The organism is Amycolatopsis umgeniensis (assembly GCF_014205155.1).
GTDB lineage: Bacteria > Actinomycetota > Actinomycetes > Mycobacteriales > Pseudonocardiaceae > Amycolatopsis > Amycolatopsis umgeniensis.
This window is the reverse complement of sequence record NZ_JACHMX010000001.1, coordinates 9,040,888-9,098,034: the sequence shown is the minus strand read 5'-3', so window position 1 is coordinate 9,098,034 and position 57,147 is coordinate 9,040,888. Positions and strand designations below refer to the sequence as shown.

The following is a 57,147-nucleotide window of genomic DNA, read 5'->3' as shown; positions in this document are numbered from 1 at the left end:
ACGTCATCGACGCGACACCGGAGGACATCCGCGACGCCGTGTCCGCCGTGCTGCGCGAACCGTCCTACCGGGAGGCCGCCGGACGGTTGCGGGACGAGGTCACCACGTACCCGCCGCCGGAGAAGACCGTCCCGTTGCTCGAAGGGCTGCTCCGGTGACCACCGACCTCGACACGGCGATCACCCACGCGTTCCGTGAGGAGTCGGGGCAGGTGATCGCCACCCTCATCCGGGTCACCGGCGACTGGGATCTGGCCGAGGAATGCGTCCAGGAGGCTTTCGCGCTCGCGGTGCGCACCTGGCCCCGCGACGGTGTCCCGGCGAAACCCGGCGCCTGGCTGACCACGGCCGCGCGCAACCGGGCCACCGACCGGCTCCGGCGGAAGGCCGTCGGCGCGGAGAAACTGCGGGAAGCCGCCGAACTGACCGCGTCCGCCGAGCCGGAGTGGGACGAGAGCGGCGTCCACGACGACAGGCTGCGCCTGATCTTCACCTGCTGCCACCCCGCCTTGCCGTTGGAAGGTCAGGTCGCGCTCGCGTTGCGGACGCTGGCCGGACTCACGACCGCCGAGATCGCCCGCGCCTTCCTCGTCTCCGAGACGACGATGGCGCAGCGCCTGCTCCGGGTGAAGCGGAAGATCCGCACGGCGGGCATCCCGTACCGCGTGCCGCCGTCGGAGCTGCTGCCCGAACGCACCGCCGCGGTACTGGGAATGCTGTACCTGCTGTTCAACGAGGGGTACTCGGCCAGCGCGGGCACCGATCTGCTCCGCGCTGACCTGTCCGCCGAGGCCATCCGTCTCGCCAGGATCCTCACCGGACTGATGCCCGGCGAACCGGAAGTCCTGGGACTGCTGGCCCTGCTGCTCCTGCACGACGCCCGGCGGGCCACCCGGGTCGGCGGCGAAGGCACCCTCGTCCCGCTCGAGGAGCAGGACCGCGGACGCTGGAACACCGCCGAGATCACCGAGGGCACCGAACTGCTGGAATCCGCGCTCCGCCGGGGAGTGCCGGGGCAGTACCAGATCCAGGCCGCCATCGCCGCCTGCCACGCGACCGCGCCCGGCCCTTCCGACACCGACTGGGCCCAGATCGCCGCCCTCTACGGGGAACTGCTGCGTTTCGTGCCCTCGCCGGTGGTCGCGTTGAACCGCGCCGTCGCCGTCGCCATGGCCGAGGGGCCCGCGGCCGGGCTCGAACTGGTGGACGAGCTCACCGCGGAGGGCGGTCTCCCCGGCTACCACCTGCTTCCCGCGACCCGCGCGGACCTGCTCCGTCGTCTCGGCCGGTTCGGGGAGGCCGCCGACGCCTACCGCGAGGCGATCGCGCTCACCGGCACCGACGCGGAGCGCGCCTACCTGTCCGGGAAACTCGCCGAGATCTCCTGACATCTGGCGGGTCAGGCGCGGGCGTGCACGATCAGCCCGCCCACCAGAGCGCCGAAGCCGCCGATCGCGGCCAGGGTCCGGACCAGGTTCCACCGTTCCCAGACCCCCTCGAACTTCGCCCGCAGCGCCTCGAAATCGGTGCCGACACCGTCGAAACCGGCTTCGAGCGCGTTGTTCAACGGCACGTTGATCGCCATGGTCACGATCAGCATCACCAGCAGCAGCACGAATCCCGCGATGATCCACGGCAGCGCGGACCGCAGCTCCGACCGGAAGTGCAGCGCCGCCGCCACCGCGGCGAGCAGTGGCGCGCCGCCGAAGCTCAGCGCGAACCAGCCGTTGAGGATCGCGATGTTGATCTCGCGCATCCCCGTCACGTACGTCCGTGCGTCGGCCCGCGCCAGTCCCGGCATGACCGAGCACGTGTAGGCGTAGAACAAGCCCGCGATCAACCCCGCCGCGATGACGGCCGCGATCAGGACGATCTCGCTCAGCGTGGACATTCCTGTCGCCTCCCTTCCGATTCCCGTTCGTTTCATCGATTCCAGACCCCAGTGGCCGCGGCTTTCTCGGCGTAGTCGGAGAAGTCCGTCGCAGGCCTGCCCAGCACCTTCTCGACGTCACCGGTGACTGATGCGTTCCGGCCGTCGAGGATCCGCGTGAACAGGTCGGTCAGGCCCTCGATCTCCTCCTCCGGCACGCCCTGCTCGGCCGCGCCCGCCGCGAATTCCGCCGCGGAGACCGGAACGTACCGGACATCTCGCCCCGAAGCCTTGCCGATTTCCGCCGCCACGTCCGCGAAACCGAGCAACCGGGGTCCGGTCAGCTCGTAGACGCGGCCGTCGTGCCCGTCCGTGGTCAGTGCCGTCACCACGACGTCGACGATGTCCTCGACGTCGATGAACGGTTCGGTCACCTGCCCCGCGGGCAGCACGATCTCGCCGGCGAGCACCGGTTCCAGCAGGAAGTGCTCGCTGAAGTTCTGGGCGAACCAGCTGGCCCGCACGACCGTCCACTCGGCACCGGAGTCACGCACGCCCTGTTCGCTGACCACGGCTTCCTCCTCGCCGCGGCCGGACAGCAGCACCAGCCGCCGGACACCGTGGTCCACCGCCAGTCGCGAGAAGTCGCGGATCGCCTCGGCCGCGCCGGGGAAGGCGAGGTCGGGGTAGTAGGTCAGGTAGGCCGCGCCGACCCCGGTGACCGCGGCGGTCCACGTCGAGCGGTCGTCCCAGTCGAACGCGGGCCGTGAGGCCTTCCGGACCTCGATGCCCTGGTCGGTCAGCCGCTGCGCCACCCGGCGGCCGGTCTTGCCCGTCGCTCCGAGGACCAGCACCGTTTCGTTGTTCTTCGTGTTTGTCATGCCCTTAGTCAAGCGCCTCAGGATGAGACGGAACATAGTTCAAAGGCTCTGTTCCATGTTTCATCGTCTACACTTCGGGGCATGGATCCCCTCGCCGGTCTGCTCGACGGACCCCGCGCCCGCGGCGCGTTCCTGCTGAAGTCGGTCATGACCCCGCCGTGGTCGCTGCGCATCGAGGACGAGGCACCGCTGACGGTGATGGCACAGGTCCGCGGCGAGTCCTGGGTCGTGCCCGATCGCGGGGACGCCGTCCGTCTCGGCACCGGCGACATCGCCATCGCTCGCGGCCCGGATCCGTATCTCGTCGCGGACGATCCGGCCACCCCACCGCAGGCGATGATCCTGCCGGGACAGGAATGCCTGACCCCGGACGGACGACATCTCACCGAACTGTCGGACCTCGGCGTCCGCACGTGGGGCAGCGACCCGGACGGCCCCGTCGTGCTGCTCACCGGCACGTACCCGCTGGAGGGCGAGATCAGCAAACGGCTCCTCACCGCGCTGCCGTCGCTGTTGGTCGTGCGCGACGAGGAGTGGGAGAACCCGCTCGTGCCGTTGCTCGCCGGGGAGATCGTCAAGGACACCCCCGGGCAGGAAGCAGTCCTGGACCGGGTGCTCGACCTGATCCTGGTCGCCGCGCTGCGGACCTGGTTCGACCGGCCCGGGGCCGCGGCACCGGCCTGGTACCGGGCGCATAGCGACCCCGTTGTCGGACGAGCGCTGAAACTGTTGCAGCACAAGCCTTCCGAACCGTGGACGGTGGCGAGCCTCGCGGCCGACACCGGGGTTTCCCGGGCCGCGTTCGCCCGCCGGTTCACCGCCGCGGTGGGCGAACCGCCGATGGCCTACCTCGCGGGCTGGCGCATCGCGCTCGCCGCGGATCTCCTGCGTCAGCACCCCGACGTCACGATCGGCGCTGTCGCCCGGCAGGTCGGCTACGGCAGTTCGTTCGCGCTCAGCACCGCGTTCAAACGCGAACACGGTGTCAGCCCGCAGGGTTACCGCACCGGCGTCGCGTAGCGCTCGACCAGTTCGGCGCCGATCCGCGCGAGTTCTTCCCGGACCGAGGGCGGGCCCAGCACCTCGATCATCGAGCCCCAGCCCGCGAGTTGCTGGGCGATCATCCACGCCACCGGCGCCGACACCGTCACCCGCACGCGTCCGTCGTCCAGCGTCTCTTCGACGACGGAGTGCCGTCCGAAGTGGTCTTGCAGGATCGGCAGATGCCGCTCGGCGATGAGCACGGTCGCGTCCAGCCCCGAACGGCGCTGCTCGACCCTGTCGACCACCTGATCCCACGCCCGCGACAACTCGAAGTCGTCCGGCCGTCCCGCGGGCAGGTCGCTCATCTCGGCGTCGGAGATGCGATCGACGCGGAAGGTGCGCTGGCCCTTGTCGGTGCCCGCGATGAGGTACCAGACGTCGTCCTTGTCCACGAGCCCCCACGGATCCACGAGCCGCTCGGTCGGTTCCGCGCCCTTCTTCGCATAGCCGAAGCGGACTTTGCGGCGGCGGACGATCCCCGCCTGCAGCACGGTGAGCGGTTCGGGCCGTTCCTTCTCCCGTTCACCCCACCGCGACGGGTCGATGACGACAGCGTCCGCGGCGGCCTGTGCGTCGGCCCGGAAGGTGTCCGGCAGGGCGCGGACCAGTTTCCGCAGCGCGGATTTGACCTCGGGCGAGAGCGACGCCGCCGGCCCGGCGAGCAGGAACAGTGCCTGTGCCTCCGATGCCGACAGTCCACTGAGGTCGGTTCGCGCGCCGCCGATCAGCGACCATCCGCCGCCTCGCCCCGGCTGCGGGTAAACCGGAACGCCCGCCGCCGACAGCGCCTCGAGGTCACGCCGGGCCGTGGCGACCGAGATCTCCAGTTCGTCCGCCAGTTCGGAAGCCGTGACGCGGCCACGCGCCTGCATCAGCAGGAGGGTGGCCACCAGGCGATCGGCACGCATCGCCTCAGTCTGGCAGCCAAACCGCTCATCCGATGCGCACTTTGCCCCTGCGGTAGTGGCGGTTACCAGTGCGAGGGGTGGGAGAGCGACTCCGGCAGCTTCGTCGTCGCGTCGCCCTTGGCCGCGTCCAGCTGAGACTGGATGAGGAAGAGGGCGTCGCGGAAGTCCGTGCCGCGGATGTCGGCGTCACGCAGGTCGGCCCCGATGACGTCGGCCTGCCGGAGATCGGCGCCCCGCAGGTCCGCTCCGATCAGGTACGCCCCACGAAGAAGCGCGCCACGCAGGTTCGAACCCTTGAGTTTCGCGCCGATGAGGTCGGCACCGCGCCGGTCCTTCTTCTTGCCCGGCACCTCGGCGCGGGCGAGCTCGCTCGCGCGCAGCAGCAGGCCGTTCACCACGCCCCGGTGCGCGTGGACGTCGAGTTCGCGCAGCACGCCGGGTGTCTCCAGCGTCATCCGCTCGGTCTGGTCGACCAACTCGGCCAGGTCCGCGCGGATCGTCGTCGAAGACGGGAGCGCGGCCGCCTCGGTGAGGTAGTAGAGCAGCTCCTGCAGATCCCGCATGACCGGGAAGACGGCGAACATCGACCTCGCCGTCTTCGGCGCCTTTCGCCAGTCCTCGCCGCCGAAGGTGATCTGGGAGACCTTCTGGCCCGCGCCGAAGCAGTCGTAAACCGTGCAGCCGGTGAAGCCCTTCTTACGGAGCTTGTCGTGGATGCCGCACCGGGAGTCCTCGCGAAGGTTCGGGCACGCCTGTCCCGCCGGTTTGGTGATCGCGAAATCGGCCGACGCCGCGAAGGCCGGGACGACACAGCACAGACCGAAGCAGTTTTCGCAGTCGGCTCGCAGGCTCGAAAGGGCTGGCACGGTGGTTCGGACTCCAGATGCTCGAGAGGTGTTCCACCCACAGGGTACGGAGGGGCCGAAGTGCACTTTCCGTGCAGGGCCCCGCCGCCAATGGCCGCCAGACGAAGGTCGGGTCCTGCCCCATTCAGTCGATATCGGACATATCAAACGCTCAATAACCTCGATCTTCGTGGGATTCGGCAGGTGCCGTCCCATGCGGTCGAGCTGGACCGCTTTCCGCCGCTGTGGTCTTGACCGGCCGGTCCCCTGCGAACGACAGGACGAACACATGCGAGAGATGAGACAAGCGCGTTGGCTGTCCCGTGCCGGAATGGCGAGCGCGGTCGCGGTGGCGATCAGTGTGACCGCCGCTCCCGCGCAAGCCGCCGAGGGACAGATCCTCGCCGCGGGATCCCCCGAAGCGATCCCGAACAGCTACATCGTCACGCTGAAGGACTCCGGCGTCGTGGGCGCGCTGGCGAACCGTTTCGGCGCGAAGGTGGAGCACGTCTACAGCAGCTCGCTCAACGGTTTCTCCGCGACGCTGTCGGAGAGGCAGGCCAAGCGGCTCGCCGCCGACCCCTCGGTGGCGTCCGTCGAGCAGAACCAGGTCGTCCACGCGGACGCGACCCAGACCAACCCGCCGTCCTGGGGCCTCGACCGCGTCGACCAGCGCAACCTCCCGCTCGACAAGAAGTACAGCTACACCTCCACCGGCGCGGGCGTGAACGTCTACGTCATCGACACCGGTGTGCGGATCAGCCACCAGACCTTCGGCGGCCGCGCCCGCAACGGCTACGACTTCGTCGACAACGACGCCGTCGCCCAAGACGGCAACGGTCACGGCACCCACGTCGCGGGCACCATCGCCGGTTCGCAGTACGGCATCGCGAAGGGCGCCACGATCTACGGCGTCCGCGTGCTCAACAACTCCGGCAGCGGCACCACCGCCGGCGTCATCGGCGGCATCGACTGGGTCACCAAGAACCACGTCAAGCCCGCCGCGGCCAACATGAGCCTCGGTGGCGGTGCCTCCACCACCCTCGACGACGCCGTCCGCCGGTCGATCGCCGCGGGCGTCACCTACGGAGTCGCGGCGGGTAATTCCAACGCGAACGCCTCGGGCTTCTCCCCCGCCCGCGTGACCCAGGCGATCACCGTCGGCTCGACCACCAACACCGACGCGCGCTCCAGCTTCTCCAACTACGGCAACCTGGTCGACATCTTCGCGCCGGGCACGAGCATCACCTCGTCGTGGAACACCAATGACACCGCGACGAACACCATCAGCGGCACCTCGATGGCGACCCCGCACGTGGTCGGCGTCGCGGCCCGTTTCCTGCAGAACAACAAGACCGCCACACCCGCCCAGGTGGCCACCGCACTCATCAACGCGGCCACTCCGGGCAAGGTGACCAACCCGGGTTCCGGTTCCCCGAACCGGCTCCTGTACTGGGCGCCCACCGCCTGACGTAGCCGCGCGTGAAGGCCCCCTTCCCTCGGCTGGTCACTTCAAACCCATGGCCGAGGGAAGGGGGCCTTCACGCGCTTTCGGGCCGGGGTGTCAGAGAACCTTGCGGATACTCGGCACCACGGCCGCCAGCCCGGCGGCGTTCGGGTGCAGCGGTGCGAAGCTGTTGTTCACCACCGACGGGATGAGCCCTTCGATCCATTTGACGCCGATCGGCTGGCAGGCGTCGTGACCGATGCTCGGCGTCCGGATGTCGACGTACTTCGCTCCGTGCGCCGCCGACTGCTCGGCCATCCGCGCGTTGAGCCGGTCGATGTTGCCCTGGATGTAGTCGGCGTCCTGCGACAGCACCGGGACCAGCGGCCAGCAGCCGCGAGGTTTGATCCCCGTCGGGTAACCGACCATGACGATCTCGGCGCGCGGGGCCCGCTGCCGGATCTGCTCGATGACCGTGCCGTAGGTCGCGGCGAAGGCGTCGATCCTGGTCGCGTACTTGTCCACCCCGCCCGCGGTGTTGGCCGCCTTGCACGAAGCGCCCACCGGAAGCAGGTTCACACACGACGACGCGAGCCCGACCAGCCCGATGTCGTTGCCGCCCATACCGACCGTCACCAGGGTCGTGTCGGCCGAGAGCGCGTCGTACTGCGGCGGATTGGTGCCGGAGACGATGCCCTTCTGCGGATTGGTGAAATGAGACGTGGTCGCGCCGCCGCAGGTGACGTCGCGCAGTTCGTCGACCTTGAGCTGCTTCGCCAGCAGCCCCGCGTAGTTGATCGCGGACCGGGCGCAGGTGAACAGATCGGACTGCGGCAGGACCACGGAGCCCGCCGAGAACGAGTCACCCATCGCGACGTACACCTGTCGCTCCGCCGCGGCGAGGGCCGGTGTCCCGATACCGACGAGGGTGAGTGCGGTGCCCGCCACCGCGGCGATCCGAGCGAGTCTTCCCCAGCGAGAACGTGTCACTGCCGCCTCCTGCATGCGTCGTCGAATGCTGCGGTCAGCGTCCGCCGGAAACGGGTGAACCACTAGAACGGAGGCGCGCGTTCTTGATCGGAGTTTTGTAGGTTGCCTCTATGCCCCTGCAGCCGGCACAGCCCTGGCGCCGGCTGGACGCCTCGGTGCTGACCCGGCTGGAGCCGGACACCGCCGCGATCGCGTCCGCCGCGATGGACCAGGTCCGCGCCGGGCTGCGGATCCCGCTCGACGACCGGACGGCGGCGAACCTCCAGTCCACCCTCGACGTCGCGCTCGACTCCTTCTTCAGCGAGATCGGCCATCCCGACGTCACCAGCGATCGCGAGGTCTACCGGGCGCAGGGCCGGGCCCAGCACACCGCCGGCCGCAGCCTGGAGGAGATGCTCGGCTTCTACCAGTCGGCGGCGCTGGAGGTGTGGCGGCAGCTCACCTCGGCGGCGCCCGCGGTGGAACTGCCGACCCAGGCGATCGTCGAACTCGGCGAGGCGCTTTTCGCCTTCATCGCCGAACTCTCGGCCTCGGCCGCCGACGGGTACGCCGAAGCGCGGTCACAGGCGGCGCGGGCCGGGCAAGCGCGGCGGGACAGGCTCCTCGGCCTGCTGCTCTCCGAACCGGCGGCCACCAGAGAGGTGCTCGACGACGCCGCGAGCCAGGCGGCGTGGGTGCTGCCCGGCCGCCTCGTCGTCGCCGTCACCAGTGCCGATGTCGCGCCGCAGCTGCTGGACCGGATGCCGGGACGGGTGCTGATCGGCCGTCACCACGACCTCACGGCCGTGGCCATGCCCGCCGACAGGCTCGAGTGGTACCTCGGCAGGCTCCGGGATCTGCTCGGCCGCGACCAGGCCGGGGTGGGCCCGGCGGTGCCGCTTCACTCGGCCGCGCTCAGCGCCCGCCGGGCCAGTGCGCTGTGGCGGCTCGCCCGCACCGGCGCCCTCGGCGACAGCGCCCTCGTGCACACCACCGACCACCGCATCGACCTGCTCCTCACCGCAGATCCCGAACTCGCCGCCGAGTTCGCGAACGACGTCCTCGCCCCGCTGGCCGATCTGCCCGAACCGGCGAGGCAACGGCTGACGGCGACCCTCGCGGCGTGGCTCGCGCGGCCCGACCAGCCCCAGGCGATCGGCGTCGAACTGCACGTCCACGTCCAGACCGTCCGCTACCGGATCCGGCAGCTGCGCACACTTTTCGGCGGCACGATCGACGACCCGGCGGGCCGCTTCGCCTTGGCCATCGCGCTGAGGATCGATCCACTGGTATCGAGGGAACCTACAAAGCACTCAGAGCGGGACGTCCATCCGCTGCGTCCCGACGACCGATAGCAGCCGCAACGCGTTCTCCGACGGGGTGCCGGGGTCGGCGGTGTAGATCACGACCTGCTGGTCGCGGTCGGTGATGTCGAGGACGTCGCAGTTCACGCTGACCGGGCCGACCAGCGGATGCTGGAACGTCTTGCACAGGGTGGGTGCGGCGCAGACGTCGTGCGCGGCCCACAGCCGGGCGAATTCCTCGCTGCCGTCGAGGAGTTCGCCGATCAGACCGGTGATCTCGGGGTCGTCGGGGTAACGGCCCGCGGTGGCACGCAGGTTCCGGACCGCGCTCGCCGAGAACTCCTCGACGTCGGACACCCCGTACATCCGCCGCCCCGGCGATCCGAGGAACGCGCGCCGGACGAGGTTGCGATCGCGCCGCGGCAGCGCGGAGAAGTCCTCCATCAGCGCGGCGGCGAGGTCGTTCCAGGCGATCACCTCGTAGGTCGCGGACAGCACGATCGCCGCGGCCTGCGGAAGCCGCTGCAGCAGCGCGAGAATGCTCGGCCGGACCTCACGGGAGGGGCCGGGCGGCGGTCCCGGCGGGGCACCGGCGAGGTGGTGCAGGTGATCGCGCTCCGCATCCGACAGCCGCAGCGCCCTGGTCAGCCCGGCCAGCACCTCACGCGAGGGACGGGGACCACGGGCCTGCTCCAGGCGCGTGTAGTACTCGGTCGAGATGAACGCCAGCTGCGCCACCTCTTCGCGGCGCAGGCCGGGAGTGCGTCGGCGCGGTCCGGCGGGCAGGCCCACGTCGGCGGGGGTGATCCGCTCGCGTCTGCTGCGCAGGAAGTCCGCCAGTTGTCGTCTGTCCACCACTCCAGTGTGGACGATGGCGGCGCGCCAGCCAGGTACCGCCGATGCCTGGATGGGCACCGGGCGCGGGTGAATTGTCGGTGCCATGACCAACACAACGACTGTTTCGGGCCTGCTGGACGGCAAGGTCGCCTTCATCACCGGCGCGGGCCGCGGTATCGGTGCGGCCGCCGCGCGGCTGTTCGCCAGGGAAGGCGCCCGCGTCGTGCTCGCCGCCCGCACCGAGACCCAGCTGAAGGCCGTGGCCGAGGAGATCCGCGAGGCTGGCGGCGTCGCGGACCACGTGGTGTGCGACCTCGGCGACACGGCGAGCATCCGCGCGGCCGTCGACCGTGCCGTGGAGTTGCACGGCAGGCTCGACATCGCCTTCAACAACGGCGCGACGAACGTGCCGCCCGGCCCGATGGATCAGGTGACCGAAGCCGATTTCGACCACATCTACGCGGTGAACCTCAAGGGCCCGTGGCTGTCGATGCTCGCCGAGATCGAGGCGATCCGGGCGACCGCGGGGACCGGGGCCATCGTCAACAACACCAGCGTCGGCAGCCTGATGGCCAACCCGGATCTCCCCGCGTACGGCGCGATGAAACGAGGCGTCAACAGCCTCACCGCCTCGGCCGCCGTCACCTACGGTCCGGAGGAAATCCGGATCAACGCCGTCGCCCCCGGAACGACGATGACCGAGATGTTCGACGAGTGGGTCACGAGTTCGCCGGGCATCCTCGACCAGCTCAACGCGCGGACCCCACTGGGGCGAGTGGCAGAACCCGAGGAGATCGCGCAGGCCGCCGCATGGCTGCTGAGTGACCGGGCCTCCTACGTGACCGGCACGGTGCTGCGGGTGGACGGCGGCATGCTGTCCTGACCCGGTCAGGAGTGGGTGAGGCGCGGAACCGGTGTCCACCCGTCGACGTCTGAACGCGCACGACCCACCCCTGACCAGGGGTTTGCCCGAGGAGAAGCCGATGCCGTTCCTTGATCCCGAACCGCTCCATGCCAAGCTCACCTCGGGAGACGCCGCGGGCATCGCCGAGGTCGGCGCCACGATCGCCGACACGAAGAAGTCGCTGCAGACCGTCGCGGACGGGATCTCCGACGGTGCGCTGCGAGCGGCGCGGTCTTGGCGCGGCACGGCGGCGGCGGAGTTCGTCGGCAAGGCCAAGGAGTCCTCGCGGAACCTCGCCGAGGTGTACGCCCGGCTCGACACCGCGGAAGCGGCGGTCGACGGCGCCGCGGAGGCGTACTCCGCGCTGCGGGCCTCGGCCGACAACGCCATCGCGCCGTGGCGCAAGCTCGGTCTGAGCGATCTGCTCGAAGCGCCGGATATCGCGATGAAGACCGTCCGTGCGCTGACCGTCGCCCAGCAGACCTACGAGAGCCGCCTGAACGCCTTCGCCGCCACGACCGGCGACGAGGGCGGCTGGGACAGCGACGGGAACGCCGACATCAGCGGCGTCGATCCCGGGGAACCGTGGACGTCGCAGGGTTTGGCCTACGACGGCAAGAACCTCCTGGTGGGCTCGTATCACGACGGCGACGGTGACGGGAAAGGAGACAACCCGATCGGTCCCGGGCTGACTCCGAGCAGGCTGACCTACGTCGACTACGAGACCGGCCGGGAAGCGGGGAACGTCTATCTCGACGGTGACGGCGAAGTCGGCGCGCCCACACACACCGGCGGCGTCGCGACGGACGGTGAGCACGTTTGGGTCTCGTCCAACGGATATGTGTACGTCTACGACAAAGCCCAGCTCGACGCCGCCCAGGACAGCGGCAAACCGGTCAACGCGATCGACGTGGTCGAGACGCCCGCCCACAGCTATGTCACCTACGCCCAGGGCAAACTCTTCGTGGGCGACTACACCAACAACCGGCTTTACGAGGTTCCGGTCGGCGACAACGGGTCACCCCAGCCTGACAAGGCCGGAGACCCGATCGAGACACCTGACAACGTCCAGGGTGTAGTGGTGCGCGACGACGAGTTCATCTTCTCCTCCTCCGACGGGCACAGCGGCAGGTTCTACCGCCAGGACCGGACACCGGAGTGGTACGACTTCAACGATCGAGAAGAAATCGAGCTGAAAGGCGGCGAGCCGGGCAACGACGACGGCTACGACTCGCACGGCGTGGAGGAAGCCGTCGAGATCGACGGGGAGATCGTGCTGGCGCACGAATCCGGTGCCTACGGCTACCAGAAGAACCCGGGCTCCAAATGGGACGAACCGGAGCTGACCAGGATCTCCCTGGAGGAGCTGGGTCTCGATCCGGACGGTGCGCTCTCCTCCGCAGATGCCGGCTACGAGACCGATCCCGACTCGCTCGTCGGCGCCGCCGGCGTCCTGGACGGTGCGACGTCGAGGTTAAGCACCGCCGCGGGCGTGCTGTCTCGGCTGCAACTGGTGCCGCGTCTGCTCGGCGACGTTCCCGCCGCCGCCACCTTCAGCGACACCCTGACCAAGCGCATCACCGCGGCGGGTGACCGGTTGACAGCGGGTGTGGACGCCGTCGGTGGCATCGCCGACAGCCTGGTCACCGGCGCGGACACCTACCGGCGCGTCGAGGACGGGATTCGCGAGGGACTGGACAAGCTCGGCGACGTCCTCTCCTAGCCGGGTCGGGATCAGGGACGCTTCGCGAGCGCGTACGCGAGTGCCGGGACGAGCTCGCCGGCACGACCGGCGGGCGCCTCCGTGATCCCGTCGAGCTCCGCCTGCTCCGGGTCGAGCATGAAGATCGGCATCTTGCCGCTCCTGTCTGCCCGACGGACGGTCTGTTTCACCTGGTCCGCGGTGCGTACGGCCTGGGCGGCCAGGCGCGAGGTGAGCCGATCGCCGACGACGTCGGCTTCGGGCGCGGAGCGCACCCGGCCGCGTCCGGGTCGATCGCACGGACCTCCGGCTCACACGCCGGAATCAGAGCGAGCAGGCCTGCATGCGCCACACCACCGCCGCGGCGCGCGTCGGCACCGCTTCTCCTCGTCCCCCTCCCATCTTCACCCGCCACTGTCCAGCCAGGCCGTTTTGTCCGTTTGCGCGATACGCGTATTTAGTTTCGCGCGAGTAACACGCTAAACCAGTGGTCCAGATATGCACCGTGATAATGCCCCTTATGACTGAGCGTCTGGGAAGTGGGGATCAGGGAGGGGCTCGTTCGGCTGCTGTCGGCCAATCAGTCTTGTTGCATCAGAACCAGCCCAACTGGTTCGCCGTAGCGTTCTGAATCAGGCATGTAGCGTCGGTGGCGATCGGCGGTTGCCAAGGGTGGATGACACCGGATGACTGCCGTTCGGCGCTCAACGGCGACCTGAGAGCGTTTTGCCTGGTCAACGGCCTGACTTTGAGCGTCATCGACCGTTCATGCGCAGCTGGCGACGGTGGTGACGGCTACTCCTGGCTTTTGCGGCATCGCGCCTGGTCAGGCTGCGTTTTCAGGCGCGCTTGTGCTGGTCGAGTCGTGGGCCTGCGCCCAGTGGGGCGTAGCTTGTCGCGGTGTCGCATCAGGTTCTGCCGGTGCGAATAACTGAGTGAGTCTTCCCGGCCGGGGCGGGGCCTTCGGCGAACACCTGCGGACGGCAGCCTGAACGAAGATGAAGGCGAACGCGTTGCCCAAGGCTCGTGGGGAGCGGTTACAGCCACGGGTCACTGCACTGCCGAGATTGGTGAGCCTCGGCGTCGATCAGCTCGCCGCGGCTGCCCTGACGCCTCTGCCTGGGCAGCGCCCGTTCCACCGAAGCATGTGCTCGCAGGGCCGAGATCGGGTCCCTGTTTCTGTTGTCGTGACAGATCTTTCTGCGCGGTTCGTCGTTGCAGCATTAGGACCGCGAAAGCCGATCCTTGTGCCCCTCAGGCATCGCCGAAACAACCTGCCGGCCGCAGGCACGAACGACCCTGTGTGCCGTCCCGGCGGCTTGGGCGCCATCTCCCCCGGGCTCCTCGTTCGTGCGACCGACGTCGTTCCGCCCCTACGATCCAGCCGTGCTGGGCATCGAGCTGACCGTGATCTTGAGCCGCCTCGCCAGCGTCCGATCCCTGCGTGGTTACCCCAGGACAGCCGAGCAGCGTCTTCCATCCCATCCGTAGAACTACCGAACTGAGCAGGTGGCACTGATTGCGGAAATCACCGCACCGCACGGTCTGCGACCGTGCACCCGACACTGGGTCCAATCAATCGACAACCAGGGAGGTTGTACGCACCTGGCGATTACCGCAAGCCTCAGTTGGATTCCCCATCCATCCGAGGCTTGCGGCGCTGATTTCAGTCTATTGCGCACGAATTTAGCCAGACGCAGGTAATCGTTTCAAGCAGACGCGCACCTGACTTCGGCCATCATCGTTGTTCGAGGTACGATTGAATCTCATATTCACCCCAGGCGTGAACGAGAAAGTGTCCATTCATTACGGCCGGCTGCAGATTTCCTGTGCGAAGACTGGAAACATAGTTGTACTCCGTGCCGGTGGTCGTCTTTGTCACCCCTACATACCATTTGTATGTACCGGCAGCAAGATAGATACTCCGCTTTTGCAGGTAGTAATTACCGTTTACTCGGGTGGCCGACACCTCCCAGTAGTAATTGCCGGCGGCCAGGTAGATTTCTCGTCGGCGCTCGGCGGTTGACCCGGGAGGTGCATCCGGGTCCAGGTGGAGTCGCCATCCGAGGTACGCCGCGCCTTCGACGGATGCGTTGGCTGCAAGAGGTGCCTGGCCTACGAGTGCGACTACCAGGGCAAGAATAGTTGCGACTCGCGTTATCGAATTTCTGAGCAACTTTATTCTCCTTTCTTTCGCTTGACCAAGCCCGCCAGCCCGTTTGATCCGGCCGACACCGCGCAAGGACGACCACTACTGTATGAAAGCGAACCGGGAGCCCTCCCGAGGCGTATGTGGTAACAGTGGTACGCGTTTTCTCGGACGACGACGTGATACTCCCGCTTCAACCTCTTTCTCGTTGTCCGGCCATTGTGAGATGATGCTGCTAGTCTCATCAGGTGCGTGAGCAGGTCGTCGCCGGGTGGTTGCGCTCAAGCAATCCCATACAGGTGATGACGGGCAGATTCGGGGGGAAGCTCGAATCGGCGCCGGTCTGCATCATCCAAATTTCGTTATCGTATTCGACGTGGTGCTTGACGACGATATCCGCTGGCTGGTCATGGAATGTCTGCCGTCACGCAGCCTGTCCGAGATCATCGAGGCCGATGGTTGCTTAACCCCGACCGCGGCGCGGATCGGCGCGCAATTGGCCAACGCGCTGGTGGGCGAAGACGGCACCGCGAAGCTGACGGATCTCGGCATCGCGCACTGGGCGGAGGTGACCCGGACGGGCGGCGGACAGGTGGATGGGACACCCGGCTACCTCGCGCCCGAGGTAGCCGACGGTCAGGAAGCTCAAGCCGCGGCGGATGTGTTCTCCCTTGGCGCGACGCTATTCGCCGCTCTGACGGGGTACTCACCGTGCGGCCCGAGCGAACAGGGCCCCACGGTGCAGTTGCGCCGGGCCGCGTCCGGTGACATGGATCCACTGCCCGAAGCCGGAGACCTGACCCCGGTACTGGCCACGGTGCTGGACGCCCTGCCCTCACGACGGCCCGCCGCCCGGATGGTCAAGCGCCTGCTCGAGGACATCACCGGTGAAGGCGCGCCACTCGCCCCGCTGGCCGACCCCCGGCACCGCCGCGGACCGGTCCCGACCCGGCTATTGCTGGCCTGTATCGCTCTGGTCGTTGCCCTGACCGCCGGATTCGCGATCGGGTCCGCCTGGCGTTCCCCAGTCGTCCAGGAACGCGCAGTCCTCGAACAGTCCAAGATCGGCGGCATGGGCGACGAGCGCACGGCCGATCCCTGTTCCCTGATCGAACCGGCATCGCTCGCCCGGTTCGGGGACGTCAAGCTGGATACCGAGTTCGGCCCGTTCTACAACTGCTTCGTCCGGGTGAGGCTGAGCCCGGACGAAGCCGACGTTGCCGAAGTCCGGGTAGAGCTCCGCGGAGTGCTGGACCCACCTCCGCCGGACTACCGCCGGGGCCGTCTCGGGCCCATCCAGCGGCCCGCACAGGCGAACGGCGAATGCCCGCGGTACATCTGGATGCCCGATGGTCACGAAGTCGGTGTTTTCGCCCGACACAGGGAAAACCGGCCGACGGACCTCTGCGGTATGGCCGAGGCCGTCGCGAGCGGAGTGATCACGGTCCTCGCTGCCGGGGAGATTCCCCGCCGACCCGTGGCAACGGCCGACTCACTACGCCGATTGAGCGCTTGCGACCTGCTCGAACCGGCCGACACAACGGCCGTACTCGGGGTCGCCGGGGTCAAGCCGGAGCCCGATTTCGGCCAGTGGACATGTTACTGGGAACAAGCGCCGCTTCAGGTGATCGTCGACTTCCACCGCAACCGCCCCCGGTCGCTGGACCGGACGACACGAAGATCACGGTGGGCTCCCGGGATGCCTTCGTCGAACCCGACCAGCTGGCCGGAGACAACGACATCGGCTGCGAAGTCACGATCGTCCACCGGCGATACCGTGCCGCGGACCCGGCCGACGGCGTGTGGGTCGAGGTTGCCGACGTGACCGTGGAGACCAAGGAACGCATCCCCTCGGACAAGCGCTGCGACATGGCCATCGGACTCGCCAAGTCCATTGCGGGCCGACTGCCCTCCATCTGAGCCTGACGGCCTTGAGCAGGGGTTATCGCGATCGCGTGCGTTCGCCACCAAGTGGCTCCATGTCGCCACTGCCGCCGACGACCGCGGGGCCACCGACTCGCCTGCTGGTCGCGGCCAGTTGCCGTTCAGTGCGTGGTGCGCGAGCTCGACGACAACGGATCCGTCAGAGCCAGGGCCGATGGTGACCAAGCGGCACAGCAGATCGGGCTCGCCTGGGCCCGCGAATTCGGCGAGCGCGGTTGGCGGTCATCGTGATTGCTCCGCAGGCTACGCCGATCCAGTCGTAGACCACGCTGGCCAGGTATCCCCGTCGCGTTGCTCCCACATCTACGCCGGCAAGGACTCGATCATTTAGGTTGTTCGAATCTGCGTTACGAATTCGGTCGTGGACCGCCTATTCCCAGCCCAGGGCTTCGCGCGCAGGGCCGAAGCCTTCTTCAGCGGCCCGCCTCAGCCAGGCAGTGGCCTCCTCGCGCCGGCCGGTCTCACGCAATAGCTCCCACAGGCTGTACATCGCAGGAGAATATTTCCGCTCGGCCGCCTTCCGGAACCATTCCTCGGCCTCCATCAGGTGGCGCTGGTCGTACCTCAACGTCCCCAGCATGTACATGGCACCGGGATGGCCTTCACCGGCCGCCTTGGTAAACCACTGCTCAGCCTCGGTCAGGCGCTCCATTCCCAGTGAGAGCCCGAGTGAGAACATCCCCTCGACATCCCCTGCCGTAGCCGCCTTCCGGAACCAGGCCTCGGCTTGCGTCGCGTCACCGGCGTCCCGGAGCAGCAGCCCCAATCCAGTCATCCCCTCGGCGTTACCGGCCTCCGCGGCCTCCCACCACCATTCCTCGGCCTCAACCCGGTCATCCAGAATCCGCGCCAGACTGACCATCGCGCTGACGTACCCGGCCTCGGCGGCTCGCCGCCACCACGTTTCAGCCTCGCTGACCCTACCTGCGACTTTCAGGTACACCCCGAGCGTGAACATCGCCTCGAGGTCACCGCGCTCGGCTCCCGAGTAGAGATCTTCGAACACTTCCACCGCCCCCAATACTGCCGCGATCACGGGATCCGCCGAACCTCGCCGATCCAACCACGGCTCGGCCACCGCGGCATGCTCCCCGCCACCCGCGACCGGCCCACAAACCAAACCGGAACCCGAGGTCCCCGAGGACAGGGACAACAGCTGCCTATCCGGACGAACTCGGTGGTGGACCAAGCAGCCGTGCTGCCGCTCGCCAAGTAGCTGTGAACGCGAGTCGAGCAGGTGTCCGGACCTAGTCGGCGGAATCGGTCATGTGCTCGGTCTCGTCGTCGACCGCCAGGACAGCGGCGCCGCGGATGAGTATGAAGAGGCTGCCGATCGCGTCGTCGGCGCACTCGCAACGTCCTCGCCACAATGCGAGGTTAGGCGGGTGACCTGGCGGGCGCGGTGGCGCCACTAATGGGGCGTCCGACCGTGGTCTTTCCCGATTCTCCTAATGTGAAGTTGTTCTCCGGTCGTGTTTACCTGTATGCCCGCTGCACCTTCGCGCCGAACAACCCGCCACAGTGGCTCCCGCCGATGCGGCGATGACGGCCTGTGCGAACCTTCTCCTGCTGAGCATTCTGATCCCTCCCGCGAAACGCCTCGCACGGAAAGAAATTAGGGCTGCGGCGACGTCGGACGACGTCACCGGTGTGCGGGGAGAGCCTCCCCGCACACCGAGATCAAAACGTCACCCGTGGAGTCACTTGGTGCGGGTGATCTTGACGATGTTCGCGTTGTAGTCCCACGGCTGGCACGTGAACTTGTCAGCCGTGGACGAGTACAGGTATGGGTCGTTGCGGAGCTTGTACCGGATCAGTGACTTGTGGTCGCCCGCGCAATAGCTGTGCACATTGATGGAACCGCCAGGCTGAGCGTCCCAGTCGCCGCCATCGACGAAACACCAGCCGCCCACGCGGTCGTGCCCGTGCCACACTCGCGACAACTCGTCGCTACTGAGGCTCGCGCATGACACCGATCGGGTCATGAAGTGGACGTCGTCCGCGGCAGCCACCGCAGGCCCCGCCAATCCGGTCGCGCCGATGACGGCAGGGAGTACCGCGGAGGCACCGAGTAGCCGCCACATTACCTTCTTGGACATGGTCCTCTCCTTTTCTTTCTGAGATTTCGAGAACTTCGGGATTGATTGGCCACAGTCAATTCGCGTCGAAAAAGGGGGGCCCTCAGCATTCCGGACGGCGCAGGAACGAGCGTTCCCAGATCGGTGTTGGGATCGGCCACCCAGGCGCCCGAGGTGGGCTCCAGGCACCACGTCACTCGTTGCCGCAAGCCTTGGAGCAGCCGTGTGGGCGCGGAGTTCGGATCATGGCGCCGCAGCGGAGAAAGCGATGGTGGTCATGCTCAGCTCTTTACTTCTACTCCTTCGCAATTGCCAGGAAGAACGAAGGCCAGTAATCCACGAAGAGCACCGAGGGAGCAAGGAGGTTAAGGCAGCGCTGAAATGATTGAGGGCAAGGCCAAACGAGCCGGCTAGTCGAGGCCTCGTCCGCGCAGCAGGGACCGAATGTCCTCGGCGGCGGGGTGCCCGATCCGGTCGAAGGCGACGAGGACCTCTTGCCGGTCTCCAGTCGTTTGACCGCGCGCCGCATCAACCTCGACCGGGTGCCCGTCGACGCGTCGGTCTCGGCCGCGATCACCTCGCGCAGCACCGCAACCATCCGCGCGTCAGCACGACCGGCCGTGTCGAACTTCCGCACGGCACGCTGGTCGGGCAGAGCAGATCCCACATCCCCTGCGCAGTGCACCAGGCGCTGGGTTGGGCGGCAGTCCGGTCTCGACCTCGACGACGTGATCACGCCACTGCTCGGCCTCGGCGACGATCCCGTCGGGCAGCGACTTCAACAACCCGAACGGCTCGATCTCCGGCAACGAAAGGAAGACAGCGACGATGTCCGTCAATACCACGAGAGGAGCCAACCCAAACTCGAGGATTCAGCGCGCGCAACGTTCCCGCGACCGGACCTCGCCGTCGGCGGCAAAGGCACGGATCCACTCGCTCACCCTCGCCGCCAGGTCTGCCGAGCCATTCTGCGAACGCGGGTCGCTGAGTCGCGCATCATGGAGGAAGAGATCTGCGTCGTGCGGTCCTACACCTGGTGCAGCCGCCGACGTAATGCTGAGTTCGACGGCTGTGGCGATACTCGTTGCTCCGCCGGGGCCACGCGTACCAGGTGCTTGATCTCCTGGAACGCCTCGAGGCTCCGCGGACCGTTGAGACGACCGATTCCGCTCTGCCCGAAGCCGCCTTCCTCGAACTCGTCGTGGACCACCGCCCAGGCGTTTGTCCACACCGTGCCCGCCTTCAGTTCCCGCGCGAGCCGCAGCGGCCGGTCGACGTTCGTGGTCCACACCGACGCGGCGAGGCCGAATTCGGTGCTGTTCGCCAATCGCGCGGCCTCGTCCTCGGTGCGGAAGACTTCGAAGGTGGCGACCGGACCGAACACTTCACGCCGCACGATGTCGTCGTCGGGGCCTTGGGGCTCCAGCAGGCTGGGCCGGTAGTACGCGCCATCCGCGAGCGGGCCGTCCTCGACCGGTCCCCCGCGCACCAGCACCGTGGCCGTTCGAGCGGCCTCCTGGACGATCCGGTCGACCCGGTCCACGGATGCCCGGTCGATCATGGGGCCCATCTGGCTCTCCGGGTCGTCGCCCGGGCCCAGCCGGATCGCCGACAGCGCCTCGATGAGACGCTCGCGCAGCTCGGCCGCGATCGCTTCGTGAGCCAGGATCCTGCTGCCGGTCATGCAGAACTGACCGGCGAACGTGGTGACCGCCGCGGTCAGCACCGGGACGACGGCGTCGAGGTCGGCGTCGTCGAACACGATCATCGGTGTCTTGCCGCCGAGTTCCAGCGACAGCCGTTTCAGGGTCCGTGCCCCCTCGGCCATGATGACGCGGCCCACGGCGGTGCTCCCGGTATAGCTGATCGCCGCGGTGCCAGGAGAGGAAACCAACTCCCGCGCGCCGTCGTCGCCGGACTCGGTGAAGAGGTTGAGGACACCGGGAGGCAACGCCGAGACGTCGGCGACGACCTCGGCGAGGAGGCCGTTGACCAACGCCGTCTGCGCGGGCATCTTCATCGCCACGGTGCAGCCGGCGGCGAGTGCCGGCGCGAACGACCGCACGGCCAGCACCACCGGGGAGTTCCACGGCACGATGACGCCCGCGACACCGATCGGCTCGGGCAAGGTGCTGCTGTAGTACCCGGGCCGCACCTCGGCCGACCGGCCGCTGTCGACCAGGGCCAGAGCCGCGGCGTAGCGGAGCTTGGGGGCGCACATGTCGACCTCGAACGCGGACTCGCCGAGAGTCTTGCCGTTCTCCTTCGCCAGCAACGAAACGAGGTCGTCGCGGCGAGCCTCAAGACGATCGGCCAGCCGCAGCAGGGCGGTCGCCCGCGCCTGGCGGTCGCGAGACCAGGAGGTGCGTTCGAAGGCGGCCCTGGCAGCCTCGACCGCTGCCTGGGCCTCCGCGCGCCCACCGTCGGCGAAGGTGCCCAGGGCCTCACCGGTGGCGGGCCCGGTGGACGTACCGGTTCTCGTGGAGTCCTGCCAGCTGCCGTCGATGAAGTGCCGCGCGTGCGGGAGTGCCTTCGTCATGCTCGAACCGTTCTGTGAAGGGGAAATCGGGTCAGCTGTCGTGTGAGCGGAGGGCGGGGGTCGGGGGACACAGCGCCAGCAGGACCGCCGCGATGACGGCAAGTCCGGCGAAGACGGCGAATCCGGTCAAAGGGTCACGGCCGCTGACCAACCACCCGATGACGATCGGTCCCACGATCGTGCCGGCGCGGCCGGCACCGAGGGACCACCCGAGCGCTCGTGCACGACGGCCGGTCGGATACGAGGCGCTGACGAAGGCGTTGATCAGGATCTGACCGCCGTGCCCGCCGACGCCGGCCACGGCGATGCAGACCAGGAGCGGGAAAGACGGCAGCTTGATCGAGAGCGCCATCAAGGCGGCGGCCATGCCGAGGTAGGTGAGAACGACGACGGGCCGGTTGCTCCACCGGTCGCTCGCGGCGGCGATGACCAGCGAGCCCGTCACCGCACCGAGGTTGAGGACGAGCAGGAAGACCAGGGACGAGTCGAGCGCGTAGCCCGCCTTCGACATCAGGCCGGGGAGCCAGGTGGCGAGCCCATACCAGGCGAAGAGCCCGCAGAAGGTCGCGGTGGCGAACACGACCGACGCGCCCCGGTAGGACCGGCCGAAGACGCCCTCGGTCTTCTCCCGCGTGACCACCTCGAGTACCGGCGCGTCCAGCCCGAACCGGGCGCGGATGGCCGTGGCACGGTCGCGGCGCCCGATGGCGTCGAGGAACTGGGGCGACTCGGGGAGGCACCTGGCGGTGACGAACAGGCAGATCACGCCGGGCGCCCCGGCGAGCAGGAACATCGCCTGCCACCCCCAGGCCGGGATGACCGGCAACGCCGTCACCGCGGCGAACACACCACCGACGGGTACACCGGACAGCATCAAGGTGTAGGTCAGGGTGCGATATCGCGGGATCGCGTACTCCAAGGTGAGCGCGGACGCGGCCGGCAGGATCGCCCCGATACCCAGCCCGGCGAGCAGCCGGAACAGCGCCAGGGGCCAGACGGCCTCGACCGCCCCGCACAAGACCGTGAACAAGGTGAAGATCGCCACCGCGCCGATGGCCACGGGCCGACGGCCGTAACGGTCGGAGAGCGCTCCCGACGACAGTGCCCCGACCATCGCGCCGACGAAGACGGCCGAGCCGATCCAGCCGATGTTCTCCGGGGTGAACCCGTTTTCCGGGTTCTCCAGCAGCACGGGGACGACGGTGCCGAAGGCGACGATGTCATACCCTTCGATCACCACGATGATCCAGCACAGCAGGGTTACGCGCATCGCCGCGCGATGAGCCCTGACTGGGGCTGCGGACGTGACGGCCGGTTCCTGCATGCCGGTTCCTCGTTTCAGGGTCGCCAGTGGCCGGCGCGTGGTCGCGCCGGTGAAACTCGGGAAAGCGGTCCGCCTAGAGCCAGGGTGGGAGGGGCGCGGGCGATCGGCCCGTGAGGACGCCCGCGAGAGCGGCGGCCTGGCCACGGGCAAAACGCTGCTCGACGATCTCGACGACCAGCGCTCTCAGCAATTCCTCCGGCCACTGCGCCCAGGTGTCGCCGTCCAGGTCCGCCCCGTGGACCACGACCTCGCGGACCCGGAGCCAGGGGATCTCCTCGGCCGAGACCGTGCGGCCCTGGGCCGTGACGACAGAGCTCGACCATTGCTCGTCGGTCAGTGCGGACAAGAGGCCGTCGAGCTCGGCCGCCGACTCGCGCACCAGCCCCTTCAGCACCACGGGCCGCAGGGTGGCCCCGGCGGAGATCTCCTGTTCGCGCTGCCCCGCGCCGTCGTACATCGGGGTCTCGACGCCGGTGGCGGCCCACGAAGCCAGTCGCCCCAAGGCGCGCGCGTTGAAGTGAAGGTGAGCCACGAGATGGCCGATGGTCCACCCCGGCAGCGGCGACGGCTCGGCGAACCGCGGTTCCTCGAGCCCGTCGACGATCTCGAGGAGCCGCTCGGTCCCCGCCCGCATCCATGTCAGGTACACGACTCGGACCTCACCGTGTTCTCCAGCGAGCCGATGTGCTCGATCGTGGTGACGACCTTGCTTCCCGCGGTCAGGTAGCGCGCCGGTTTCCGGGCGTGGCCGACACCGCCCGGCGTGCCCGTGGCGATCACGTCGCCGGGGCGGAGCGTGATCATCGTCGAGACGTACTCCACCAGCGCGACCGGGTCGAAGACCAGATCACCGCTGTCGGCGCGCTGCATCTCCTCACCGTCGACCACGGTGGTGATGGTCAAAGCGGGCCGGACGGCACCCGGCAGTTCGTCGGGCGTGACCAGCACCGGTCCGATCGGCGTGCTGGCTTCGAAGTTCTTCCCCTGCAACCACTCCCGGGTGCGGAACTGCCAATCGCGCATCGAGACGTCGTTGAGCACCGTGAATCCCGCGATCGCGGCGGCAGCCTGTTGGGACGTGGCACGGCGGACCGTGGCACCGATGACCACGCACAGCTCCGCCTCCCAGTCGACCGAGCCGGACTCCGGAGGGAGAACGATGTCGTCGTGGGCACCGATGAGGGTGTCGGCGAACTTCGCGAACAGGGTGGGGTACTCGGGGAGGTCGCGCCCCATCTCGAGGATGTGGGTCCGGTAGTTCAGGCCGACACAGACGACCTTGCCCGGTGCCGGGACCACCGGCGCGAGCCGGACCTCCGCGGCGGTGTACCGCTCCCCCGGCTCCCGCGCCTTCGTCCGCCACGAAGGATCTTCGAGTAACTCGCGGACATCTGCCGCGGCCAGTGCCGTGTACGTCTCGCCGTCGACGCGGGCCGCGCGGGTGGTGTCGTCGATCAGGATCGTGGCCAGTTTCATCGCGTGCTCCCGCGGGTGGCCTCTGCCCGTGCGAGGTCGAGCCGCTCGTAGATCGGTGCGTCGGTGAACTCGAACAGGTCGATCCCGTGTTCGGTGGCGATGGCGAGCGCCTGCCACGACGGGACGACAAATAGGTCACCTCGGTCGACGTGCCAGGTCGAATCGCCGACCGTGACCCTGGCGGATCCTTCGAAGACCTGGAAGACCGCCGAACCCACTTCGCGGCGCTCCGCGGTGGCGGTGCCGGGTGCGAGCCGGTGGAACTGGGTGCGCAGGGTCGGCAGCACGTCGTCGCCGGTCGTGGGGTTGCTGTACCGCACCGCCGCGTGACCGGGCTCCGGGGTGGCCGGGTAGCCCTCCGCCTCCAGCTCCAGTTGCTCACGCAGCGCACGGTCGGTGTGCTCCCAGCGGTAGGCGAGCAGCGGCGTCTTGCGCGAAGGGGCCAGATGGGTCAGCGGACGCAGCCCTGGGTGTCCCCACAGCCGCTCGGAACGCGACCGCTCCGGGGTGCCCACGTCCCCCACCTGGTCGGGACCGAACTCGAAGAACGTGGAGTCGGTGGCGTAGGCGAAGGGGATGTCCAAGCCGTCGATCCAGGCCATGGGGGCATCGCTGGCGTTGAGGTGGCCGTGCCAGTGCCAGCCTCCCTGCGGCAGGAAATCGCCGCGGCGCATCGCGACCGGGTCGCCGTCGACCACGGTCCACACACCCTCGCCCTCGACGACGAACCGGAACGCGTTCTGCGTGTGCCGGTGTACCGGCGCGTCCTCGCCCGGGTTGAGGTACTGGATCGCCGCCCACAACGTGGGGGTGGCGAACGGACGTCCCCCGAGTCCGGGGTTCGCCAGCGCGAGCGCCCGGCGCTCCCCGCCGCGGCCCACCGGCACCAAGGCGCCTGCTTGGGCGGCCATCGCGGAGAGCGAGTGCCAGGACCATCGGTGCGGCCGCGCCGCCGATCTGGGCGTGGCGGGCATGAGGTCGCCGATCTCGCACCACAGTGGGACGAGGGACTCCTCCTCGAAACGTGAGTAGAGCCGGTCCAGCTCGGGAGTCATTTCCGGTTGGTCCGGCGCGCTGCTTCGCGGCAGGCTCGGAAGAGTGGGTGAGGCCATGGCCGGAACGATCTCCGAGGCCGAGGGGAGTCGCTATACTTTTCTTCTATGCGGAATCCGCCGGCGTCGCTGCTGAACTCGGTCGATCACGCACTGCAGGTCGCGATCCTGTTGCAGCAGGAGGGGCCGCTGCGACTGGTGGACGTCGCCGACCGGATCTCGATCGCTCCCTCGACGGCGCACCGGCTGCTGACGTCGCTGGTCTACCGTGAGTTCGCGACCCAGGACGCCGACCGGCTCTACCGCCCCGGCCCGATGCTCAGGCCTGTGGAGGCGCCCGATCCCGGCGCCCAGCGGCTGTGGCAGGTCGCGCGGCCCTGCATGCGCCGGCTCATGGAACTCGTCAATGAGACAGTCACCCTGCTCGTGCCCGTCGGGACCGACGGCCGCTTCATTTCCACGGTGGAGTGCGCCCGGACTCTGCGCGTGGCCGATCGCACCGGTTTCGTCATGCCGCTGCACCACACCGCCGGGGGCCGGGCCATCCTGGCCGAGAAGTCCGCCGAGGAACTCATGGAGCTTTACCACGACGAAGACGTCGACGGCCGCCGGCTTTACCGCGACTTGTCACGGGTGCGCGCCGAAGGCTTCGCCATCAACGACCAGCGCACCGAGAAGGGCCTCACCGCGATCGGAGTCGCTGTGCGGAGCCCGCACGGGCCGGCTTGCGGCGCGATGGCCCTTGCCATGCCGACCACGCGCTTCCGCGCCGACCCGGTCCGAGAATGGGTCGCGCTGCTCAAGACCGCGGCCACCCGCGTCGAGAAGGAACTCCCGACAGCGTCGTGAACCCGCTGCGGGACTCGCGAACCGAGTGCCGCCGAGCACAGGACCTGCATGATGGCGGTTACCGGCGGCCCGGTCGAACGCGTCTTCATCCTCGGGCAGCAACCAGATTCAGACATTTGGCTATATCCGCGACTTTCGACCGCGCTTATTCGTGGATTCCGACCGCACATGTTGATCGTCGTGGGCCCGCTACACCACCACGATCGCGGTATGCGACCGCTACGCGAAACACCAGGCCTCGTCCCCCGCCTCGTCGATATCGCCGACCTCGCAGTGTTCGAGCGACACCACACCGCCCCATGGGAAAGCGTCGCGGCAGCTGACCCATCCCAGGTTCAGCTCGTGATGATCGGCCACGACGCCGCAGGCAATTGCGAAAGCTTGATCGCGTGGGGCAAACCCATGCTGCTCGACACCGGCTACCAAGCACACCCCAACGACACAGCACCCTCCGCACCGAACTGATCGACGCATACCCGCAAGTAGGGCCGACCTTCGCCTGATCGGCGAGAACTCTTATCGGGTACAAGTACACCGTTCACGGGCAGGAAATCCGGCTCCGCAATTCTCGACACCCATCAGGGATCCAGCCCCACGGAAGTTTAGTGATCGGTCATTGCCGCGGGCACGCACGGGATGTCGGTGGTGGGGCGCTGCCCAGTCAGCAGGAAACGGTTGACGACGGCGTTACCGCAGGCGTTGGCAGAGTACAAATACACTCCGTGCCCGACCTGGTCGACGGTCACCATCCTGGCTCGGTCACCGAGCGCCCGCCGTGTCTCCTGCGCCCCGGCGAGTGGTGCCGCCGGGTCTCGCCTGTTCTGCACGAGCAGAATGGTCGACGGACCACGGTCGCCGATCCGGACTGGCGGCTCGATCGGCTGGGACGGCCAGAACGCGCACGGCCAGATGTTGGCCGCGGCAGCGCCGTACAAGGGGAACCGCTCCCGATCGACGCCGACGTTGTGCTGATAGGTCTCGACCGATCGTGGCCAGGCGGTGTCGTTGCACCGCACGAGCAACTGCGCGGACAGCAGGTTCTCCATGTCGTCGTCCGGTTCCGTGGTGAACGAACCCGGCGACGCGGGCGCGAGGCCGCGGTCGAGGGACTGCCACAGCTGAGCCAGCTCCGGGAATACCTGAATCGTGTACAGGCCGTTGAACGTGTAATCCCGGAAAGCGGCGCCGTCGATCTCGCCGACCGGGTCCTTGTCCAGCCGCGACGCCAGTTCGAGGTACTTCATGGTGACCTGCCGCGGTGTGGAGCCGAGTTGGTAGCTGGCATCGCGGGCGGCCGCCCACTGCGCGAAGTCAGGGAAGCTGTCCTGGAAGCCCTGGCCGAAGCGGCGTGAGCCGGCGATGTCGAGCCCCCCGGGGCCAGGAACACTGTCGAGCACGACGCGATCGGTCCGCTGCGGGAATAGTGTCGCGTACACGGCGCCGAGGTAGCTGCCGTAGGAGACACCGTAGGAGGAAATTCTCTGCTCGCCCAGCGCGGCGCGGATGGCGTCCACGTCGCGTGCGATGTTCGCTGTCGTGATGTAGGGCAGGAGCTGCGCCGTCTTCGAAGTGGCACAGCCCTTCGCGACGGTCTCGGCGACCATGGCGTGCTTCGCGACGTCGGCCGCGTCGCGCGCGTAGGGCGGCTGGGGGTCTCGCACGGGCTTCAGGTCGCAGGTCACGCGGGTGCTGTGCCCGAGCCCGCGCGGGTCGAAGCCGATCAGGTCGTACTTGTCGGTCACCTCCGCGGGCAACCCGCGCTGCACGAGTGACAGCGGCATGCCCAGTCCTGAACTCGGCCCACCCGGGTTCAGCAGGAGGACGCCGCGGCGCTGCGCGCGGTGTGTGCTCGGCAGGCGTGACACGGCCACCCTGATCTTCTCGCCACCCGGTCGCTGGTAGTCCAGTGGGACATCGAGAGTGGCGCACTGCAGCCGCGGCGTCGCGATATCGGCGGGGCACGGTCCCCACGTCAGCTTCGGCGTTCCGGCTGCCGCGGTACCGGGTGCGACGATCACCGCCACGACGACGGCGGCGGTCACCAGGCCGAACCTTCGCGAGATCGTTGAGTGCACGCGTGCCTCCAGAGGGTTGGCGTCGGATTTCGGTCCCCACGCTAAGGACACGGCGTTCAGCGAGGCTCCATCGCATGGGGGAGACAGTTCCCTCGCGATGGTGAGCCTGCTCCCAAGCGGATGACGCACAACGAGATCCTGCCCTCCCCGGACGACATCGAAGCCGCCCGCACTCCCGCGGGCAGCTTCACCCGCGCACGACTCGCCGCCTGGGGAGTGACATGGTCACCTCCCTGGGAGGGAACTGAAGGACCGCTGGTACGCAGCTCAGACAAAACAGCTCCCGGACACCTGACCGACCAGCGGCGTACCACCGGAAACCCGACCGCTCCCCGTCGGGACGGGTCCCGACGGATGTCTCCTACCGTTGGGTCATGAGTTGGTTTCGCCGCCGTCCTCACCGCTCTCCTGTGGCGCCAGAGTCGCCTTTCCGTCCGGCTGCCGCACCACCGCGCTCCGAGGGCGATCCGGAAAACTGGACTCATCCGCTGCGGTGGCGAACCGGTGCGTGGGATCAGCCCGATCTCGTATACGCGAAGTCGCATGCGTCGGAGCGATACCAGGGCTGGGATCTCTACGTTCCCAATCTAGAGCTCGTCCAGTGCGGCGAAGTTACCAAACCGGCGATGTTCTTCAAGGTCGGTTACTCCGAGATCGAGGACTGGGCCAACGCCGTTGAGCCACAACAAATCAATTGGAACTGGTACCGGACGAAGGGTGAGGTTCCATACGTTGTCATCGACCTGCACATCCTGTTTGTAAATGGCAATGGCACGGCGATCGGGGTTGGCGGAGCCGGACAGGTCACCAACACCACCGCTGACGCTGTCAGGCACGCCCACCAGCTCCGAAGCCGGACCTTGCTCGACCCGGCGAACCCGGCGCATCGTCAGGCGATCGAGGCTTGGGTGGCTGCGCCACCCCCGGACGTTCTGTTCTTCGTCGAGGAGAACTTCCGTGCCACGACGTACGTCACCTCTAAATGGAGAGACAAGCGAATCGCTCTGGAGAAACTGGCGGAAGCAACTAACAAACTCGACGAAGACGGGATCGTGCCGGGCGGTTTCCGCGAAGCATGTGCCTTTGTCAAGCGCGACCTGCCGCCAGTGTCGTGGTGGTACCAGTAAGGCCTGGAACACAGTATCCGGCATGATCGAAAGCGCAATCTCACCGAGACGACACAAGTGCCACACCAGAGTCAAGATCTTGTGCGACCTGCTGTTTCTCGGTTTGTCTCACGGTGACATCACCATGATCAGTCTCAAACGGCTGGGGTGTGCCGGCCGAAGGCGTACCGGCGAAGGGGCAGGGAAGTACCGGATGTGTTGCAACACGTCCGGTCCCGGCCGACGTGCAATTGGAGGGCGTGACGTGGCGAGAAGAATCGCTGTAAGAGCGGTTTCCCTGGTGACCGCCAGCCTGATGACCGCCAGCCTGCTGACAACAGGTACATCGTCGGCCGAGGCACTGACGCGGGATGTGCTGCCACCGGTATCCGGGCGGACCCTCACGGTGGGTCCCGATGGCGAGTACCCGACCGTCCAGGCTGCCGCGGACGCCGCCCGCCCCGGCGACAATGTGCAGATCGCCGCAGGGGTCCATACCGGCGGCCTGTCCATCAAAACCAGCGGGTCGCCCGGCGAATACATCACCTTCTACGGACAGGGCGGGACCGCCGTCGTCAACGGACGAGGAGGCTCCAGGGGTCTACTCGCACTGGGAAACCACTCGTGGCTTCGGTTCGTCGACATGACTTTCGCCGGATCTCGAGGTTTTGGTGCCTACGCTGACGGAGCGCACGATCTGATCTTCCGGAATTTCGGTATCAACGGATCCCAGGACGGCGGACTGGTGTTGCTGGATACGGCCGACGTCGTGGTGGACGGCTGCGAGATCCAGGGCACGAACGCCAGGGGCACGTCCGCGGCTCACGAGGCACTCACTCTCGGCCATGGATCACGCGACATCGAGGTCAAGCACTGCCGGGTCCACGACAACGGCGAGGAAGGTATCGACGTCAAGTACACCGACAACGCCGGGATCTCGATCCACGACAACGCCTCGTCGAACAACCGGGGCCCGAACATCTACGTGGACACCGCGTCCGATGTCGAGGTCTACAACAACGTGGCCAGCGGGACGAAGAACGATACGAAGTCCGGCATCGCACTGGCCGTCGAGGATTACACCGGAAATCGGGCACTCGACAATGTCAGGGTCTATAACAACGTGTCCTCTGGCAACGCGCAGGCAGGACTGAGCTTCTGGGTCCAGTCCAGCGGCACCATGTCCGACGTGCGGGTCGTCAACAACACGTTCTACGACAACGCAGAAGGTTCCGTTGCCTTCTACGGCGGCGATTTCGATGGCACCAACATCCTTCGCAACAATATTTTCGCAGACGGACCCGTGTCCCACGACGCTTTCCTCGTCGACCACAACATATCCGTCGATCCCGGCTTCATCGCCCCCGGCGCGGGCGACTTCCATCTCAAGCCCGGGTCGACGGAGGCTATCGACAAGGGTTCCGCGGACTCCGCTCCTGCGTTCGATCTCGACAACAATCTCCGCCCAACCGGTAAAAGCCACGATATCGGGGCCTACGAACAGTAGCCGATCGTAAGATTGCGGCTACCATCGTTGCTCGTGGGTGAAGATCGCACGATCGCCGGCAGATACCGGCTGGACGAGCATGTCGGATCCGGCGGCATGGGAAGTGTGTGGCGGGCGCTCGATCTGGAGCTGGGGCGGGTCGTGGCGTTGAAGCATTCGACACTGGCGGACGGAGGCCAGATTCGCCGTGAAGCGCGGATCGGCGCCGGGCTGCACCATCCTCGCGTGGTCACGGTCTTCGACGTCATCGTCGACGAGGACGCGCGGTGGCTGGTGATGGAATACCTGCCGTCGCGGAGCCTGGGCAGGGTGCTGGCCGACGATGGCCCGTTGTCGCCCGAAGCGGCGGCTCGGGTGGGAGCACAGGTCGCCGATGCGCTGGCCGCGATGCACGACCGGTCGATGGTGCATCGCGATGTGACGCCGGAGAACATTCTCGTCGTCGACGACGGCACCGTGAAGCTGACCGATTTCGGTATCGCCCGGTGGTCGGAGGTCACCAGAACCGGTGGGGCTCTGTTGGCGGGAACGCCGGGCTATCTGCCACCCGAGGTGGCGGCCGGCGACGAGTCCGGTCCTGGCGCGGATGTGTTCGCGCTTGGTGCCACGTTGTTCGCGGCGGTGGAAGGACGCTCACCATGGGGTGGGGCGGAGGAGGGGCCCTACGCGCAGATCCGCCGCGCTGCGTCGGGCGTGCCGACGACGCCGGAATCCGCCGGTGACCTCGGCCCCGTACTGAGCGCGATGCTCGCCACGACGCCCGCGGATCGTCCCACCGCTCGCGCTGCCAAGAGCATGCTCGAAAAAGTGGGCGGGATCGATCTGGCGTCGGCGCCGGTCACCATGGGCGCATCGGCCCCGCGTCGAGCTGTCCGGAGGTGGGGTCTGGGCGCGGCCGCGGCGGTGTTGGTGGCGGTGACCGCGGGCACCACACTCGCCATCGCCGAGCGATCCGCTCCCACCACGACGCAGAGTGCGGTGCCTGCCGGGATGGCGACCATGGGCGACCAGCGGAGCGCTGACCCGTGCGCACTTCTGCTCGAGGAAACTGTCTCACGCTACGGCAAGGTCTTCCGTGACACCGAGTACGGCAACTTCAACCGTTGCGGCTTGTGGATCAAACCCGGGCCGACCGGCGAGGAGATCGTGTCAGTCGGGTTGGAGCTGCTGGAACCGGATACCGGGGCCGGCCCTACCGGTGACTTCGGGGTGAAAGCGTGGATGCCCGAGGCCGGAGGAACTTGTGAGCGTTTCCTCGATCTGCTCGATGCCCACAGAGCTCGGATCGTGGCCGAAAGCGACACGGTGGAGCCCAAGAATTTATGCCCTGTCGCCGAGTCGGTGCTGACCGGGGCGATGTCGGTCGCCGCGCGGGGCCCGGTTCCCCGCCGACCGGTTCCGTTCGCCTCCAACTCACTGGCCACCCTGAAGGCGTGCGAACTTCTGGGCAACGCGGACATCGTCACCGCGGCAGGCGTCGAGTTGCCGCCGAGCCGAGGTTTCGGCGACTGGGACTGCGCCTATACCGACAACCGGGAAATCGAGGCCGATGTCACGTTCTACCGGATCAGGGACTTCGAGTTCGCCCGCCCAGGCAAACGAATGGAAGTCATCAATGGCCGCCGAGCGGTGTATTCGACCTTCACCTCAGGCGACGACAAACAATCCGGATGCCGCGTGAAGCTGGAATTCAAGCCATACACCAAGGTCACCGAAGAAGGAAACCAGTGGATCGAAGTGATCCACTTCGACGTTGAGCTGGACTCAGCGGCCTCGCCCGACAAGTTGTGCTCGGTCGCCGAAACCATGGCCCGCGCGGTGGCCGGTAGGATCCCGTTCGGCTGAGCCGCACATTGTTGGCAGAGACCCGTGGAACGCGGCGTGTCCCGCAGACTACGGTTTGAGGCCGCTGAGCTGGGAAACCTGACCACCGCGTACTCGAGCATCAGCCGCGTCGGCGTCCAGCAGCCCGCGCTCGGCCAGGACAAGCATCCGAATCCGGGTCGGAGCGGCGCGTGACCCCGAATGGGCTCTGGTCAGGCCCGGTTGCGCGCACATGCCGCTCATTGGGCCCGCTGGTCTCCTTTCGGGGTGTTAGACAGCCAACACAGGCTCCCCTGAGGTGACCAATCGACTGCCTTGCAGTCGCGGATGACCCGCTCCACAGTGTCCTCGATGGACGATGTCCACGGCTCAAACCCCGTGTCGCCCATGTCTCCCACGATCATCAGGCCTTCGCGGAGCAGGTAGCCGAGCACGGTGGCGAAGAATCCCGCGAAGCGGTCGCTGTCCTCGGGGACGACCTGGATGGCGTTCCAGATCAGGGTGTCGACCGGGACCCAGTCGTCGAGCCCCATGTCGAGCGTCGGCGCCACGGCTCGTTCGATCTCGAACAGTTCCGGGGTGGGGGCCACGGCCAGTTCGATCTCACGCAGTTCCCGCGCCCGCCGGTCATCCATCGAGATGCACCCTCAAGGCATTCTTGCCGCTTGGGAAGATGTCGATTGTCTCGCCACCCGTCTTGGACGCCTGGCGCCACTGCATCGTCGTGCCGTCTTGCAGCATGAACACGTCGGGAATCTTATCCCCCCGGGCCGGAAGCCGCTGCGCACCTGCGGTCCAGTGATCGAACAGTGTCCGCAGTTCGGCGACGGTCGACACGGTTTTGACGCCACTGTTCTTGCCTTGGGGCAGCGCGTCGAACGAACCACGCCAACCTTTGGCACCGTTTTTCGCCGCGAGTTCGATCGCGTGCGAGACCTTGGTCGCTCGTTCTGCGGCGAGGAGCTTCTTGAGTACGCCACCAGCCACGGGGACAGCGGCCATGCCGTAGAGGGCGCGTTCGAACCCATCGAGTTCCTGCTGGGTGAACGCGTCCTTCCCCACGATTGCCTCGACCGCACTCTTCATGCTGCCGACCCCGGGAATGAAGTCCGTCACCATCGACAGGACCGCCGCGACGTCCGGGTTGAGCGAGCCCGACTGAGTCGGGTGGCCGAAGGCCTCGTCGAAGTCGAACTTGATGCCCTTCAGCGACAACCCACCCACCGGCATCCACGGCGTGGACGTGAACTTGTCCAGGGTCCGGTTCGCCTCGGCGAGGATCTTGTTCGCCGACTCCAGATCACGCTTGGCTCCGGCGAAATCGCGGTCGGCTTTGGCCATGCCGGCGCGGATCTGGATGGCACTCTCGTTCAACTGAGCCGCGGCCAGCGCGATACCGGCCGCGGTGGCTTCCAGGCCGCGGTTGTTGGCTTCCAGCGCGGCCACGTCGACGTGGATGTCCAGCTCCGGGAATGCTTTGACCTGCGCAATGGCGTCCTTGGCGATCGCGGCCAGCTTGGGCAGCGACTGCACCACCACCTTCGTCGCGACCACCGTGTCGCGCACCTGCTGCAGTGAATCGTCGAGCTGGTCGAGGGCCTGATCCACCTGGGCGGCGTCTCCGGAGTCGATCGCCTTGCCGACCGTCTCCAAGGTCTGGGTGGCCTGCTCGAACGCGTGCCCGGTGACCTGGTCGATGCCCTGGCGCAGGTGCCCGAGCACCAGGGCGCCCAGTTCGGTGCGGGCGAGCGACTTGCCCACGGCAAGCGCCGCCTTGGCCCGGTCTGCGGCCTTGCACACCGCCAGCTCCGGATGCCGGTCGCAGATGCCGGCGGCCTGGGCAGGGGCGGGTATCGCCACCAGCATCGTGACGATCGCGGCGATGAGGCCGACGATGCCCCCTCGATGCGTGACCTGAGCACGAAAACGCACTGTTCTCCTTTGATTCCTGATCAGCGGAGAAGACGGTAAGACACGTCCACGGAAGCCCGGCGGCCAACTGGACGATTTGTGTCGACGGGCACAAGTATGTAACGGAAAGCCGAGCGGCGGGCGTGGTGAATGAAATGCAACAAATCTCGCTCGAAGAGCGCTGGAACTGAGCTCGTTTCCCCGTAATACGAGCAATTGGAGAAGTTCCGGGAACCGTCGCTGCCGGTGTTCAGGCTGCTTTCGTGGGCGAGTAGCCCCGGTGATCGAGACCGAATCCCTCGCCCAAGCGTGCGAGAAACCGGTGAACCGGCCGAACCTGGCCCTGGCCTGGTCCGTCATCGCCGCCGAAGGATGGACGATCGAGCACTCCCGGTCCCCCGCCTCCGCCATCAACGAGACCTGCCAAGCACACGAGGCGCCAGAAGCACGAAGATCGCTACGCAGATATGCCTGGAATGGGGACCGGCTCTTGTTCTCGGCATCGGGGTTCAGGGCGTAGTTCGGGCATGCTGGACAGCGTGACTTCTGGGGATGGTGAACGCGCAGAGATGGTGCCACGTCGGCGGCGCGGTCGGGTAGTCGTGTATTTCGCGGTGTTTGCCGCTCTGTGCTACTTGTGCACGGTCGGGGTCCACTGGCTGCTCGGCCGAACGGACGTCTGGATTCACGGGATCTCCGGACTGGGTCCGGTCATGGCTGTGATCGCGGTCGAGTGGTGGAAACGACGCCGTCGGCGGCGCCAGGCGGCCGGTGGCGAGCATGAGGGACCTTGACCGGTCTCCAGGGCCGTGCAGCTTTCTGGCCAATGGTGAGTGTCCCCCACTAAGTTCTAAACTGTGTCGCTCCCACCCTGCGTTGTGTGCGGCGGGTACGCACTCGACACCCGCTACGGTTTCACGTCGACATTTGACGAGGCGCAAGCCACCGAGATGCTTGGACACCCACCGCCCGAAGCGCTCTCGGTCTTCGACCCGGGAGTCAGGAAGCGGTTCTGGGTCGGCCATGAGACCTGCACCGGCTTTTCCCTCCGGACGAGAAAACGATCCGCCGAAGAACTCCTTGAGAGGTTGCGGAGATACAGGCAGCGTGAACTGGCCGCAAGCGCGCCTCGACGGAGCGGCCAGCGCGGCGTCGTGCAGGTCGGGATGAGCCCAGAACAGGTTCTGCGTCTGCTCGGCCCGCCGCATGAACGCGTCACCCTGCGCGAATACCTGGCCCGCATGGGCGACAAGGGCATCCTGCAGTTCGAGCCGTCCGATGACGAGTACTGGCTCTACAGCGGGGTGCCCTCGGGGCACGATACCGAGGTCACGTTCAGGAACGCTCGAGTCGTCCGTGTGCAGACGCCACGAACGAACACGTGAGAACATGATCCGTGCCGGTCTCGTTCCTCGCTGAACTCGTCGGTCCCATGGCGTCGCCCGTACCAGGGCCTTGCTGAGCCGCTCCGGGACTGCCCGATCGGGATCGCGGGCACCTCGATGGCAGGGCAGCGGGATCCGGCCATCGAGCTGAGCGGCGGCCACCGGACGAGTTTGGCCGTTCCGACCCTCGCACCCGGCTTGGTGCCCGTTCCCGAAACGCGGCCGGCTGCGAAGTTGCTCAGAAGAAGCTGGCAACCTTCCCGCAATCCTCAGGTCGAGCACCGGCGACATTTCAAAACTGGCAGCAACTGATTCAAACGACTTGCTCACTCGTTCCCGCCGGGGGTTCGGAATCCGGGTGACCACTATCCCGTCGACAGTGACGATTCGTCGATCCGCACTACTCCTTCCGAGTGCGACCGGTAACCGCGGAGAGCTCGACCGGACCATTTTGGACCGCTAAAGCAACGACCCGGCCACGGGTTTCCTCTCTTCGATTCCGTGTTGCGCACCTGACCCCTTGGCGCGCGATGTTGGCGCACGACACGACCCGAATGGCGCAGTGGCATCGCGATTTGATTCGGGCGACCTGATCGAGTGAATACGGTTGATGCCTGCGGTAGCCGAGGATGATTATCAAATAGTCCACCTATTCGGCGCCCCGGCGATCCGAGGGGCGACTCAGGTAAGTGCACTGCCGGTATTGCCCTGAATGGAAACACTGTGCTCCACGACAGCGGTGTGACAAGAGGCGGGCAATGCCGGTGACGAGATCGGACAGTGACAGCGCAGGCAGGGCAAGGAGAATCAGTGACGGACTCGGATGCCAAGACCGAACAGCAGGACGAGAACGATGTCATGCTCTTGGTCGCGGGGGTGGCGGACATGGCGCTCAGTAGCGTCGGATCAGCCCTGACGGGATTGCAAAGCCTGCTCAAGCGGTCGGATACGGTCGACCTGGCCCACGAGGGCCACCAGCAGATCAAGGCCCGGGGGCGTCTGGCGCTCGCGCGCTATGCTCCGGTGGCCCCGGCTCACCTGGAGTTGCTGGCCCGGCGAATCGCAGCTCAGCGTGAGCCCCACCTTGACTGACGCGGACGAGCACATCGCGCTGCAGACACGGGTGGGCAGTGCGCTGGAGGAGTTCGTCCGGCACGAGACCCAGCTCCTGACCGCCATTCACACGGATCTCCAGCCAGTGGCGCGGCAGCTGGAGATCGTCGTCGCCGGAGGCAAACGTCTCCGGGCGGCCTTCTGTTACTGGGGGTGGCGGGCCGCGGGGCAGCCCGACAGTGATGCTTTGGTCAAGGCTGCCGCGGCCATGGAACTGGTGCATGCCGCCGCGGTCGTGCACGACGATCTCATCGACGACAGCGCACTGCGCCACGGAAAGCCCAGTGCTCACGTCGCCTTGCGTGCAGCCATCTCTGAGCGATCATGCGCCCGGGCCGGTGGCCGGGCGCTGGCCCTGCTGTGTGGTGATCTGCTCATGTCCTGGGCGGGACAGCTGTTCACCTCCTGCGGGTTACCCACGGCCTACTTGTCCCGGGCTCACGCACTGTGGTCGGTGCTGGCCCGGGAACTGATTGCCGGTGAATGCCTGGAAGTCCTGCGTACCGGTGGCGAACCCGACGCCACCGGATCACTGCAGGTCATTCGCTACAAAACCGCGAAGTACACGGTCGAGCACCCACTGCATATCGGTGGTGCCCTCGCGGGAGCACCACGTCGGCTCATGCAGACGTTCTCCGCCTATGCGCTGCCCCTTGGCGAAGCATTCCAGTTACGTGACGACCTGCTCGGGGTGTTCGGCGATTCCCGGCGCACAGGTAAATCCACCAGTGACGACATCGTGGGTAACCGGCCGACGGCGTTGCTGGCCGAGACCTGGGCAGCGGCCACCACTGCTGAGCGCAGCGAACTGCGCGGCTTGCTGGGACGACCAGGCCTGGCCGAGAGCGGACTACTGCGAGTACGGGAGATCATGCGGCGCACCGGAGCACCAGTGCGCGTCGAAGACATGATCACCCAACGCGGCCGGGCAGCCGAGTCGGCGCTCACCCTCGCCAACCTGCCACGTGACGCGACCCGTGCCCTGACACATCTGGCAACGCTAGCCCTCGCTCGAGAACACTGACCAGCTGAGAGGACCTCGTGACCTACACGGAAAACTCCATGGACGCACTGAGACTGGTCGGCGACGAGCTGGCCGACGCGACTGTGAAAGCCATGTTCGAGAATGGGGAAATCGGCAAGTTCAACACCCTCATGCGGCAGGTGTCCGTAGTCGGGCAGGACATGCCCGAGGGCCTGCCCGAGGTGGCGCGGGAGTACCTGCACGCCACCAGCACGCCACCCGACTGGGTCGACTGGGGCGAGATGGAGAAAGCGCGATTGTTCTTCATCGACAACAACGTGCACGTCTCCACCGCGTTGTCGTTCGCGTCCATGCCTGCCTGCTACGCAATCCCGCACGTGGCCAAGTTGCTCAGTGCCACCCATTCCTTGGACTATCCGTCGCGGCGTATGGCCGAGACGGGGCAGTTCACCGTATTTCTGATGCAGCCCGATGCGTTCGAGGCGGGGAGCCGGTTCATTCCCGCGGCGCAGAAAGTACGGTTGCTGCACGCTTCCATCCGACACCATCTCCGCCAAGGAGATCGGTGGAATGTGGCGGAACTGGGCGTCCCCATCTGTCAGGAGGACATGATCGGGGGGCAGATGATGTTCTCGATCCAGGTCCTCGACGCCCTGCACCGGCTTGGCATTCACATGTCGACCGACGGCGCGGAAGCCTACTACTACGCCTGGCGTGTGGTGGCCGCGATGCTGGGTGTCAGCATCGACCACGCACCCGTTGACCTCGACAGTGCTCGGGAATTCTCCGATCTGTACATGACCCGGCACATGGGCCCTTCCCCGGAGGGCGCGAGCTTGACCGCTCAGCTCATCGAACTCTACGAAGAGGTGGTCCCTGGAACACTGTTGGACCCGCTGGTGGCGGCTTTGGTCCGATACCTCATCGGGGATACCTGCGCGGACTGGCTGCAGGTACCCCGCACCGCGTGGGACTCGGCGGTCAAAGTCGCTCCCGCGGTCTTGGGGCTGCTGGACACGCTCGAGGACAGCTCACCCCTGGGCGCCTGGGCTTTGGATCGACTCGGTGGCCTGACCACCCGATTCGAACTCAGTTCCCTGACTCGTGGCCGGGTCATGCAATACGCGATTCCTGAACATCTCAAGAAGCAGTACGACGTCTCCCCCTCTCGGGCCGCACGCTGGAGCCCGCCACCGATGACAGGGTCGCTGCCATAAGGATGTGGCATCACCCTTGCCGGCAGCCAGACTGCGGGCTCGGCATTTCGCGAACCGGTTTCATTCCGTTGGTCTACGGGCCGTTTGGCCGTAGGCCTGAAGAAGGTCGAACAAGGGAGAGCATCGTGTCGGGTTCGACGATTCTGCTCGCGCTCGGGAGTCTGGACGACAGTTCGGTACTGGCTTCCCAGCTGGGTGGCATCTGTGAGCGGCTGGCCAAGGACGCGCACCAGGTCATCCGTGTCGAAACCGAGCGGGATGCGCTGGCCATGGTGCAGAGCCGGGCGGATCTGTCGGTCGCGGTGGTGAGCTGGGACCTGGCGGGAGGCGCCGCGGAGACCGTGCTCAGGGCCTTGATGGACAGGTTCAGCAAGCTTCCGGTGTTCCTGGTGACCACCGCGGCGGGCGTCGACGACCTGCCGCTGTGGGTATCGGAGGTGGTGTGCGGCTACATCTGGCTACTGGAGGACACCCCGGATTTCATCGCAGGCCGGATCGATGTGGCCGCCCGGCGGTATCAGGACGAGTTGCTGCCGCCGTTCTTCCGGGAGTTGCGCCGGTTCGACGACACCCACGAGTACTCGTGGCACACACCGGCGCACGCCGGCGGGGTGGCGTTCCTGAAGTCCCCGATCGGCCGGGCGTTCTTCGACTATTACGGAGAACGGTTGTTCCGCACCGATCTGTCCATCTCGGTGGCCGAACTGGGCTCGCTGTTCGAGCACACCGGCCCGATCGGGGACGCCGAGCGCAACGCCGCCCGGATATTCGGTGCGGACATGACCTATTTCGTGCTGCACGGCGACTCCACCGCTGACCGGATGGTCTGTCACGCCAGCATCGCCACCGACGAAGTGGTATTGGTGGACCGCAACTGCCACAAAGCGATCTACCACGGGCTGACCCTCACCGGCGGCCGTCCGGTCTACCTGGTACCCACCCGAAACGGCTATGGCCTGATGGGGCCGATCCCGCCCTCGGAGATGACCAGGGAGGCGGTGTCGGAGAAGGTGACCCGCAGCCCGCTGGCCGAACACGCCGCCGCCCCGGACCCGGTGTACGCGGTGATCACCAACTCCACCTACGACGGCCTGTGCTATGACGCCGTCCGCGTGGCCGAACTACTCGGCCCCAGCGTGCCACGGCTGCACCTGGACGAAGCGTGGTTCGCCTATGCCCGGTTCAACCCGCTCTACGACCGCAGGTACGGCATGTCGGTGAACGCCGGGTCGCTGCCGGGGCCGTCGCGGCCCACGATGCTCAGCACGCAGTCCACCCACAAGCTGCTCGCCGCCCTGTCCCAGTCCTCGATGGTGCACGTGAAGAACTCGCCGCGTTCGCCAGTGGACCATCGCCAGTTCAACGAGACGTTCATGATGCACGCCACCACCTCCCCGATGTACCCGATGATCGCCAGCCTGGACGTGGCCGCCGGCATGATGGACGGCCCCGGCGGACGCTGGCTCACCGACGAGGCGATCACCGAGGCCATCCGGTTCCGCCAGGCCGTCGCCAAGATCGGCGCCCGCATCGCGGAGGCCAGGGACCGGCCTGCCTGGTTCTTCGGCACCTGGCAGCCCGACGAGGTCGTCGATCCGGCGACCGGCGACCGGTATCCCTTCGCCGAAGCACCACTGAACCTGCTGCGCACCGAACCGCGCTTCTGGACACTGGCACCCGGAGCCGACTGGCACGGCTTCCCGGACCTGCAGGACGGCTACTGCCTCCTCGATCCGATCAAGGTGACCCTCACCTGCCCCGGCACGGACGCACGGGGAACGATCGCGGACCAAGGAATCCCGGCCCGAATCCTGACGGCATACCTGGAAACACGGCGGATCGTGGTGGAGAAGACCGACGCCTACACCTGCCTGATCCTGTTCTCGATGGGCATCACCAAGGGCAAATGGGGCACGTTGATCGACGCCCTCCTGGATTTCAAGGCTTTCTACGATTCGGAAGCCACCGTCCCAGCGGTGTTCCCCGACCTGGCCAAGCGCCACCCCGGCCGGTACGGCGACCTGACCGTACGCGAGCTGTGCGATCAGATGCACGCCCAGCTACGGTCCAGCGACCTAATCCCGTTGCTCGACCACGCCTTCACCCATCCACCACGGCCGGTACTCACCCCGGCGCAGACGTATCAAAGACTGTTGCGCGGCGGTACCGAACCCGTGCGGCTGGCGGATCTGGCCAACCGGACCGTCGCGACGATGGTGGTCACCACCCCGCCGGGAATCCCGGTACTGATGCCGGGAGAGGACACGGGCGAGCCCGGAGACCCGACGCTCCGATACCTGGGGGCGCTGGAAGCGTTCGACCGGGAATTCCCCGGATTTCCCAGTGAGACGCACGGAGTCACCACAGACGGCAACGGCGAGTACTGGATAACCTGCCTCAAAACGTGAGTCCTGAGGTCATCGACGCGTTCGCCCGGCGGTACTCATTGCAGGCATCGACACGCGGGACCTGAGGTGCTCCCTTGTCATCGCAGCTGCATCACCGCCAGGTATCCGCCGCGGCCGTCCTGCCGAATCTCGACCAGCCGCCACGGACTCCCCCGCACCAACTCCGCCAACTCCGTCTCGGAGGGCAGTAAGTAGTCGAACCATTCCGAGGCCAGGTGTTCGTGCCGTACCCGCAGGCGCAGATGGCCGGGCATTCGGCCCCGACGGCGGTTGTGGTCGTGGTAAGCAAGGTGGATCGGGTCCGTGGTCACGCAGGGGTCGTGCCCGGAACCGAGAAGCCGCGCCCCTGGCGCGGCCACCCGAGCCAGCTCGGCCAGCACCACGGGCGCCTGTCGGGGGCAGCCCAGAAGGCCAATGCCATTGCCGAACAACACGACCGTGTCCATCGCGCTGATCCCGGCCGGGACTACGCTCGCTGAACCCAACCGAGCGTCCACCCCCCGTGCTCGCGCCACCGCGACCGCACCCGGCGAGGAATCGAGACCGATCACCTCGACGCCCGCGGCGATCAACACGCTCGCGTGCCGTCCGGCGCCGCAGCCGACGTCCAGCGCCCGCCCAGTGATCTCCTCACAGGCTTTACGTTCCAACTCCGGCCAGTCCTCGACCGGCGCGAAATACACCGCGGCGTCGGACGCTGCGATATGACCATCGTCCCGCTCGACGATCTGGAACACCGCACCCGTTCGCGCGCCCGCCTCGTGGCAGGCACGCAACACCCCACCGAACGCATCACCCACTGCTGGTCCCGGAACCGACTCGCGCATGCGCTCAACGATGACCGCTCAAGCCCCACCGACGCCAACCCATTACTCCCCGAGCCCACCGCTTCCCGGCCCGGTGACCGCGGAATATCGGACTGCCGATTCCGGCTCACGGTGATGCACAAGACGTAGATTTTTCGGCTAGTTTTAGCCTGTTTTCGTTTGTCCGGTTCGGAGCTGAGCGTCGGACAACGATTTCGGCCAATGGGGAGGGACGCGAGATGGGTGCAGGTCGGCCAGAACATCCGCTGGATCCCGAGGCCGGTCCGGTGGAACGGTTCGCTTGGGAGCTACGCAGCTGCGGCAGAAGGCAGCGCGACCTACCTACCGACGACTGGCTCACGTGGCGCACTACTCGGTGACCACATTGTCGGACGCGGCCAAAGGCGAGCGTCTGCCTTCGTTAGGTTGGGAGACTCGCTGGCGTGCCGTCGCAGCCGAATTGCGGTCAGCAGAGGTCGTTGCGTCAGAAAACCTCGAGGGAGAACCGCCCTATCCTGGCCTGACGGCTTTCCAACCGGACGCCGGCCGCCGGATGGTTGGTGGCTGCGCTACGGGGACCCTGTATCTCATGCCGACGTGCGGGCGACCGAGCACGGGACGGTCGTTCTCGAACTCGAGCCGCGCCACGCCGTGTCCCGCTGACTGACCGAACCGGCCGCCTGGCTCCCAGCTCATCACCTCGGAGCTAGGCGGCCTCGAGGACGAAGAACAAGAAGCACAGGAAGGCCGTCTTGCCCGCAAGCTCCTCCGGGAACCGCTCGCGGGCACCCGGCGCGGGATGGGGCTCGCTGACGACTGAAGTTCGGAAACCGGCCGCGGTGAAGGCGTCGGTCATCGCGTGCAGGGGCCGGTGCCAGTAGGTCAGCTCGGTTGTCTGGCCGTTGAAGCTGTACTCGTCGGACCACTTGACGGTCGCGAAGTAGTCGGCCTCGGGGTGGACCAGCTTGAAGATGATGGGGTGGTTGACGGCCAGGATCAGCCTGCCGCCGGGCTTCAGCACGCGGCGGAGCTCTGCCAGCGGTGCGGCCCAGTCCTCCAGGTAATGCAGGACGAGTGCCGCGACAACATCATCGAACTCGTCGTCAGGAAACGGCAGTGGCTTGCCGATGTCGGCGACGCGCAAGGCCGCGTCGTCGCCGAGCCGCTTCCTGGCCAGTTCCACCATCTTGGCGCTGAGGTCGAAGCCGGTCATGTCTGCGCCCCGATCACGCAGAGCTTGGAACAGTGGGCCCGCCCCGCAGCCCGCGTCGAGGATCCGGCGGCCGGACACGTCCCCGGCGAGATCCAAGATCGCGGGTCGTGTGTAGTAGGCGTTGATGAGGCTGGTCTCGTTCTCGGCCGCGTACGCCTCGGCGAAGGCGTCGTAGTCGTTCTCCGCATGACTCCTGGAAGTGACAGACATATGGCCCAATATGGCACAACGGGCTTGCTCCCGGTCCAGGGTTCGAACCTGGCCTGACGGAGTCAAAGTCCGTCGTGCTGCCGCTACACCAACCGGGATCGGGTGTGGTGCCCCCACCAGGATTTGAACCTGGACTGGACGCGTTCTGAGCGCGTTGCCTCTTCCGTTGGGCTACAGGGGCGTCGGGAGTGCGGTTCCGGGGAGTCGAACCCCGACTGTCCTGGCCCTCGACCAGGTGCCTCTGCCAATTGGGCTAGAACCGCGAAAAGAACTGCATCGACGAACAGTGGAATAGAAAAAGCCGCCCTGATCGGTTTCCCGGTGGGCGGCTCCCTGGCTGACGTTTCGGTCACGGCGGAGAGCCTGAGCAGCCCAGAAGGCCTTGGTCGCACGACGAAAGCACGAGAGTGGGCGCCCCCTGCTGTCGCGCGTTCATCATGACTGCTCCTTTGAATTCCGGTATGCGGTCATCATTGCCAATGTCGTCGACGGACGTCAATCGCATTAATCGGGAAGCGTCTCCGTCGGCTGCCCGGCGAAGCTGGTGGTGTACTTGCGCTCCCCTCGTCCCTGCGCGGGCGGAACTGTGGAGCACCCGTCGCTAGGTCAGGGTGCTGCCGAGAAGGGCGAGCAGCCGCTCCCAGTGACGCTGTGATCCGGCGGGGTCGAAGGCTTCGGTGTCGGCCATGGTGAAGCCGTGGACGGTTCCGGGGTAGATCTCGCAGGAGTAGCCGACTCCGGCGTCGTCGAACGCCTTGCTGATCTCGGCGATGGCCTCGGACGTCATGTCGTTCTCGGCGAGGCCGAGGTGGACTTGGGCGGTGAGGCTCGGGATCTGCCGGTGCGGGCTGTCGGGCGCGTCGGTGACCAGGGCGCCGGGGTGGAATCCGGCGACGGCGGCGACCTTGCCGGGGTGGGCTGTCGCGGTGCGCATCGCGAGGACGGCGCCCATGCAGTAGCCGATCGCGGCGATCGGTCCGGAGCGGACCTCGGGCTGGTCACTGAGGAACCCGAGGAAGGCGTCGGCATCACGCAGGATGCGTTCGGCGGTGTGCGCCTCGACGAGGGGCATGATCTCGCCGAAGAGCGTGGGCCGGTGTTCGGCGGTGATGTGCTCGGGAAGGTCGAACACCGGTGCCGGTCGGTGCCGGTAGAAGATGTTGGGGACGAGGACGTAGTAGCCGTTCTCGGCCAGTTCGCGGGCCATCTTCCAGAGGGTGGGGCGCGGTCCGAAGGCGTCCGGGTAGAGGAGGACGGCCGGATGCGGGCCGCCACTGTCGGGGTAGACGGCGAAGGCGTCGGCCTGACCGTCCGGGGTGGGGATCTGCGGTGTGATGGCGGGAATGGTGATGCTTCCTTTCTTGCTACTCCGACGGCGAAGACTTCGGCGCGACGCGGAGGTGCGCGCGCTCACCTTGCCGTCCGATGAGACTCAGGTACTCGACGGGACCGGCGCCGGTGGCGCCGAACCAGTGCGGGGTGCGGGTGTCGAACTCCGCGGCTTCCCCGGGCTCGAGCAGAAGGTCGTGCTCGCCGAGGACCAGCCGCAACGTGCCGTTGAGAACGTAGACCCAGTCGTATCCCTCGTGGGTGCGCAAGTCCGGCTCGGTGTCGTCGTCCCCTCGGGGAAGGACGAACTTGTAGGCCTGGATACCGCCCGGTCTGCGGGTCAGCGGCAGGATGGTCGATCCGTCACCGCAGGCGATCGGGCGCAGGGTGATCCGGGGGTTGCCGGTCGGTGGGGCGTCGACGAGTTCGTCGAGTGTCAGGCCGTAGGCGTGGGCCAGCGGCAGGAGCTGCTCCAGGGTGGGACGCCGCAGCCCGGCTTCCAGCCGCGAGAGGGTGCTCGTCGAGATACCCGTCTCCGCGGCGAGGGCGGACAAGGTGATGTCTTGGCGCTGACGCAGGTGTTTCAGCCTCGCCCCGACGGCGTCGAGTGTGCTGCCCATCCGTCCAGTTTGCCATTCGGCAACAAACTTTGCCCTTTTGCCCGGTGATCGTCACGATCGCCGGAGACGAACGGAGAGGATCGGCCGATGACGCACGGGTTCGACAAGGAGTACTGGGAAGAGCACTGGCGACGGGACGGCGCCGGCAGTCCGCCGAATCCCTACCTCGTCCGTGAGGTCGGCGGACTGGAGCCTGGTACGGCGTTGGACGCGGGGTGCGGCGAGGGAGCCGAGGCGATCTGGCTCGCTTCACGGGGGTGGCAGGTGACCGCCGCGGACATTTCGTCGGCGGTGCTGGCCCGCGCCGCCGAACGTGGCACGCCCGATCGGCTGCGGTGGGTCGAGGCGGATCTGAGCAGCTGGGATCCGGGTACGCGGTTCGACCTGGTCACCACCCACTACGCGCATCCGGCGATACCGCAGCTGGAGTTCTACGACCGGATCGCGGAGTGGGTGGCGCCCGGTGGCACGCTGCTGATCGTCGGGCACCTGCACACCCACGGCGGCCATGGTCACGGCCACCATCCGCCCGCCGAAGCCTCGGCCACCGCCGCGGCCATCACGGCACGGCTGGACGAGAGCGTCTGGGAGATCGTCACCGCCGAGGAAGACAGCCGGATCCTCGCCGCTCCCGGCGGGCGCGAAGTCCCGCTCGATGACGTCGTCGTGCGCGCCAAGAGACTGGTCACAGCCCTCCGAGATGAAGTCGATCCGCCAAGCCCGCGGCGGTGAACGCGGCGACCAGGTCGTCACGGCCTTCGGTGAAGTGCTCCCAGCTGTCGATGTGCACGGGGACGACGACGCGGGCGCCGAGGATCCGCGTCGCCTCCGCCGCCAGAGCGCTGTCGAGGACGAGCAGCGCGCCGTCGAGGACCGGCTTGAGTCGCGGGGCCCCAGCGAAGAGCACGGCGGCGTCGACCGGGCCGAATCGGTCGGCGACCTGGCGGACGGCGTCGAGTGAGGCGTTGTCACCGCTGACGTAGACCGTCGGAAGATCCTGTGCGGTGAGCACGAACCCGACGACGTCGCCGGTCACCTTCTCCGCGCCCTCCGGCCCGTGGAGCGCGGGTGCGGCGGTCACGGTCACCACTCCGCCGCCTGGGCGGGTCAGTTCGACCCTCTCCCAGGTTTCCAGTCCTCTCGCGGTGCCGCCCAGCCTGCCCGCGCCGCTGGGCGTGGTGAGCGTCAGTGGCACGTCGGCCAGCAGTTTCCGGCCGGAGTTGTCGAGGTTGTCGGGATGCTCGTCGTGGGACAGCAGGACCGCGTCGACGCGCCCGATGTCCGCCGGGTTCACCGATGCCGGGGCGGTCTTGGTCAGGCCGGGTCTCCCGTCGGGCCTCCCGTAGTGGCCGGGCTCGTCGAAGGTCGGATCGGTCAGGAGCCGCAGGCCGCCGTAATCGATCAACGCCGTCGGCCCGCCGAAGACCTGGACGGAGAGCTGCTCGCTGATCTGGTTCGCGCCGACTGTCATCATCCACCTCACGGATAGGTAATGTCGTTTCCGTGAGGAACGCTATCGCGCTCTCACGGAAGAGTGCAACTGTTTCCGTGAGGCTTTCTCATGGTTGAGCCCGGCGCTTACCATGAGGAAGTGCACGACACCGCCGGTACCGATCTCGACACCACTGCCCTGCCGCCCGCGCCGGGCACCGAGCAGTACGTCGCGCTGGCCCTTGCCAACACCGCGATCGCGCTGCCCGGAGGACAGTTCGCCGACCTCCTCGGCAGCCCCTCTCTCGCGACGGACTGGCTCGTCGAGCACGGGCTCGCCCCGATCGACGCCGGTCTGCAGGAGATGTGCGCGGGGCTGGTGCGCTCGCTGCGTGAGCAGGTGCGGGTGCTGCTCGCCTCGAAGTCCTGCTCGGATCCGGCCCCGCAGAGTGCGCTCAATGCGGTCAACGACGCGCTGAGCAAGGCCCCGACGGCGGAACTCCTGCGCTGGGATCCGGTCCAGGGACTGCACCGCACCGCGCCGCATCCGGTCACCCAGATAGTCGAGCACGCGTTGGCGACGCTCGCGGCCAACGCCGCGGATCTCCTCACCGGGCCGGACGCCGAGCGGATCGCCGCCTGCGGATCGGCCCCGTGCACCCGGTTCTTCCTGCGCAACGGTCGGCGGCAGTGGTGTTCCGTGCGCTGTGGTGACCGGGCCCGTGCCGCCCGCGCCTACGCCCGGCGTTCCCAGCACGAACCGGTCTGAGCGCGCGGTTTACTCGCTCAGAAACTCCGGTCCAGCACCGGCCTGATCGGGGTTCCGTAGTCGCCGGGCGGCAGCGCGGGGCGGCGGTGATGCCTCCACACGCCGATCACCGTCGTCCCGAACGCGAGGACGGCGTAGGCGATCAGCCAGCCGGTGAACTCGCCGGGAACCCGGTCGCCGACGATCCTGTCGTACAGGATGATCACCGCGTAGAAACCAGGTACCGCGGCCTGGCTGTCCAGGACGCGCAGTTCGGTATCGACGGCCGCCGAGGCGGTGTCCTCGGCGTACACCGGCCGGCGCAGGGTGCCGATGAGGATCACCGCGCAGCACAGCGCGGCCCAGCCGAGCATGGCGATCAGACCCTGCGCGTACGCCTTCGCCGGGGTGGTGAGATGGATGGCCGCCGCGAGAGCGGCTCCACCGCCGAAAGTGATCACGAACGACGCCACGTACCAGCCGCCGAGGATCGCGAAGGCCGAAGGCCGCCCGGAGCGCCGGTCCATCACCGGCAACGGTCCCAGTGCGCGCTCGCGGTGCCGGTACGACAGCCAGAGCGCGACCTCCATGGAGGCGCAGACGAGGCCAAGGACGATCCCGTCACCGTGAACCCCCACGGATCCGTAGGCGACGGCCAGCAGGATGCTCAACGCCGCGGCTCCGGCGAGCCATCGGAATCGGCCGGGTGACCGCCGGCTCAACCGGGCGCCGACTCGCGCCGAGAGCAGTCTCGACGGCTCCCCCACCTCGATCCCGCGTTTGCCCAGCCACTGCCTGGTCGCCGTGATCTCGTCGAACCCGGGTTCGCCGGGCCAGCCCGTCATCGTGTCAGCCATCGCTCCCCCTCGCTCGCCTACCGGTTGTACGCCCGGCCCCGGATGGCGGTTGCCTGGCGGTAGGACGCGAATCGTTCCAGCAAAGGCTTCGGGGAGTCTTCGGCGAAGCAGAGAACCAGGCTTTCGGCGGATTCGGCGGCCGAGGCCTCACCGCGGGGGAACAGCGCCTTCTCATATGCGGCGAGAGCGGTTTGGGTGTCGCCCGGGTCGGCGGCGAGGGCCAGGCCGAGTTCGGCGCCATCGAGCATCGCGAGGTTGGCGCCCTCGCCGGCGAATGGCGACATCAGGTGGGCGGCGTCGCCGAGAAGGGTGACGCCGGGGACGCGGTCCCAGCGGTGTCCGATCGGCAGCGCGTGGATCAGCCGAGGGGTCAGGGTGCCGTCCGCGTCGGTGATCAGCGCTCGCAGGCCCGCGTCCCAGCCGTCGAAATGCTCCAGTACGGCGGCCTTCGCGGTGGCGGTGTCGCTGAAGTCGACGGTGGAGATCCAGTTCTCGGCCGTCTTCACCGCGATGTAGACGTGCAGACTGCCGGTCGAGTCGTGATGCGCCAGGAACCCTTTGCCCGCGCCGAGGGCGAAGAACATGCCGCCGCCGATCAGCGCGGCGCTCGCGGGATGACGGGTCGCGGCGTCGTGCAGGTGGACTTCGACGAACGAGAGCCCCTCGTAGGCCGGTTCGGCGTCGGAGACCAGGGGCCGGACCTTGGACCACGCGCCGTCGGCGCCGATCAGCAGGTCTGTGGTGAACACCGTGCCGCCGCCCAGGGTGACTTCGTGCTCGCCGCCGCCGAGCGGGCGGGCGCCGGTGATCTTGGCACCCCAGCGCACGGTGCCCTCGGGCAGCGAACCGAGCAGGAGGTCGCGCAGATCGCCGCGGGCGACTTCGGGACGGCCTCCGTCGCCGTCGTCGGCTTCCTCGCGGTGGACGACGGCGTGCCGATCGAGGATGCGCATCGCCTCCCCGCCGGGGTGCACGAGCGTTCGGAACTCGTCGAGGAGACCGGCCGCCCGGAGTGCTTCCTGGCCGGATTCCTCGTGGATGTCGAGCATGCCGCCCTGCGTCCTGGCGGACGGCGACGCGTCCAGGTCGAAGACCGCGGCCTCGATCCCGTTGACGTGCAGGACGCGGGCCAGGGTGAGCCCGCCGAGGCCGGCCCCGATGATCGCGATGGGGTGGTGTGTGGTCATGTCGGGTTCCTTTCGGGTGGTACGGCGGTGTGCGTGATCCCGGTGATCAGCACGCGCAAACCCCAGGACATCCGTTGCGCGGGTTGTCCGGTGAGCAGGTCGGCCGAGTGGGCGGCGATCCGCGGATGGGTCGTCTCGTCGGCGTCCCGCACGGCGCGTGCCAGTGCGTCCCAATCGCCTTGCGGCTCCTCGTCGGCGTGCTCGGCCGCGGTCGTCGTCGCGTATTGCAGGAGGAGGTCGATCCCCCAGGCGCGCTGTTCGGGTGGCACGTCGCCTTCGGCGAGGAGGGCGAGCAGGTTTTCGACCAGGCCGAGGTAGTTCTCGCCGCTCGGACGGGCCACCAGCGCGGACAGCGCGAGGCCGGGGTACTCGAGCAGCATCGAGGTGTAGGCCGTGAGCAGCCGTTCGAGCCGATCACGCCAGTCACCCTCGGACGGCGGCGGGGCGATCGTGCCGAGGAGTTCGTCCAGGATCGCCGCGTGCAGCTCGGCGGTGTTGCGGACGTAGACGTAGAGCGAGGCCGCGCCGGTGTCGAGTTCCTGCGCGAGGCGGCGCATCGTGACCTTCCGCAGGCCTTCCTCCCGCAGGATCCCGACAGCCGCGGCCACGATGCCGCCACGGCTCAACGCGGGTTTGGCCGGACGCTCCCGGCGACTCATCTCAGATGCCATACCCTCACGATAACGAACATGTTCGTCACGAACAAGTTCGGAGCGAACATGTTCGTGTCCGATCACAGTGAAAGGATCCGGCTTTACGGGAGTCGGGCTGTCCAGAGCGGACGAAAAAGGAGGGGTTCTCCCCCTCCCCTTCAAGATATAGCGCACCCCGGGGCTTGCGGCAAGACCCCCGCCATGCTCGACAATCTCCCGCCGTAGGGCCACAACCTGCGGAAATCAGGGGATTCATGAACCATGAGCTTGATCAATCGGGGGGACTCATGAACGACGTCATCATCGCCGGCGGCGGACCGACCGGCATGATGCTGGCCGCCGAACTGCGGCTGCACGGCGTGCGCGTCGTCGTACTGGAACGGCTGACCGAGCCGACCGACCACGTCCGGTCACTCGGCATCCATGTGCGCAGCATCGAGGTGATGGCCCAGCGCGGTCTCCTGGAGCGGTTCCACGAGACCGGCAAGCAGTACGAACTCAACGGTCACTTCGCCGCCATCGTCAAACCGAAGGCGCCCCGGCTGGATTCGGCGCACGCCTACGTCCTCGGCATCCCGCAGCCCGCGACCGAGCGGCTGCTGACCGAGCACGCCGTCGAGGCGGGCGCGGAGATCCGGCGCGGCGTCGAAGTCGTCGGGCTGAGCCAGGACGAGGACGGGGTCGACGTCGAACTGGCCGACGGCACCCGGCTGCGGTCGCGCTATCTCGTCGGTTGCGACGGCGGGCGCAGCACGGTGCGCAAACTGCTCGGCGTCGGTTTTCCCGGCGACCCGGCCAAGAACGAGAACCTGCTGGGCGAGATGGAGGTGACCGCGCCCGCGGAAGAGATCACCGCCGTGGTGACCGAGATCCGCAAGACCGAGAAGTTCTTCGGTCTCGGCCCGTCCGGCGAGGGCGTGTACCGCGTCGTCGTCCCGGCCGAGAGCGTGCGGGAAGACCGCACGGTCGAGCCGACGCTGGAGGAGTTCAAACAGCGGCTGCGGCATTACGCGGGCACCGATTTCGGCGTGCACTCCCCGCGCTGGCTGTCCCGGTTCGGTGACGCGACCCGGCAGGCCGAGCGTTACCGGGTCGGCCGGGTGCTGCTGGCGGGCGATGCCGCGCACGTCCACCCGCCGCTGGGCGGGCAGGGTCTCAACCTCGGCATCCAGGACGCGTTCAACCTCGGCTGGAAACTGGCCGCGGAGGTCGCGGGCTGGGCACCGGAAGGCCTGCTCGACAGCTACCACGTCGAACGGCACCCGGTGGCCGCCGACGTACTGGACAACACCCGCGCGCAGGCCGAACTGATGTCCACCGAACCCGGTGCCCAGGCGGTACGGCGGCTGTTGTCCGAGCTGATGGACTTCGAGGACGTCCACCGGTACCTGGTCGAGAAGATCGTCGCGATCGGGATCCGCTACGACTTCGGCGACGGTCACGAACTGCTCGGACGGCGGATGCGGGACGTGGCGCTGAAGAACGGGCGCCTGTACGACCTCACCCACGCCGGCCGCGGCCTGTTGCTCGACCAGACCGGCCGGCTTTCGGTCCAGAGCCGGGAAGACCGGGTCGACCACGTCGTCGACGTCAGCGAGGAACTGGAGGTACCGGCGGTGTTGCTGCGCCCGGACGGTCACGTGGCATGGGTGGGCGAGGACCAGCGGGAGCTCGACGCCGCGCTGAGCCGGTGGTTCGGACAGGGCGAAGTCCTCTAGCGCGCCGGGATCACCGGTTGTTGGCTGGTGGCGTTCCGATCCCGCTGCCACGACAGGAGTTGATGACGATGACCGGACGGGTGGTCCACTTCGAGATCCCGTTCGAGGACGGCGATCGCGCACGCGGTTTCTACCGGGAGGTCTTCGGCTGGAAGGCCGACACACTGCCGGGGATGGGCTACACGATGGTCTCCTCGGGCCCGACGGCCGAAACCGGGATGCCCTCGGAGCCGGGGTTCATCAACGGCGGGATGCTGTCGAGGGAGGTCAGCGCCGCAGCCGGCCCGGTGATCGTGCTCGACGTCGACAGCATCGACGACACGCTCACGGTCATCGAGAAACAGGGCGGTTCGACCCTCGTCGGGCGGACCGCTGTCGGCCAGATGGGTTTCTCCGCCTATTTCAAGGATCCGGAAGGCAACGTCATCGGACTCTGGGAGACGGCGGGGCAGGGCTGACACCAGGGTCCGTGACCGCCGCGGTCACGGACCCTGCGGTCCCCGGTACGGTAACGTCTGGTTGTAGACGATGTTGGTGTTCGTGCTCCCGAACAGCGCGAGCTCGTTGACGATCTCCTCCAGCCGCCCCATCGAAGGCGCCGCGATCTTCAGCGAATAGCAGTCGTCACCGGTCGTCCGGAGGCATTCGAGGATCTCGGTCCGCTCCGCCAGCAGCTTGTGCAGGGGCGCGTGTTTGCTGCCCGGGTACTTCAGCCGTACCACCGCGAGCACCACGTATCCGGCCTTCTCGAGGTCGACGTCCGCGCGATAGCCGGTGATCACCCCGGCCGACTCCAACCGCTTGACCCGCTCCGTCGTCGCCGACGCGCTCAGGCTGACCCGCTTGCCCAGCTCGGTGAGCGGGAGCCGCCCGTCCTTCTGGAGCTCGACCAGGATCGCCCAGTCCGTCGCGTCGAGAGTCTCGGTCATCGGGCCAGAATACCGGCAGATCCACGGCTCGAGGGCCTTCACGCCGGGAAAGATCTCTTCCCGGGCTCCGGTCGCACCGATAGCCTTGACCTGTGCGAATAGGTGTCAACGTCCCGAATTTCGGACCGGGGACCGACCCCGGGATCCTCCGCGGCTGGGCCACCACGGTCGAAGGCCTCGGCTACGACCTGCTCATGGTGTCCGATCACGTCGCCATCACCCCCGACGTCGCCGAGCAGTACCCGGCGCCGTTCTACGAGCCGTTCACGACGCTGTCGTGGCTGGCCGGGGTGACGAGCAGAATCCGGCTGGGCACCACCGTGCTCATCGTCCCGTACCGGCATCCGCTGCTGATCGCCCGGATGGCCGCGAACCTGAACCAGCTCAGCGGCGGACGGCTCGTGCTCGGTGTCGCGTCCGGATGGGCCCGCCAGGAGTTCCAGGCGCTCGATGTCCCGTTCGAGAAGCGTGGACGGCTGACCGACGACCATCTCGACGCCGTCCGGAAGGCCTGGGCGAACGACGCCGACTACCGCGCGGGGCACATCCCGATCTGGGTCGGCGGCAACAGCGACGCCGGGATCCGCCGCGCCGTCCGCGTCGGCGACGCCTGGCATCCGCTGCGGACCACCCTCCGCTGGCTCACCGAAGCGCTCACCAGGGTCAAGATGATCGCCGACGCCCAAGACCGGCCTGTCCCGGCGTTCACCCCGCGGATCCTGCTGAACGTCACCGAGCGTCCGATCACCGGACCCGAACGCCTGGCCGGCGAAGGCACGATCGAGCAGATCGTCGACGACCTCGACCGGCTTCGCCACCTCGGCGCCGAGACGGTCGTGCTCGACCCGTTCTCCGGCGACCCCGAAGAGACCCTCCGCCCGGAAGCCGCGTGGCAGGCTTTGGCGACCGTGGCAGCCCACTGGGATCTGGGCCGATACCGAACCGAACAGGACTGATCATGACCGACGAAGACGAGAAGTTCCTCCGCCGTGCCATCGAGCTGGCCGCGAAGTCCCGTGAGGACGGTGATCCGCCCTTCGGTTCGCTCCTCGTCGGCCCCGACGGCGTGGTGCTGGCCGAGGACCACAACACCTCGGTGTCGCAATCGGACATCAGCCTGCACCCGGAGCTGAAGCTCGCCGTCTGGGCCGCGCGCGAACTGGATCCGGCCGTCGCCGCCGAGACGACGATGTACACCAGTTGCCAGCCGTGCGGGATGTGCCAGGGCGCCATCGAACGCTCCGGCCTGGGACGGGTCGTGTTCGCCCTGTCCGGCGAGCAGGTCACCGCGCTCAAGCCGCCGTCCACCGCGCCGGCCGTGCGGCTGGAAGGGCCCGCGTTGTTCGACGAGGCCCGTGTCCCGGTGGCCGGGTACTACACCTGAGCCCCGGCGCATTTCGTCCTCGACCAGAGGACGAAATGCGAACGCCGCCGACGAGCCGGGGCTAGGATGATCACGATGTCCGCCGAACTCGTGCCCGCAGCCCCGCGACTGCCGGAGACCAAGGCCGAGAACCGGCGGCAGGTCCTCTCCGAAGCCGTCGCGCTACTGCCCGCGCTCCCCCCGGCCGACCCGCTGGACCGGTACGCGATCCGGCACATCACCACACTCTGGCTGGAAACCGACAAGACCGACCACACCCGGCGCGCCTACTACGCCGACCTCGCCGCCTGGCTCGGCTGGTGCGCCCGCACCGGGCTCGACCCGCTGACGGCCCGGCGCGCCGACGTGGACGCCTGGAAGAACACCCTCACCGTCACCGGCAGGGACGGTCTGCCCCGGCCCGCCGCCGACTCCACCGTCGCGCGCACCCTCGCCGGCATCTCCAGCTGGTACCGGTACCTGCAGTCCAACGACATCGCCGACCGCAACCCGGTCTCCGCGGTCAACCGGCCCAAGACCGGCAAGACCCCGCCGCTGCCGGCGCTCGGCGGCGAGTCGACGGCGAAACTGCTGAACCACATGGAGAACCGGGCCCGCGCCAACGACACCGAACCGTCCTGGCGCGACGCGGCCGTCGTCGCGATCCTGTTCTACACCGGCTTGCGCGTTTCCGGCCTGACCACCGCGACCGTGCGCGACCTCGACACCGACGCCGGGCACACGATCCTGCGCTACACCGCCAAAGGCGGCCACCGCGACTTCGTGCCGCTCGTCCCGGCCGCCCAGCATCCGCTGCGCCGCTACCTCGACCTGCGGGCCGCCCGCACCGGCGTCCGTCCCGACGACCTGACCGGCCCGCTGCTCGCGACCATGCCCCACCGCTACGACAGCACCAAGTCCGGCGGAAAGCCGTTGGCGCAGCGCGATGTCTGGTTCCTCCTGCGGACACAGGCCAAGGCCGCCGGACTCACCGAAGCGAACACCATCTCCCCGCACACCGCGCGGCGGACCACCGGCACCCTGTTGCTGGCCAACGACGTCCCGGTCCAGAAGGTCCAGGACCTGCTGGGCCACGCGGACATCCGCACCACCCGCGACCGCTACGACGCGCACCGGCACAAGCTGGAGACCTCTCCCGTGCACGCGCTCGCGCAGTTGCTCGCCGACGCGCGCCATCGTCAGAGCTGAGCCTGCCCCAGCTGGGACTTCGTCGCCCCGATCACCACACCGTCCACTTGCGCCAACCAGCTCCCGCACAGGCACCGGACGTACTCGAGCCTCCCCTGCGAGACCCGCTGGGATTTCGTCGCGCTTCCAGGCAGTTCTGCCAGCGGCCACCCACACCGCGGGCACAAGGTCGATTCCATACCCCGATCGTGGTGTAATGGGTTAATGCACTTCAACCCTTACGGCGGGGCGGCCGCGCAGATCGCCGCGGACCTGATCAATCTGGGCGACGCCGCCGCCCCGGCAACGCTGACCGCGATCTTCAAGGACCGCATGACCGTCGCCGCCGTACGGGAACCCGAATCGACCGAGATCATCGCCTGGACCACCAGACTCCGGAACGTCTTCGAAGCGGACCCCGCCACCCGCGTCGACCTGGTCAACGCGCTGCTCCACGACTCCGCGTCCAAGCCGTACATCTCCACCCACGACGGCAAAGCACCCCACCTGCACTACGTCGACGCGCAAGCGGGCACCGTCTCCCGGGTCCGGGCCTACACCGCGGGCGGCCTCGCACACCTCGTCTGCGACGCCCCGGACCGCTTCGGCGTCTGCTCACGCGAAGGCTGCGAAACGGTTTACGTCGACGTCTCCCGCAACGGACGCCGCCGGTTCTGCTCCACCCGCTGCGCGACCAGGGTCCACGTCGCCGACCACCGGACCCGCCAAGCGAGCTAGATCGCGTACCGCCACGCAGTCAACGCATGCGCCGAGAACCACGCACCCAGCACCACCCACGCCGCCGCGGCCGCCACGGCCGTGACCGTCCGCCGCTTCGCCAACCCGATCGAGATCGGGATCAGCACCGGGAACGCGGGCAGGATGAACCGGATCTTCGCGTCCGGCAGCCCCCGCGTCCCGATCGCCAGCAACAGCACACCGACGCCGTACAGGGTCAACGGCCACGGCACCCGGATGAACGCCGCCACCACCGCCAGCGCCACCGCTCCCAGCAGGAACAACACCGTCAGTGTGCTGAACACCGACTCGTCCCCGGTCAACCGGGACAGCACCGACTCCCCGGTCTCCACCCCGAAATCGAACTCGGTGTTCCAACCCCGCAGTTCGATGTCCTGCCACCCGGTCCAGCTACCCGTCCGATAGGCGACGAACCCCAGGTACCCCGCCACCCCCAGCGGCGCGATCACCGCGCCCACCAGCGCCCACCGCCGCTCCTCGGGAC

54 protein-coding genes and 3 tRNA genes (2 of these 57 cut by a window edge) are annotated in these 57,147 nt (G+C 67.6%); 27 read left to right on the top strand and 30 right to left on the bottom strand.

Annotation, left to right across the window (positions count from 1 at the left end; genetic code table 11):
- Together HDA45_RS41510 and HDA45_RS41505 are read left to right on the top strand one after the other, a co-directional pair.
- Window positions 1-158, top strand: partial view of a glycosyltransferase gene (locus HDA45_RS41510; RefSeq protein WP_184904969.1) — the 3' end only. Its footprint begins 976 nt before the window's first position; the window shows 158 of its 1,134 coding nt (coding positions 977-1,134); the start codon falls outside the window, past its left edge; it ends in the stop codon at window positions 156-158.
- On the top strand, window positions 155-1,387 hold the full coding sequence (locus HDA45_RS41505) for a sigma-70 family RNA polymerase sigma factor (protein ID WP_184904968.1): 1,233 nt from the start codon (window positions 155-157) through the stop codon (window positions 1,385-1,387). Before HDA45_RS41510 ends, HDA45_RS41505 begins: the two co-directional genes overlap by 4 nt.
- Window positions 1,388-1,398: 11 nt before the next feature.
- Here the strand turns inward: HDA45_RS41505 and HDA45_RS41500 are convergent, their stop codons facing one another.
- Together HDA45_RS41500 and HDA45_RS41495 are read right to left on the bottom strand one after the other, a co-directional pair.
- Window positions 1,399-1,890, bottom strand: a complete 492-nt coding sequence (locus HDA45_RS41500) for an anthrone oxygenase family protein (protein ID WP_184904967.1) — start codon at window positions 1,888-1,890, stop codon at window positions 1,399-1,401.
- Window positions 1,891-1,922: 32 nt separating this feature from the next.
- Window positions 1,923-2,750, bottom strand: a complete 828-nt coding sequence (locus HDA45_RS41495; RefSeq protein WP_184904966.1) for a Rossmann-fold NAD(P)-binding domain-containing protein — start codon at window positions 2,748-2,750, stop codon at window positions 1,923-1,925.
- 81 nt (window positions 2,751-2,831) lie between these two features.
- Here HDA45_RS41495 and HDA45_RS41490 point away from each other — a divergent pair, with 81 nt between their 5' ends.
- On the top strand, window positions 2,832-3,770 hold the full coding sequence (locus HDA45_RS41490; RefSeq protein ID WP_184904965.1) for an AraC family transcriptional regulator: 939 nt from the start codon (window positions 2,832-2,834) through the stop codon (window positions 3,768-3,770).
- On the opposite strand, the gene HDA45_RS41485 is transcribed toward HDA45_RS41490, so the two are convergent.
- Window positions 3,749-4,702 carry a helix-turn-helix transcriptional regulator gene (locus HDA45_RS41485; RefSeq protein ID WP_184904964.1) on the bottom strand — a complete coding sequence of 318 codons (954 nt, stop codon included), beginning with the start codon at window positions 4,700-4,702 and terminating at the stop codon, window positions 3,749-3,751. The genes HDA45_RS41490 and HDA45_RS41485 overlap by 22 nt on opposite strands.
- 62 nt (window positions 4,703-4,764) lie before the next feature.
- Entirely contained in the window at window positions 4,765-5,568 is an 804-nt protein-coding gene (locus tag HDA45_RS41480) for a pentapeptide repeat-containing protein (RefSeq protein ID WP_184904963.1), read from the bottom strand.
- Window positions 5,569-5,836: 268 nt separating this feature from the next.
- On the opposite strand from HDA45_RS41480, the gene HDA45_RS41475 reads away from it, so the two are divergent.
- Entirely contained in the window at window positions 5,837-7,018 is a 1,182-nt protein-coding gene (locus HDA45_RS41475; protein ID WP_343072276.1) for a S8 family peptidase, read from the top strand.
- A 93-nt stretch (window positions 7,019-7,111) separates the two neighbouring features.
- Here the strand turns inward: HDA45_RS41475 and HDA45_RS41470 are convergent, their stop codons facing one another.
- Entirely contained in the window at window positions 7,112-7,984 is an 873-nt protein-coding gene (locus HDA45_RS41470; RefSeq protein WP_343072275.1) for an SGNH/GDSL hydrolase family protein, read from the bottom strand.
- Between the two features lie 110 nt (window positions 7,985-8,094).
- Here HDA45_RS41470 and HDA45_RS41465 point away from each other — a divergent pair, with 110 nt between their 5' ends.
- Window positions 8,095-9,318 (top strand): PucR-like N-terminal domain-containing protein, encoded by a 1,224-nt coding sequence (locus tag HDA45_RS41465; RefSeq protein WP_184904962.1) that lies wholly within the window; start codon window positions 8,095-8,097, stop codon window positions 9,316-9,318.
- Here the strand turns inward: HDA45_RS41465 and HDA45_RS41460 are convergent.
- Window positions 9,277-10,122: an MmyB family transcriptional regulator gene (locus HDA45_RS41460; protein WP_184904961.1), complete on the bottom strand. Its 846-nt coding sequence runs from the start codon at window positions 10,120-10,122 to the stop codon at window positions 9,277-9,279. The two genes, HDA45_RS41465 and HDA45_RS41460, sit on opposite strands and share 42 nt — an antisense overlap.
- 85 nt (window positions 10,123-10,207) lie before the next feature.
- On the opposite strand from HDA45_RS41460, the gene HDA45_RS41455 reads away from it, so the two are divergent.
- Window positions 10,208-10,987, top strand: coding sequence for an SDR family NAD(P)-dependent oxidoreductase (locus HDA45_RS41455; RefSeq protein WP_184904960.1), 780 nt, complete (start codon window positions 10,208-10,210; stop codon window positions 10,985-10,987).
- A gap of 100 nt (window positions 10,988-11,087) precedes the next feature.
- The gene (locus HDA45_RS41450; protein WP_184904959.1) at window positions 11,088-12,731 is read left to right on the top strand and encodes a WXG100 family type VII secretion target; all 1,644 of its coding nucleotides are present in this window, start codon (window positions 11,088-11,090) and stop codon (window positions 12,729-12,731) included.
- 11 nt (window positions 12,732-12,742) lie between these two features.
- Here HDA45_RS41450 and HDA45_RS41445 read toward each other — a convergent pair whose 3' ends face one another.
- Complete coding sequence (locus HDA45_RS41445) at window positions 12,743-12,985, bottom strand: hypothetical protein (protein ID WP_184904957.1); 243 nt, start codon at window positions 12,983-12,985, stop codon at window positions 12,743-12,745.
- Window positions 12,986-15,130: 2,145 nt separating this feature from the next.
- Here HDA45_RS41445 and HDA45_RS41440 point away from each other — a divergent pair.
- On the top strand, window positions 15,131-16,684 hold the full coding sequence (locus HDA45_RS41440; RefSeq protein WP_184904955.1) for a protein kinase domain-containing protein: 1,554 nt from the start codon (window positions 15,131-15,133) through the stop codon (window positions 16,682-16,684).
- A gap of 489 nt (window positions 16,685-17,173) precedes the next feature.
- Here HDA45_RS41440 and HDA45_RS43150 read toward each other — a convergent pair whose 3' ends face one another.
- The 7 genes from HDA45_RS43150 to HDA45_RS41405 form a co-directional block, all read right to left on the bottom strand.
- Entirely contained in the window at window positions 17,174-17,881 is a 708-nt protein-coding gene (locus HDA45_RS43150) for an SEL1-like repeat protein (RefSeq protein ID WP_184904953.1), read from the bottom strand.
- Window positions 17,882-18,503: 622 nt separating this feature from the next.
- The gene (locus HDA45_RS41430) at window positions 18,504-18,902 is read right to left on the bottom strand and encodes a hypothetical protein (protein ID WP_184904951.1); all 399 of its coding nucleotides are present in this window, start codon (window positions 18,900-18,902) and stop codon (window positions 18,504-18,506) included.
- 1,006 nt (window positions 18,903-19,908) lie between these two features.
- A complete protein-coding gene (locus HDA45_RS41425; RefSeq protein ID WP_246480954.1) occupies window positions 19,909-21,420 on the bottom strand; it encodes an aldehyde dehydrogenase family protein in 1,512 nt (503 codons plus the stop codon).
- Between the two features lie 31 nt (window positions 21,421-21,451).
- Window positions 21,452-22,690: an MFS transporter gene (locus HDA45_RS41420; RefSeq protein ID WP_184904949.1), complete on the bottom strand. Its 1,239-nt coding sequence runs from the start codon at window positions 22,688-22,690 to the stop codon at window positions 21,452-21,454.
- Window positions 22,691-22,817: 127 nt separating this feature from the next.
- Window positions 22,818-23,393, bottom strand: a complete 576-nt coding sequence (locus tag HDA45_RS41415; RefSeq protein ID WP_221471389.1) for a maleylpyruvate isomerase N-terminal domain-containing protein — start codon at window positions 23,391-23,393, stop codon at window positions 22,818-22,820.
- The gene (locus HDA45_RS41410; protein ID WP_184904947.1) at window positions 23,384-24,220 is read right to left on the bottom strand and encodes a fumarylacetoacetate hydrolase family protein; all 837 of its coding nucleotides are present in this window, start codon (window positions 24,218-24,220) and stop codon (window positions 23,384-23,386) included. Before HDA45_RS41410 ends, HDA45_RS41415 begins: the two co-directional genes overlap by 10 nt.
- Window positions 24,217-25,332, bottom strand: coding sequence for a cupin domain-containing protein (locus HDA45_RS41405; RefSeq protein ID WP_184904945.1), 1,116 nt, complete (start codon window positions 25,330-25,332; stop codon window positions 24,217-24,219). The genes HDA45_RS41410 and HDA45_RS41405 overlap by 4 nt, the downstream gene beginning before the upstream one ends.
- 48 nt (window positions 25,333-25,380) lie before the next feature.
- Between HDA45_RS41405 and HDA45_RS41400 the strand changes: the two genes are divergently transcribed.
- On the top strand, window positions 25,381-26,121 hold the full coding sequence (locus HDA45_RS41400; protein WP_184904943.1) for an IclR family transcriptional regulator: 741 nt from the start codon (window positions 25,381-25,383) through the stop codon (window positions 26,119-26,121).
- Window positions 26,122-26,289: 168 nt separating this feature from the next.
- Window positions 26,290-26,586, top strand: a complete 297-nt coding sequence (locus tag HDA45_RS41395; RefSeq protein ID WP_184904941.1) for a hypothetical protein — start codon at window positions 26,290-26,292, stop codon at window positions 26,584-26,586.
- A gap of 137 nt (window positions 26,587-26,723) precedes the next feature.
- On the opposite strand, the gene HDA45_RS41390 is transcribed toward HDA45_RS41395, so the two are convergent.
- Window positions 26,724-28,196: an alpha/beta fold hydrolase gene (locus tag HDA45_RS41390; RefSeq protein ID WP_184904939.1), complete on the bottom strand. Its 1,473-nt coding sequence runs from the start codon at window positions 28,194-28,196 to the stop codon at window positions 26,724-26,726.
- A 374-nt stretch (window positions 28,197-28,570) separates the two neighbouring features.
- Between HDA45_RS41390 and HDA45_RS41385 the strand changes: the two genes are divergently transcribed.
- From HDA45_RS41385 to HDA45_RS41370, 4 genes are all read left to right on the top strand, one after another.
- Window positions 28,571-29,323, top strand: a complete 753-nt coding sequence (locus tag HDA45_RS41385) for a hypothetical protein (RefSeq protein ID WP_184904936.1) — start codon at window positions 28,571-28,573, stop codon at window positions 29,321-29,323.
- Window positions 29,324-29,603: 280 nt separating this feature from the next.
- Complete coding sequence (locus HDA45_RS41380; RefSeq protein ID WP_184904934.1) at window positions 29,604-30,809, top strand: right-handed parallel beta-helix repeat-containing protein; 1,206 nt, start codon at window positions 29,604-29,606, stop codon at window positions 30,807-30,809.
- 33 nt (window positions 30,810-30,842) lie between these two features.
- Window positions 30,843-32,654, top strand: coding sequence for a protein kinase domain-containing protein (locus tag HDA45_RS41375; RefSeq protein WP_184904932.1), 1,812 nt, complete (start codon window positions 30,843-30,845; stop codon window positions 32,652-32,654).
- 36 nt (window positions 32,655-32,690) lie between these two features.
- Window positions 32,691-32,828, top strand: coding sequence for a hypothetical protein (locus HDA45_RS41370; RefSeq protein WP_184904930.1), 138 nt, complete (start codon window positions 32,691-32,693; stop codon window positions 32,826-32,828).
- 44 nt (window positions 32,829-32,872) lie between these two features.
- Here the strand turns inward: HDA45_RS41370 and HDA45_RS41365 are convergent, their stop codons facing one another.
- Together HDA45_RS41365 and HDA45_RS43145 are read right to left on the bottom strand one after the other, a co-directional pair.
- Complete coding sequence (locus HDA45_RS41365; RefSeq protein ID WP_184904928.1) at window positions 32,873-33,268, bottom strand: hypothetical protein; 396 nt, start codon at window positions 33,266-33,268, stop codon at window positions 32,873-32,875.
- The gene (locus HDA45_RS43145; protein ID WP_184904926.1) at window positions 33,261-34,565 is read right to left on the bottom strand and encodes a pre-toxin TG domain-containing protein; all 1,305 of its coding nucleotides are present in this window, start codon (window positions 34,563-34,565) and stop codon (window positions 33,261-33,263) included. Before HDA45_RS43145 ends, HDA45_RS41365 begins: the two co-directional genes overlap by 8 nt.
- Window positions 34,566-35,401: 836 nt before the next feature.
- Between HDA45_RS43145 and HDA45_RS42960 the strand changes: the two genes are divergently transcribed.
- The 5 genes from HDA45_RS42960 to HDA45_RS41335 all read left to right on the top strand — a co-directional run bounded on the left by HDA45_RS42960 (window position 35,402) and on the right by HDA45_RS41335 (window position 41,652).
- Window positions 35,402-35,929: a DUF2845 domain-containing protein gene (locus tag HDA45_RS42960; protein ID WP_184904924.1), complete on the top strand. Its 528-nt coding sequence runs from the start codon at window positions 35,402-35,404 to the stop codon at window positions 35,927-35,929.
- 810 nt (window positions 35,930-36,739) lie between these two features.
- Window positions 36,740-37,021: a hypothetical protein gene (locus HDA45_RS41350; protein WP_221471388.1), complete on the top strand. Its 282-nt coding sequence runs from the start codon at window positions 36,740-36,742 to the stop codon at window positions 37,019-37,021.
- Complete coding sequence (locus HDA45_RS41345) at window positions 37,014-38,066, top strand: polyprenyl synthetase family protein (RefSeq protein ID WP_221471387.1); 1,053 nt, start codon at window positions 37,014-37,016, stop codon at window positions 38,064-38,066. Before HDA45_RS41350 ends, HDA45_RS41345 begins: the two co-directional genes overlap by 8 nt.
- A gap of 17 nt (window positions 38,067-38,083) precedes the next feature.
- Window positions 38,084-39,244, top strand: coding sequence for an oxygenase MpaB family protein (locus tag HDA45_RS41340; protein WP_184904920.1), 1,161 nt, complete (start codon window positions 38,084-38,086; stop codon window positions 39,242-39,244).
- A 125-nt stretch (window positions 39,245-39,369) separates the two neighbouring features.
- Window positions 39,370-41,652 (top strand): Orn/Lys/Arg family decarboxylase, encoded by a 2,283-nt coding sequence (locus HDA45_RS41335; protein ID WP_343072274.1) that lies wholly within the window; start codon window positions 39,370-39,372, stop codon window positions 41,650-41,652.
- Window positions 41,653-41,729: 77 nt separating this feature from the next.
- Here HDA45_RS41335 and HDA45_RS41330 read toward each other — a convergent pair whose 3' ends face one another.
- The 7 genes from HDA45_RS41330 to HDA45_RS41300 form a co-directional block, all read right to left on the bottom strand.
- Entirely contained in the window at window positions 41,730-42,479 is a 750-nt protein-coding gene (locus tag HDA45_RS41330) for a class I SAM-dependent methyltransferase (RefSeq protein ID WP_184904916.1), read from the bottom strand.
- A 685-nt stretch (window positions 42,480-43,164) separates the two neighbouring features.
- Complete coding sequence (locus tag HDA45_RS41325; protein ID WP_184904914.1) at window positions 43,165-43,881, bottom strand: class I SAM-dependent methyltransferase; 717 nt, start codon at window positions 43,879-43,881, stop codon at window positions 43,165-43,167.
- A 27-nt stretch (window positions 43,882-43,908) separates the two neighbouring features.
- Window positions 43,909-43,979: transfer RNA gene (locus HDA45_RS41320), tRNA-Gln, on the bottom strand.
- 7 nt (window positions 43,980-43,986) lie between these two features.
- Window positions 43,987-44,062 (bottom strand) — tRNA-Leu (locus tag HDA45_RS41315).
- 8 nt (window positions 44,063-44,070) lie between these two features.
- Window positions 44,071-44,144, bottom strand: a tRNA-Leu gene (locus HDA45_RS41310).
- Between the two features lie 338 nt (window positions 44,145-44,482).
- Entirely contained in the window at window positions 44,483-45,295 is an 813-nt protein-coding gene (locus tag HDA45_RS41305) for a dienelactone hydrolase family protein (protein ID WP_343072273.1), read from the bottom strand.
- On the bottom strand, window positions 45,246-45,830 hold the full coding sequence (locus HDA45_RS41300; RefSeq protein WP_184904912.1) for a helix-turn-helix domain-containing protein: 585 nt from the start codon (window positions 45,828-45,830) through the stop codon (window positions 45,246-45,248). Before HDA45_RS41300 ends, HDA45_RS41305 begins: the two co-directional genes overlap by 50 nt.
- An 87-nt stretch (window positions 45,831-45,917) precedes the next feature.
- Here HDA45_RS41300 and HDA45_RS41295 point away from each other — a divergent pair, with 87 nt between their 5' ends.
- Entirely contained in the window at window positions 45,918-46,562 is a 645-nt protein-coding gene (locus tag HDA45_RS41295; RefSeq protein ID WP_184904910.1) for a class I SAM-dependent methyltransferase, read from the top strand.
- On the opposite strand, the gene HDA45_RS41290 is transcribed toward HDA45_RS41295, so the two are convergent.
- Window positions 46,516-47,301, bottom strand: a complete 786-nt coding sequence (locus HDA45_RS41290; RefSeq protein WP_184904908.1) for an MBL fold metallo-hydrolase — start codon at window positions 47,299-47,301, stop codon at window positions 46,516-46,518. The genes HDA45_RS41295 and HDA45_RS41290 overlap by 47 nt on opposite strands.
- Before the next feature lie 90 nt (window positions 47,302-47,391).
- Between HDA45_RS41290 and HDA45_RS41285 the strand changes: the two genes are divergently transcribed.
- Window positions 47,392-48,030, top strand: a complete 639-nt coding sequence (locus HDA45_RS41285; RefSeq protein WP_184904906.1) for a CGNR zinc finger domain-containing protein — start codon at window positions 47,392-47,394, stop codon at window positions 48,028-48,030.
- Window positions 48,031-48,047: 17 nt separating this feature from the next.
- On the opposite strand, the gene HDA45_RS41280 is transcribed toward HDA45_RS41285, so the two are convergent.
- Genes HDA45_RS41280 through HDA45_RS41270 form a run of 3 tightly spaced genes read right to left on the bottom strand, consistent with a single transcriptional unit; the run spans window position 48,048 to window position 50,724 of the window.
- The gene (locus HDA45_RS41280; RefSeq protein WP_184904904.1) at window positions 48,048-48,866 is read right to left on the bottom strand and encodes a hypothetical protein; all 819 of its coding nucleotides are present in this window, start codon (window positions 48,864-48,866) and stop codon (window positions 48,048-48,050) included.
- A 17-nt stretch (window positions 48,867-48,883) separates the two neighbouring features.
- Complete coding sequence (locus HDA45_RS41275) at window positions 48,884-50,053, bottom strand: FAD-dependent oxidoreductase (RefSeq protein ID WP_184904902.1); 1,170 nt, start codon at window positions 50,051-50,053, stop codon at window positions 48,884-48,886.
- Complete coding sequence (locus tag HDA45_RS41270) at window positions 50,050-50,724, bottom strand: TetR/AcrR family transcriptional regulator (RefSeq protein ID WP_184904900.1); 675 nt, start codon at window positions 50,722-50,724, stop codon at window positions 50,050-50,052. Before HDA45_RS41270 ends, HDA45_RS41275 begins: the two co-directional genes overlap by 4 nt.
- Before the next feature lie 269 nt (window positions 50,725-50,993).
- Between HDA45_RS41270 and rox the strand changes: the two genes are divergently transcribed.
- Both rox and HDA45_RS41260 read left to right on the top strand, forming a co-directional pair.
- Complete coding sequence (gene rox / locus HDA45_RS41265) at window positions 50,994-52,424, top strand: rifampin monooxygenase (RefSeq protein WP_184904898.1); 1,431 nt, start codon at window positions 50,994-50,996, stop codon at window positions 52,422-52,424.
- Window positions 52,425-52,492: 68 nt separating this feature from the next.
- Complete coding sequence (locus HDA45_RS41260; RefSeq protein ID WP_184904896.1) at window positions 52,493-52,882, top strand: VOC family protein; 390 nt, start codon at window positions 52,493-52,495, stop codon at window positions 52,880-52,882.
- A gap of 24 nt (window positions 52,883-52,906) precedes the next feature.
- Here HDA45_RS41260 and HDA45_RS41255 read toward each other — a convergent pair whose 3' ends face one another.
- A complete protein-coding gene (locus HDA45_RS41255) occupies window positions 52,907-53,353 on the bottom strand; it encodes an Lrp/AsnC family transcriptional regulator (RefSeq protein WP_184904894.1) in 447 nt (148 codons plus the stop codon).
- Between the two features lie 92 nt (window positions 53,354-53,445).
- On the opposite strand from HDA45_RS41255, the gene HDA45_RS41250 reads away from it, so the two are divergent.
- The 4 genes from HDA45_RS41250 to HDA45_RS41235 all read left to right on the top strand — a co-directional run bounded on the left by HDA45_RS41250 (window position 53,446) and on the right by HDA45_RS41235 (window position 56,642).
- Complete coding sequence (locus HDA45_RS41250; RefSeq protein WP_184904892.1) at window positions 53,446-54,309, top strand: TIGR03619 family F420-dependent LLM class oxidoreductase; 864 nt, start codon at window positions 53,446-53,448, stop codon at window positions 54,307-54,309.
- A gap of 2 nt (window positions 54,310-54,311) precedes the next feature.
- Window positions 54,312-54,737: a nucleoside deaminase gene (locus tag HDA45_RS41245; RefSeq protein WP_184904890.1), complete on the top strand. Its 426-nt coding sequence runs from the start codon at window positions 54,312-54,314 to the stop codon at window positions 54,735-54,737.
- Window positions 54,738-54,812: 75 nt separating this feature from the next.
- Window positions 54,813-55,925: a tyrosine-type recombinase/integrase gene (locus HDA45_RS41240; RefSeq protein ID WP_184904888.1), complete on the top strand. Its 1,113-nt coding sequence runs from the start codon at window positions 54,813-54,815 to the stop codon at window positions 55,923-55,925.
- Window positions 55,926-56,129: 204 nt separating this feature from the next.
- Window positions 56,130-56,642 (top strand): CGNR zinc finger domain-containing protein, encoded by a 513-nt coding sequence (locus HDA45_RS41235; RefSeq protein ID WP_184904885.1) that lies wholly within the window; start codon window positions 56,130-56,132, stop codon window positions 56,640-56,642.
- Here the strand turns inward: HDA45_RS41235 and HDA45_RS41230 are convergent.
- Window positions 56,639-57,147 carry the end of a hypothetical protein gene (locus tag HDA45_RS41230; RefSeq protein ID WP_343072272.1) on the bottom strand. It continues 712 nt past the right edge of the window, so only the last 509 of its 1,221 coding nucleotides appear in the window; its start codon lies off the right edge, out of view — the gene reads right to left on this strand; its stop codon occupies window positions 56,639-56,641. The two genes, HDA45_RS41235 and HDA45_RS41230, sit on opposite strands and share 4 nt — an antisense overlap.

Coding starts and splice junctions, on each gene's coding strand:
- HDA45_RS41285 (WP_184904906.1), top strand. CDS start 47,392: ATGGTTGAGCCCGGCGCTTACCATGAGGAAGTGCACGACACCGCCGGT.
- HDA45_RS41260 (WP_184904896.1), top strand. CDS start 52,493: ATGACCGGACGGGTGGTCCACTTCGAGATCCCGTTCGAGGACGGCGAT.
- HDA45_RS41420 (WP_184904949.1), bottom strand. CDS start 22,690: ATGCGCGTAACCCTGCTGTGCTGGATCATCGTGGTGATCGAAGGGTAT.
- HDA45_RS41330 (WP_184904916.1), bottom strand. CDS start 42,479: ATGCGCGAGTCGGTTCCGGGACCAGCAGTGGGTGATGCGTTCGGTGGG.
- HDA45_RS41280 (WP_184904904.1), bottom strand. CDS start 48,866: ATGGCTGACACGATGACGGGCTGGCCCGGCGAACCCGGGTTCGACGAG.
- HDA45_RS41365 (WP_184904928.1), bottom strand. CDS start 33,268: ATGGATGACCGGCGGGCGCGGGAACTGCGTGAGATCGAACTGGCCGTG.
- HDA45_RS41400 (WP_184904943.1), top strand. CDS start 25,381: ATGCGGAATCCGCCGGCGTCGCTGCTGAACTCGGTCGATCACGCACTG.
- HDA45_RS41490 (WP_184904965.1), top strand. CDS start 2,832: ATGGATCCCCTCGCCGGTCTGCTCGACGGACCCCGCGCCCGCGGCGCG.
- HDA45_RS41405 (WP_184904945.1), bottom strand. CDS start 25,332: ATGGCCTCACCCACTCTTCCGAGCCTGCCGCGAAGCAGCGCGCCGGAC.
- HDA45_RS41475 (WP_343072276.1), top strand. CDS start 5,837: ATGCGAGAGATGAGACAAGCGCGTTGGCTGTCCCGTGCCGGAATGGCG.
- HDA45_RS41495 (WP_184904966.1), bottom strand. CDS start 2,750: ATGACAAACACGAAGAACAACGAAACGGTGCTGGTCCTCGGAGCGACG.
- HDA45_RS41295 (WP_184904910.1), top strand. CDS start 45,918: ATGACGCACGGGTTCGACAAGGAGTACTGGGAAGAGCACTGGCGACGG.
- HDA45_RS41385 (WP_184904936.1), top strand. CDS start 28,571: ATGAGTTGGTTTCGCCGCCGTCCTCACCGCTCTCCTGTGGCGCCAGAG.
- HDA45_RS41430 (WP_184904951.1), bottom strand. CDS start 18,902: ATGTCCAAGAAGGTAATGTGGCGGCTACTCGGTGCCTCCGCGGTACTC.
- HDA45_RS41275 (WP_184904902.1), bottom strand. CDS start 50,053: ATGACCACACACCACCCCATCGCGATCATCGGGGCCGGCCTCGGCGGG.
- HDA45_RS41290 (WP_184904908.1), bottom strand. CDS start 47,301: ATGACAGTCGGCGCGAACCAGATCAGCGAGCAGCTCTCCGTCCAGGTC.
- HDA45_RS41465 (WP_184904962.1), top strand. CDS start 8,095: ATGCCCCTGCAGCCGGCACAGCCCTGGCGCCGGCTGGACGCCTCGGTG.
- HDA45_RS41395 (WP_184904941.1), top strand. CDS start 26,290: ATGTTGATCGTCGTGGGCCCGCTACACCACCACGATCGCGGTATGCGA.
- HDA45_RS41255 (WP_184904894.1), bottom strand. CDS start 53,353: ATGACCGAGACTCTCGACGCGACGGACTGGGCGATCCTGGTCGAGCTC.
- HDA45_RS41270 (WP_184904900.1), bottom strand. CDS start 50,724: ATGGCATCTGAGATGAGTCGCCGGGAGCGTCCGGCCAAACCCGCGTTG.
- HDA45_RS41485 (WP_184904964.1), bottom strand. CDS start 4,702: ATGCGTGCCGATCGCCTGGTGGCCACCCTCCTGCTGATGCAGGCGCGT.
- HDA45_RS41245 (WP_184904890.1), top strand. CDS start 54,312: ATGACCGACGAAGACGAGAAGTTCCTCCGCCGTGCCATCGAGCTGGCC.
- rox (WP_184904898.1), top strand. CDS start 50,994: ATGAACGACGTCATCATCGCCGGCGGCGGACCGACCGGCATGATGCTG.
- HDA45_RS41410 (WP_184904947.1), bottom strand. CDS start 24,220: ATGAAACTGGCCACGATCCTGATCGACGACACCACCCGCGCGGCCCGC.
- HDA45_RS41425 (WP_246480954.1), bottom strand. CDS start 21,420: ATGACGAAGGCACTCCCGCACGCGCGGCACTTCATCGACGGCAGCTGG.
- HDA45_RS41240 (WP_184904888.1), top strand. CDS start 54,813: ATGTCCGCCGAACTCGTGCCCGCAGCCCCGCGACTGCCGGAGACCAAG.
- HDA45_RS41300 (WP_184904912.1), bottom strand. CDS start 45,830: ATGGGCAGCACACTCGACGCCGTCGGGGCGAGGCTGAAACACCTGCGT.
- HDA45_RS41500 (WP_184904967.1), bottom strand. CDS start 1,890: ATGTCCACGCTGAGCGAGATCGTCCTGATCGCGGCCGTCATCGCGGCG.
- HDA45_RS41235 (WP_184904885.1), top strand. CDS start 56,130: ATGCACTTCAACCCTTACGGCGGGGCGGCCGCGCAGATCGCCGCGGAC.
- HDA45_RS41455 (WP_184904960.1), top strand. CDS start 10,208: ATGACCAACACAACGACTGTTTCGGGCCTGCTGGACGGCAAGGTCGCC.
- HDA45_RS41325 (WP_184904914.1), bottom strand. CDS start 43,881: ATGTCTGTCACTTCCAGGAGTCATGCGGAGAACGACTACGACGCCTTC.
- HDA45_RS41450 (WP_184904959.1), top strand. CDS start 11,088: ATGCCGTTCCTTGATCCCGAACCGCTCCATGCCAAGCTCACCTCGGGA.